46 protein-coding genes and 3 pseudogenes (2 of these 49 cut by a window edge) are annotated in these 57,671 nt (G+C 69.6%); 27 read left to right on the top strand and 22 right to left on the bottom strand.

Annotated features, from left to right (window positions below; genetic code table 11):
• The 3 genes from fdh to ASC56_RS09300 all read right to left on the bottom strand — a co-directional run.
• On the bottom strand, window positions 1–481 hold the 5' end (the start) of the coding sequence (gene fdh / locus ASC56_RS09315; protein ID WP_234376900.1) for a formate dehydrogenase. The gene continues 2,810 nt to the left of window position 1, outside the view; 481 of the gene's 3,291 nt are visible here — the first part of the coding sequence; its start codon is at window positions 479–481; its stop codon lies off the left edge, out of view.
• Window positions 482–776: 295 nt separating this feature from the next.
• A complete protein-coding gene (locus tag ASC56_RS09305; RefSeq protein WP_063784944.1) occupies window positions 777–2,060 on the bottom strand; it encodes an AbrB family transcriptional regulator in 1,284 nt (427 codons plus the stop codon).
• A gap of 289 nt (window positions 2,061–2,349) precedes the next feature.
• A complete protein-coding gene (locus tag ASC56_RS09300; RefSeq protein WP_159039619.1) occupies window positions 2,350–3,825 on the bottom strand; it encodes a protein kinase in 1,476 nt (491 codons plus the stop codon).
• Window positions 3,826–4,545: 720 nt separating this feature from the next.
• On the opposite strand from ASC56_RS09300, the gene ASC56_RS09295 reads away from it, so the two are divergent.
• Entirely contained in the window at window positions 4,546–6,936 is a 2,391-nt protein-coding gene (locus ASC56_RS09295) for an excinuclease ABC subunit UvrA (protein ID WP_055490779.1), read from the top strand.
• A 308-nt stretch (window positions 6,937–7,244) separates the two neighbouring features.
• Complete coding sequence (locus ASC56_RS09290) at window positions 7,245–8,069, top strand: PhzF family phenazine biosynthesis protein (protein WP_055490778.1); 825 nt, start codon at window positions 7,245–7,247, stop codon at window positions 8,067–8,069.
• Window positions 8,070–8,282: 213 nt separating this feature from the next.
• Here the strand turns inward: ASC56_RS09290 and ASC56_RS09285 are convergent, their stop codons facing one another.
• The 5 genes from ASC56_RS09285 to ASC56_RS09265 all read right to left on the bottom strand — a co-directional run bounded on the left by ASC56_RS09285 (window position 8,283) and on the right by ASC56_RS09265 (window position 14,065).
• Complete coding sequence (locus tag ASC56_RS09285) at window positions 8,283–9,290, bottom strand: ABC transporter permease (protein WP_234376918.1); 1,008 nt, start codon at window positions 9,288–9,290, stop codon at window positions 8,283–8,285.
• A 23-nt stretch (window positions 9,291–9,313) separates the two neighbouring features.
• Complete coding sequence (locus ASC56_RS09280; RefSeq protein ID WP_055490776.1) at window positions 9,314–10,276, bottom strand: ABC transporter permease; 963 nt, start codon at window positions 10,274–10,276, stop codon at window positions 9,314–9,316.
• Window positions 10,269–11,786: a sugar ABC transporter ATP-binding protein gene (locus tag ASC56_RS09275; RefSeq protein ID WP_055490775.1), complete on the bottom strand. Its 1,518-nt coding sequence runs from the start codon at window positions 11,784–11,786 to the stop codon at window positions 10,269–10,271. The genes ASC56_RS09280 and ASC56_RS09275 overlap by 8 nt, the downstream gene beginning before the upstream one ends.
• A 1-nt stretch (window position 11,787) precedes the next feature.
• Entirely contained in the window at window positions 11,788–12,885 is a 1,098-nt protein-coding gene (locus tag ASC56_RS09270; RefSeq protein ID WP_055490774.1) for an ABC transporter substrate-binding protein, read from the bottom strand.
• Between the two features lie 166 nt (window positions 12,886–13,051).
• Window positions 13,052–14,065, bottom strand: a complete 1,014-nt coding sequence (locus ASC56_RS09265; protein WP_055490773.1) for a LacI family DNA-binding transcriptional regulator — start codon at window positions 14,063–14,065, stop codon at window positions 13,052–13,054.
• 157 nt (window positions 14,066–14,222) lie between these two features.
• Here ASC56_RS09265 and ASC56_RS09260 point away from each other — a divergent pair, with 157 nt between their 5' ends.
• Window positions 14,223–16,838 (top strand): glycoside hydrolase family 2, encoded by a 2,616-nt coding sequence (locus ASC56_RS09260; RefSeq protein WP_055490772.1) that lies wholly within the window; start codon window positions 14,223–14,225, stop codon window positions 16,836–16,838.
• Window positions 16,839–17,064: 226 nt separating this feature from the next.
• On the opposite strand, the gene ASC56_RS09255 is transcribed toward ASC56_RS09260, so the two are convergent.
• Window positions 17,065–18,261: a cytochrome P450 gene (locus ASC56_RS09255; protein ID WP_055490771.1), complete on the bottom strand. Its 1,197-nt coding sequence runs from the start codon at window positions 18,259–18,261 to the stop codon at window positions 17,065–17,067.
• Window positions 18,262–18,370: 109 nt separating this feature from the next.
• The gene (locus ASC56_RS09250) at window positions 18,371–18,784 is read right to left on the bottom strand and encodes a helix-turn-helix domain-containing protein (protein WP_055490770.1); all 414 of its coding nucleotides are present in this window, start codon (window positions 18,782–18,784) and stop codon (window positions 18,371–18,373) included.
• 97 nt (window positions 18,785–18,881) lie between these two features.
• Between ASC56_RS09250 and ASC56_RS09245 the strand changes: the two genes are divergently transcribed.
• A complete protein-coding gene (locus tag ASC56_RS09245) occupies window positions 18,882–19,757 on the top strand; it encodes an alpha/beta fold hydrolase (protein ID WP_055490769.1) in 876 nt (291 codons plus the stop codon).
• Window positions 19,758–19,766: 9 nt separating this feature from the next.
• Here ASC56_RS09245 and ASC56_RS09240 read toward each other — a convergent pair.
• Window positions 19,767–20,575, bottom strand: a protein-coding gene (locus ASC56_RS09240; RefSeq protein ID WP_107309219.1) for an IS5 family transposase whose coding sequence is annotated in 2 segments (ribosomal slippage) — window positions 19,767–20,225 and window positions 20,228–20,575 — 807 coding nt in all. Because the reading frame shifts where the segments join, the coding sequence is not laid out codon by codon here.
• 458 nt (window positions 20,576–21,033) lie between these two features.
• Between ASC56_RS09240 and ASC56_RS09230 the strand changes: the two genes are divergently transcribed.
• The 11 genes and pseudogenes from ASC56_RS09230 (at window position 21,034) to ASC56_RS09180 (ending at window position 32,932) form a co-directional block, all read left to right on the top strand.
• A complete protein-coding gene (locus ASC56_RS09230) occupies window positions 21,034–22,299 on the top strand; it encodes a molybdopterin-dependent oxidoreductase (RefSeq protein WP_079102390.1) in 1,266 nt (421 codons plus the stop codon).
• Window positions 22,300–22,301: 2 nt separating this feature from the next.
• Window positions 22,302–22,805, top strand: a complete 504-nt coding sequence (locus ASC56_RS09225; RefSeq protein ID WP_055490766.1) for a hypothetical protein — start codon at window positions 22,302–22,304, stop codon at window positions 22,803–22,805.
• Entirely contained in the window at window positions 22,802–23,515 is a 714-nt protein-coding gene (locus ASC56_RS09220; protein ID WP_055490765.1) for a bifunctional 2-polyprenyl-6-hydroxyphenol methylase/3-demethylubiquinol 3-O-methyltransferase UbiG, read from the top strand. The genes ASC56_RS09225 and ASC56_RS09220 overlap by 4 nt, the downstream gene beginning before the upstream one ends.
• Before the next feature lie 244 nt (window positions 23,516–23,759).
• Window positions 23,760–25,592 (top strand): glycoside hydrolase family 15 protein, encoded by a 1,833-nt coding sequence (locus ASC56_RS09215; protein WP_055490764.1) that lies wholly within the window; start codon window positions 23,760–23,762, stop codon window positions 25,590–25,592.
• Window positions 25,593–25,827: 235 nt separating this feature from the next.
• Window positions 25,828–27,068: pseudogene (locus ASC56_RS09210) on the top strand (IS701 family transposase).
• 80 nt (window positions 27,069–27,148) lie between these two features.
• A complete protein-coding gene (locus ASC56_RS09205) occupies window positions 27,149–27,682 on the top strand; it encodes a hypothetical protein (protein WP_234376899.1) in 534 nt (177 codons plus the stop codon).
• Between the two features lie 400 nt (window positions 27,683–28,082).
• On the top strand, window positions 28,083–28,940 hold the full coding sequence (locus ASC56_RS09200; RefSeq protein ID WP_055490763.1) for an ABC transporter substrate-binding protein: 858 nt from the start codon (window positions 28,083–28,085) through the stop codon (window positions 28,938–28,940).
• Window positions 28,937–29,686, top strand: coding sequence for an amino acid ABC transporter permease (locus ASC56_RS09195; RefSeq protein WP_055490762.1), 750 nt, complete (start codon window positions 28,937–28,939; stop codon window positions 29,684–29,686). The genes ASC56_RS09200 and ASC56_RS09195 overlap by 4 nt, the downstream gene beginning before the upstream one ends.
• Complete coding sequence (locus ASC56_RS09190) at window positions 29,683–30,453, top strand: amino acid ABC transporter ATP-binding protein (protein WP_107309217.1); 771 nt, start codon at window positions 29,683–29,685, stop codon at window positions 30,451–30,453. The genes ASC56_RS09195 and ASC56_RS09190 overlap by 4 nt, the downstream gene beginning before the upstream one ends.
• 56 nt (window positions 30,454–30,509) lie before the next feature.
• Window positions 30,510–31,571, top strand: a complete 1,062-nt coding sequence (locus ASC56_RS09185) for a LacI family DNA-binding transcriptional regulator (protein ID WP_234376898.1) — start codon at window positions 30,510–30,512, stop codon at window positions 31,569–31,571.
• A gap of 206 nt (window positions 31,572–31,777) precedes the next feature.
• Window positions 31,778–32,932 carry an FAD-binding oxidoreductase gene (locus tag ASC56_RS09180; protein ID WP_055490761.1) on the top strand — a complete coding sequence of 385 codons (1,155 nt, stop codon included), beginning with the start codon at window positions 31,778–31,780 and terminating at the stop codon, window positions 32,930–32,932.
• 200 nt (window positions 32,933–33,132) lie between these two features.
• Here the strand turns inward: ASC56_RS09180 and ASC56_RS09175 are convergent, their stop codons facing one another.
• The gene (locus tag ASC56_RS09175) at window positions 33,133–34,149 is read right to left on the bottom strand and encodes an LLM class flavin-dependent oxidoreductase (protein WP_055491062.1); all 1,017 of its coding nucleotides are present in this window, start codon (window positions 34,147–34,149) and stop codon (window positions 33,133–33,135) included.
• 282 nt (window positions 34,150–34,431) lie between these two features.
• On the opposite strand from ASC56_RS09175, the gene ASC56_RS09170 reads away from it, so the two are divergent.
• Window positions 34,432–35,820 carry a S8 family serine peptidase gene (locus ASC56_RS09170; protein ID WP_055490760.1) on the top strand — a complete coding sequence of 463 codons (1,389 nt, stop codon included), beginning with the start codon at window positions 34,432–34,434 and terminating at the stop codon, window positions 35,818–35,820.
• A gap of 133 nt (window positions 35,821–35,953) precedes the next feature.
• Here ASC56_RS09170 and ASC56_RS09165 read toward each other — a convergent pair whose 3' ends face one another.
• A complete protein-coding gene (locus tag ASC56_RS09165; protein WP_055490759.1) occupies window positions 35,954–37,672 on the bottom strand; it encodes a YncE family protein in 1,719 nt (572 codons plus the stop codon).
• Window positions 37,673–38,192: 520 nt separating this feature from the next.
• On the opposite strand from ASC56_RS09165, the gene ASC56_RS09160 reads away from it, so the two are divergent.
• Together ASC56_RS09160 and ASC56_RS09155 are read left to right on the top strand one after the other, a co-directional pair.
• Window positions 38,193–39,260 carry a S1 family peptidase gene (locus ASC56_RS09160; RefSeq protein WP_055490758.1) on the top strand — a complete coding sequence of 356 codons (1,068 nt, stop codon included), beginning with the start codon at window positions 38,193–38,195 and terminating at the stop codon, window positions 39,258–39,260.
• A gap of 284 nt (window positions 39,261–39,544) precedes the next feature.
• Window positions 39,545–40,540 (top strand): alpha/beta fold hydrolase, encoded by a 996-nt coding sequence (locus ASC56_RS09155; RefSeq protein WP_055490757.1) that lies wholly within the window; start codon window positions 39,545–39,547, stop codon window positions 40,538–40,540.
• Window positions 40,541–40,669: 129 nt separating this feature from the next.
• On the opposite strand, the gene ASC56_RS09150 is transcribed toward ASC56_RS09155, so the two are convergent.
• Entirely contained in the window at window positions 40,670–41,143 is a 474-nt protein-coding gene (locus ASC56_RS09150) for a nuclear transport factor 2 family protein (RefSeq protein WP_055490756.1), read from the bottom strand.
• A gap of 516 nt (window positions 41,144–41,659) precedes the next feature.
• Between ASC56_RS09150 and ASC56_RS09145 the strand changes: the two genes are divergently transcribed.
• Window positions 41,660–42,817 (top strand): low temperature requirement protein A, encoded by a 1,158-nt coding sequence (locus ASC56_RS09145; protein ID WP_107309216.1) that lies wholly within the window; start codon window positions 41,660–41,662, stop codon window positions 42,815–42,817.
• Between the two features lie 30 nt (window positions 42,818–42,847).
• Window positions 42,848–43,030, top strand: a pseudogene (locus ASC56_RS37770) (glycosyltransferase); the annotation flags it as partial.
• Window positions 43,031–43,078: 48 nt separating this feature from the next.
• On the opposite strand, the gene ASC56_RS09140 reads toward ASC56_RS37770, so the two are convergent.
• Window positions 43,079–43,549, bottom strand: coding sequence for an SRPBCC domain-containing protein (locus tag ASC56_RS09140; RefSeq protein WP_055490754.1), 471 nt, complete (start codon window positions 43,547–43,549; stop codon window positions 43,079–43,081).
• A 259-nt stretch (window positions 43,550–43,808) separates the two neighbouring features.
• Here ASC56_RS09140 and ASC56_RS09135 point away from each other — a divergent pair, with 259 nt between their 5' ends.
• A complete protein-coding gene (locus tag ASC56_RS09135) occupies window positions 43,809–44,930 on the top strand; it encodes a diaminopropionate ammonia-lyase (protein ID WP_055490753.1) in 1,122 nt (373 codons plus the stop codon).
• Window positions 44,931–45,019: 89 nt separating this feature from the next.
• Window positions 45,020–45,640 carry a LysE family translocator gene (locus ASC56_RS09130; RefSeq protein ID WP_055490752.1) on the top strand — a complete coding sequence of 207 codons (621 nt, stop codon included), beginning with the start codon at window positions 45,020–45,022 and terminating at the stop codon, window positions 45,638–45,640.
• Between the two features lie 36 nt (window positions 45,641–45,676).
• Here ASC56_RS09130 and ASC56_RS40545 read toward each other — a convergent pair whose 3' ends face one another.
• Complete coding sequence (locus tag ASC56_RS40545) at window positions 45,677–45,970, bottom strand: hypothetical protein (protein WP_055490751.1); 294 nt, start codon at window positions 45,968–45,970, stop codon at window positions 45,677–45,679.
• A gap of 135 nt (window positions 45,971–46,105) precedes the next feature.
• Entirely contained in the window at window positions 46,106–46,504 is a 399-nt protein-coding gene (locus ASC56_RS09120; RefSeq protein ID WP_055490750.1) for a VOC family protein, read from the bottom strand.
• A gap of 105 nt (window positions 46,505–46,609) precedes the next feature.
• Between ASC56_RS09120 and ASC56_RS09115 the strand changes: the two are divergent.
• Window positions 46,610–47,670 (top strand): annotated as a pseudogene (locus tag ASC56_RS09115) (helix-turn-helix transcriptional regulator).
• Window positions 47,671–47,898: 228 nt separating this feature from the next.
• Here the strand turns inward: ASC56_RS09115 and ASC56_RS09110 are convergent.
• The 3 genes from ASC56_RS09110 to ASC56_RS09100 all read right to left on the bottom strand — a co-directional run bounded on the left by ASC56_RS09110 (window position 47,899) and on the right by ASC56_RS09100 (window position 51,098).
• The gene (locus ASC56_RS09110; RefSeq protein WP_055490749.1) at window positions 47,899–48,105 is read right to left on the bottom strand and encodes a cold-shock protein; all 207 of its coding nucleotides are present in this window, start codon (window positions 48,103–48,105) and stop codon (window positions 47,899–47,901) included.
• Window positions 48,106–48,391: 286 nt separating this feature from the next.
• Window positions 48,392–49,423 (bottom strand): amidohydrolase family protein, encoded by a 1,032-nt coding sequence (locus ASC56_RS09105; protein ID WP_234376897.1) that lies wholly within the window; start codon window positions 49,421–49,423, stop codon window positions 48,392–48,394.
• Between the two features lie 52 nt (window positions 49,424–49,475).
• Window positions 49,476–51,098, bottom strand: coding sequence for an FAD-dependent monooxygenase (locus tag ASC56_RS09100; RefSeq protein WP_234376896.1), 1,623 nt, complete (start codon window positions 51,096–51,098; stop codon window positions 49,476–49,478).
• A 284-nt stretch (window positions 51,099–51,382) separates the two neighbouring features.
• Between ASC56_RS09100 and ASC56_RS09095 the strand changes: the two genes are divergently transcribed.
• Window positions 51,383–52,687: a cytochrome P450 gene (locus ASC56_RS09095; RefSeq protein ID WP_055490748.1), complete on the top strand. Its 1,305-nt coding sequence runs from the start codon at window positions 51,383–51,385 to the stop codon at window positions 52,685–52,687.
• A gap of 129 nt (window positions 52,688–52,816) precedes the next feature.
• Here the strand turns inward: ASC56_RS09095 and ASC56_RS09090 are convergent, their stop codons facing one another.
• Window positions 52,817–53,758 (bottom strand): LysR family transcriptional regulator, encoded by a 942-nt coding sequence (locus ASC56_RS09090; RefSeq protein ID WP_199835949.1) that lies wholly within the window; start codon window positions 53,756–53,758, stop codon window positions 52,817–52,819.
• A gap of 72 nt (window positions 53,759–53,830) precedes the next feature.
• Here ASC56_RS09090 and ASC56_RS09085 point away from each other — a divergent pair, with 72 nt between their 5' ends.
• Entirely contained in the window at window positions 53,831–54,718 is an 888-nt protein-coding gene (locus ASC56_RS09085) for an SDR family NAD(P)-dependent oxidoreductase (protein WP_055490746.1), read from the top strand.
• Between the two features lie 41 nt (window positions 54,719–54,759).
• On the top strand, window positions 54,760–55,689 hold the full coding sequence (locus ASC56_RS09080; protein ID WP_055490745.1) for an SDR family NAD(P)-dependent oxidoreductase: 930 nt from the start codon (window positions 54,760–54,762) through the stop codon (window positions 55,687–55,689).
• Window positions 55,690–55,744: 55 nt separating this feature from the next.
• Here ASC56_RS09080 and ASC56_RS09075 read toward each other — a convergent pair whose 3' ends face one another.
• A complete protein-coding gene (locus tag ASC56_RS09075) occupies window positions 55,745–57,148 on the bottom strand; it encodes an amino acid permease (RefSeq protein WP_234376895.1) in 1,404 nt (467 codons plus the stop codon).
• Between the two features lie 353 nt (window positions 57,149–57,501).
• On the opposite strand from ASC56_RS09075, the gene ASC56_RS09070 reads away from it, so the two are divergent.
• Window positions 57,502–57,671, top strand: partial view of a DUF2267 domain-containing protein gene (locus ASC56_RS09070; RefSeq protein WP_055490744.1) — the 5' end (the start) only. It continues 259 nt past the right edge of the window; the window shows 170 of its 429 coding nt (coding positions 1–170); its start codon is at window positions 57,502–57,504; its stop codon lies off the right edge, out of view.

Below are 57,671 nucleotides of genomic sequence, written 5' to 3'. Positions count from 1 at the left end.
CGCCGCCCAGACTGGCGATGCCCATGGTGCGGCGCAGGGTCTTCCCGTCCTCGTCCACGTCCTGCCAGCCCTTGCGCCGCGCGTCCAGCACCCGGTCGGCCACCATGTCCATGGCCGTCTCCAGGTCCAGGGCCTGCCACTCGGTGGCGTACGGCGGTCGGTAGCGCACCTTCTGCTCGCGTTGCGGGCCGGTGACGAGCTGCTTGCTGGCGGATCCCTTCGGGCACAGGCGGCCGCGCGAGATGGGGCTGTCGGGATTGCCCTCGATCTGGATGACCTGCTCGTCCTTGACGTACACGCGCTGTGCGCAGCCCACCGCGCAGTAGGGGCAGACCGAGTCCACCACCCGGTCCGCGCTGTCCGTCCGGGGACCGAGACCGGCCGAGCGCCGCGACTCCGCGGCCTTGCCTCTCCCCAGCCGGTCGGCTCCTGTGATCTGCCGGTACACCGGCCAGGCGCCGATCCAGCGTTCCAGGCCCATGCGTGCTCCTTCGTGCGGTGGCATACGCTCCTTCGCGCGATGACATACGCCATCTCCGACGCTACCGCCGGGATGCCCCTCCGCAAGTCGGGGTGGTGCACCCGCGTACTCGGGGTGAGCTCGGGCTCGCGTCCGGTCGGCGGGGGCGGGCGTCGACCACTGCTGCTCCGAACTCCGCCGACGTGCCTGAGTGTGCATCAGGCACGTCGGCGTTCCAGTGGCCCTGTGGAGGCGCGAACCGGTTGACGTATGGGGGCGGCCTTCGATCAGCGGTGAGGCGGCCGGGACCGTCGGCCTACCGGGCGAAAGGCCCTTCGGACACGGCGAGCTCGCGGGCTTCGAACCGGGGTTTCCGGTCGGGGTGGTGGGTGCGGACGACTATGGAGGATCGGGCGACGTTGCCCGGTTGCCGTTTCTGCGGTGTCCGTCGGCCGGTGCCCTGCCGTGCGGGGACGGCCCACCGGATCAACGGAGGAGCGAGGAAGACGACCAGGAACAACCGCAGACTCTGGGTGGTCGAGATCAGCGCCAGGTGGGAGTGAGCGTCGGCCGCCGTGGCCAGCACAGCGTTGATTCCGCCGGGCGTGGTCGCGAGGTAGGCGTCGAGGAAGGGGATGTGGATGGCGACGGCCAGTGCCGCGGCCAGGGCGGCACAGGCCAGGCACACCGCGGCGGTCACCGCGACGACGTGCGGCAGCACGCGACCCACGTGGCGCACCGTGTCGGGGGTGAAGCGAAGGCCCACCTCCAGGCCGATCATGGTGAAGACCACGTCCTGAAGGACGCCGGTGGGCTGAAACCCGACGGCCGCCCCGCTGAAGACACCTATGGCGGTGATCAGCATCGTGCCCATCAGCGCGGGTGCCGGGAGCCTCAATCGCCGCCCGACCTGGATGCCCAGGGCGCACATCGCCGCGAGCACCACCACACCGGTGATCTGCTGGGGCCCGGCCACCAGCAGCAGCCGTTCGGGCAGCAGCGGGCCGTCCGCGGAGGCCGCCAGGACACCGCTGTGCGTCAGCGCGCCCACAGCCAGCACCACTACGGGGGTCGAGGCCGCGACCAGACCGACGCGCAGGTACTGCATGAACGCCACGACGCGGCTGTCGGCGTCGAGCTCCTCCGCACAGGAGATGATGGCCGCCGATCCACCCGGCACCATGCCCAGCACGGCGTCGGGCCTGCTCATCGCCGTCATGCGGGGAAGCAAGCGAGCCGAGGCCACACACAGCACGATGGTCGCGAGCGTGATGAACGCCAGCGGCACGATGGTCCCCGCGACCTCGCGTACCGCGGCCGGGTCCAGGTAACCGCCCATCAGCGCTCCGACCGTTGCCTGCGCGGCCCGGTTGGCGCCACGAGGGAAGGGCCGGCGCACCAGTCCGGCAAGGGCGACCGTGATACCCGTCAGGAGAGCGACCAGAAGGTGTGCGGCCGGCAGGCCCGCCCACCTGGCGAGATCACCCAGGGCAGTGCACAACAGCACCAGCGCGCACCAGGCAGCTGCCCGGAGGATGCTCGCGATGCGGGTGGAGTCGACGAAGGTGAAGAAGGGCGCCGCTACGGAGCCGGTCTTCATCAAGGAACCTCTCTAACCACTCAAGGTGGGACAGTCGGACAGGGATTCGATCAACAACCACGGTTCGCCAGACGGGTTACGTGCGCGCTACAGCACATGACAAGAGATGCAACGTGCCTCGAAGGCCGTGCAAAGTGCCAGGTCATGCGCGCTGGGGGGTGACTGACGTCACGTCGGCCGGCCGTCGATGTCTTCCGGAGGCGCACGTCATCGCCCCACATGCTCGCCCGCTGTGAGGGTCCTCGGGGGGCTCCGCCTCGTGTGGAGCTTCAGGTCCTGGGCTTTCGGGTCAACGGCTGGTAAGGGCGCGGCCGGACGGCACGTCGATGGACGGCCCTTCCGGTGCCGCCCGCCGCGCACTGGCCCAGCGCCGTACGAGTGCGGCGGCCTCCCACGACAGGGTGGCGATGGCCACCAGCGACAGGAGCAGATAGAAGACGAAGAGCTTGTGCAGGTCGTCGAGGATGTACCAGATGGATGCGGTGGCACTGAACCAGAAGGCGACCAGTGCCCCGGCGCCGCGCTCCTGGCTGCGTGCCGCGCCGACGAGGCAGCAGACGGCGACCAGCGCCAGCAGGGCAGCGATGCCGACGTACGAGCTGTCCCACCCGTCGTAGGCGCGCCGCAGTTCGGAGTTGACCGCCACGGCTTCGGCCACCGGGCCCCAGCCCACCGCGCAGGACAGGCGCGTCGACCACGGCAGCGTCACCAAGCCCAACAGCCCGGCCGCGACGGCGATCCATCCGAAGTGAGCGGTGGCCACCAGTTCGCCACGTGCGCACAGCATCGACAGCAGGCATCCGAGCAGGGCCAAGGCGCCGTCGACGGAGGGGCGCAGCGAGATCCGGAACCTGTCCTTGAGCTCGGTTCGGTCGCCGGATCGCGTTGCCGGGAGGAAGGGCGTGGCGGCCTGGGCCGTCGGCATGGAGCTCTGTGTCAGGGCGTCGGCGAGGGCCGCGCGCATCTGCCCCGCATCGGCGAACCGCTCCGCCGGGTCCTTGCGCAGTGCGCGCAGTATCACGGCCTCCACCGCCGGCGGTACCTGCGGTCGGAGCCGGGAGACCGGTTCGGGTTCGGCGAACAAGTGCTGATGCATGATGGCGAACGGAGATTCGCCACGGAACGGTGGCTGCCCGGTCAGCAGTTCGTGCAGCAGACACCCCATCGCGTAGAGATCGGCCCGGTGGTCGATCTCCACCCCGCTGATCTGCTCGGGCGAGAGGTAAGCGGGGGTGCCTATCGCGGCACCGCTGCCGGTGATGCGGGTGGCGGCCTCGGTGAACGCCTTGGCGATGCCGAAGTCGAGGACCTTCACGGTGTCGGATCCGGCGAGCATGATGTTCGAGGGCTTGATGTCCCTGTGCACGATTCCGCGCTCGTGGCTGTGCCGTAGCGCGTCCAGTACGGAGCATGCCGCGTTGATCGCGTCGGCCACGGGCAGGGGGCCGCCGCGCAGGGCCTCGGCGAGGGTGGTGCCCTGCACGTACTCCATGACCAGGTAGGGGCGGGGGCCATCCGGGTCCGGCTCCTCGCCGACGTCGTGGATGGTGGCCACGGCCGGATGGTTCAGCGCGGCGGCCGCGTGTGCCTCGCGCCGGAAGCGGGCTCGTGACTGCGGGTCGTGGGCCAACGCCGAGGAGAGCAGCTTCACCGCGACGGTGCGGCGCAGCCGCCGGTCCACCCCACGATGGACCGTTCCCATGCCGCCCTGCCCGAGTCTCTCGACCAGCTCGTACCGGTCACCGAGGACCATGTCCCGCCCCACTCACGCCTCCCCGCGCATCAGAACCCCGACGAAGCTTACGGCGCGACCCCGACGGACCGGTCGCCGCCACTGCTGCCCGGGCCGCAGAGCGGCTGCGTGGTCGTCGGCCCTGTGGGGCAACCGGACGGGCGCGGAACCATGTCGTAGCCGTCTCGATCGAGAGACGGCGTGGCGAAACTGGTGACCGGACCGGTCAGGAATCGAGAAGCGCGGGTCACCGGGCCGCGGCTAGCGTGACCGCCATGGACCTCACCCTTCACACGAGCTCCCTCCCGCACGACGACCCGGACGCATTCCCCGGCCTTCTTCGAGCGTCTGGAGGCCGACGGCGCCGATGCCGCCAGCAGCCGGCCGAGCAGCCGTACGGGGCTCGCTACTGCGCCTTTTGCGATCCCGCGGGCAGTCTGATCCGCATCGACGAGCCGCGCTGAGCCGTCCGCCGATCGCAGCCACGACGCGCACGGACGACACCGACCGCTGAGGGCCGCCCCCCGCTCCCGCGCTCAGCGTCCTGATCGCCACCCTCTGGCCTCTGCGCCGGGCCGGTCGATGGCGCGTCGCCACGCCCCGGCCGACACCGCCGATCAGCCGGACAGCGTACCGTTGCCGCGACCGCGCCGACGAAGGAGAACCGGACGTACCGCTCGAAGCTGGTCAAATCGAGCCAGGGGACGCCGACGGAGACCGCGCGGGCGGCCCCGCCCAAGAGATGGAGACACGATGAGCATGGCCACGAGGACGGACACGCAGTCGCCTGCGCTGCACGTTGCCGACAGCCACGATTTGATCCGCGTGCACGGCGCGCGCGAGAACAACCTCAAGGACGTCAGCGTCGAGATCCCCAAGCGCCGGCTGACGGTGTTCACCGGCGTCTCCGGCTCGGGCAAGAGCTCTCTGGTGTTCGGCACGATCGCCGCGGAGTCGCAGCGGCTGATCAACGAGACCTACAGCGCCTTCGTGCAGGGCTTCATGCCGACGCTGGCGCGGCCCGAGGTCGACGTACTCGAGGGGCTGACGACCGCGATCATCGTCGACCAGCAGCGGATGGGTGCCGACGCCCGCTCCACGGTCGGCACCGCCACCGACGCCAACGCGATGCTGCGCATCCTCTTCAGCCGGCTCGGGCAGCCGCACATCGGCTCGCCCAAGGCGTTCTCCTTCAATGTCGCCTCGATCAGCGGAGCGGGGGCGGTCACCCTGGAGCGCGGCGGGCGGACCGTGAAGGAGCGTCGCGAGTTCAACATCACCGGCGGCATGTGTCCGCGCTGCGAGGGCCGGGGCTCGGTCACCGACATCGACCTGACCCAGCTGTACGACGACAGCAAGTCGCTCAACGAGGGCGCGCTCACGATCCCCGGCTACAGCATGGACGGCTGGTACGGCCGCATCTTCAGCGGCTGCGGCTTCTTCGACCCGGACAAGCCGATCAGCAAGTACACCAAGAAGGAGCTCCACGACCTGCTCCACAAGGAGCCGACCAAGATCAAGGTCGATGGCATCAACCTGACGTACGAGGGCTTGATCCCGAAGATGCAGAAGTCGTTCCTGTCCAAGGACATCGACGCGCTGCAGCCGCACGTCCGCGCCTTCGTGGAGCGGGCGGTCACCTTCACCACCTGCCCCGACTGCCACGGCACCCGGCTCAGCGAGGCCGCCCGGTCGTCGAAGATCAAGGGGATCAGCATCGCCGACGCCTGCGCGATGCAGATCAGCGACCTCGCCGCGTGGGTCGGAGGCCTCGACGAGCCGTCGGTGGCGCCCCTGCTCGCCACGCTGCAGCACACCCTCGACTCGTTCGTGGAGATCGGGCTGGGCTATCTCTCGCTCGACCGGCCGTCGGGCACGCTGTCGGGCGGCGAGGCGCAGCGCGTCAAGATGATCCGCCACCTCGGCTCCTCGCTCACCGATACCACGTACGTCTTCGACGAGCCCACCACGGGCCTGCACCCCCATGACATCCAGCGGATGAACAACCTGCTGCTGCGGCTGCGGGACAAGGGCAACACGGTGCTCGTCGTGGAGCACAAGCCAGAGGTGATCGCGATCGCCGACCACGTCGTCGACCTCGGCCCCGGCGCCGGGACGGCGGGCGGCACCGTCTGCTTCGAGGGCACCGTCGAGGGGCTGCGGACCAGCGGCACCACCACCGGCCGTCATCTCGACGACCGGGCCGCCGTCAAGGAGACGGTGCGGAAGCCCGCCGGCACGCTGGAGATCCGCGGCGCGACGGCGAACAACCTGCGCGGCATCAACGTCGACGTCCCGCTCGGGGTGCTTGTCGTCGTCACCGGTGTCGCCGGCTCCGGCAAGAGTTCGCTCGTGCACGGTTCGATCCCCGCCGGCGCGGGTGTGGTGTCGATCGACCAGGGTGCGATCCGCGGCTCGCGACGCAGCAACCCGGCGACGTACACAGGACTGCTCGACCCGATCCGCAAGGCGTTCGCGAAGGCCAACGGCGTGAAGCCGGCGCTGTTCAGCGCCAACTCCGAGGGCGCCTGCGCCAATTGCAACGGCGCCGGCGTCATCTACACCGACCTGGCGATGATGGCCGGCGTCGCCACCACCTGCGAGGAGTGCGAGGGGAAGCGGTTCCAGGCATCGGTGCTGGAGTACCACCTCGGCGGCCGCGACATCAGCGAGGTGCTCGCGATGTCGGTGACCGAGGCCGAGGAGTTCTTCGGAGCCGGAGAGGCGCGCACACCGGCCGCGCACCGCATACTCGGCCGGCTCGCAGACGTCGGGCTCGGCTACCTCAGCCTCGGCCAGCCGCTCACCACGCTGTCCGGCGGCGAGCGACAGCGGCTCAAGCTGGCCACCCACATGGCCGAGAAGGGCGGCGTCTACGTCCTCGACGAGCCGACCACCGGCCTCCACCTCGCCGACGTCGAGCAACTGCTGCGCCTGCTCGACCGGCTCGTCGACTCCGGCAAGTCGGTCATCGTCATCGAGCACCACCAGGCGGTCATGGCGCACGCCGACTGGATCATCGACCTCGGCCCCGGCGCCGGCCACGACGGCGGCCGGATCGTCTTCGAGGGCACACCCGCCGACCTCGTCGCCGCCCGCTCCACCCTCACCGGCGAGCACCTCGCGGCCTACGTCGGTACCTGATCGCGGCCCGTTCCCCCACTGCCCGGTTCGCTTCGGCAACCCGTCGCGCCGGCGTTCCCGCGGCCGGATCGCAGCCCGAGGCATTCGGCGTGGGCGGCGCGGCGGCGGCCCCGCAGGTACCTCTCCGGATCCTGCCCGGCCGCCGCATACGCGTTCAGAACGGGCGAGAGAACGACCTGCGGACGGGGTGGCTACGGCACCGCCCACCGCGACGTCGGCGTCTGCGGATGGTTCCGGGGCCGATCGGCAGGCCAGTCATGGCGAATTGGACCTGTCAGGCCGTCGTCCACGATGTCTACGGTCCGTGCATGCGGATCAGAATCGTCGACGCCTTCACAGACCGTCCCTTTGCCGGCAACCCTGCGGGCGTCCTGCTGCTGGACATGGACAGCTTCCCTGAGGACCGATGGCTGCAGCAGGTCGCCGCCGAGGTCGGCCTTCCAGAGACGGCGTTCGCCCACCCGGTTGCCGGACATCCCGATGCCGACTGGGCGCTGCGCTGGTTCACTCCGACCTCCGAGGTGAACATGTGCGGCCACGCCACGCTGGCCACCGCACATGTGCTGCACACCACGGGCGCGGCCACCGGAACCATCCGCTTCACCGCGCGAAGTGGCATCCTCCGCGCGGGCGGCGCCGAGGACGGCACCCTTACCCTGGACTTCCCCACCGCCCCGCTCCATGCCGTTGCGCCGCCCGCCGAGATCGCCGCCGCGATCGGCGCCGAGGTCCTCTCCGTCCACGAGACCGGCCCGGACATCGGTGAACTGTTGGTCGAGGTGGCCGACGAGAAGACAGTCCGCGCGCTCGCCCCCGACCTGGCCGCGGTGGCCGCGCTGCCCTCACGGGGCGGGGTGATCGTCACGGCGCGCCCTGACGACCCCACAGCCGGATACGACTTCGTCTCCCGCTGCTTCTTCCCCGGCATCGGCATCGACGAGGATCCCGTGACCGGCGCCGCCCACACTGCGCTGGCACCCTTCTGGTCAGCCCGGCTCGGCGGCAGCACGCTCACCGGCTTCCAGGCGTCGGCCCGCGGTGGCCTGGTACGCACCGAACTGCGCGGTGACCGCACTCTGCTGCAAGGCACCGCGGTCACCGTCATCGACGGCGAACTGCTCACCACACCCTGACCCCGGCCCCGTCCACCAGACCTCGCCCCTGCCTCTGCCCCTGCCCTTGGCGCGTGCCGAGGGCATCGCGGTGGTGGGCGGTGGGGTACGCACGGTCGGCTGCGGCCGCTCGCTGAGCTTCCCTCAGGACGGCGCGGACGCATCACTTCCGATCCACCACCTCTCGGGACCACGCTGGGGCGCGCGACGCCCCGGCGGGCGCCCCGGCGTGGTTCACAGCACGCGCTGCCGGCGACCGAGCCAGGTCTGCGCGACGACCACGACCGCCAGGAAGGCGCCGCTGACCACCTGTTGGTAGGCGGAGTCCAGCGAGCCGATCTGGTTGATGACGTTCTGGATCACCTTCAGCAGTGCCACACCGACGAGCGAGCCGCTGATGAAGCCGAAGCCGCCGGTGAGCAGTGTGCCGCCGATGACGACCGCCGAGATCGCCTCCAGTTCCATGCCGGAGCCGAGGATCGTCACGCCCGAGACGAGCCATGCCGCGTTCAGGGCGCCTGCGAGGCCCGCGCACAGTCCCGACAGGGTGTAGACAGCGACCTTCGTCCGGGCCACGGGCGCGCCCATGAGGGCGGCGGCGTCCTCGTTGCCGCCGACCGCGTACACGTACTGGCCGAAGCGGCTGCGCCTGAGCACCACGGCGCCCAGCACGAACAGCACGACGGTGATCCACACGGGTACGCCGATCCCGAGCAGCGAGCCCTGCCCGAGTTTCGCGAAGAACGAGCCCTTGTCCACGAGGTACGTCCGTGACCCCTCGCCGGTGAGCGCGAGCAGCACGCCTCGCGCGCCGAGCATGGCGGCCAGGGTGACGATGAACGGGGCCAGGCCCGAGCGGGCGATCAGCAGCCCGTTGACCAGTCCGACGAGCCCGCACACGGCCACCGGCAGCATCAGTGCCACCGCGGTGCCGTACTGCGAACCCCACGCGGCGAGGACCCCACCCAGGGCGAACAGCGAGCCGACCGACAGGTCGATCCCACCGGTGACGATCACGAAGGTCATGCCGAGGGCCACGACGGCCAGGAAGGCCGACGACAGGGCCATGTTCTCCAGGTTGTCACCGGTCAGGAAGGTGTCGAAGCTCAACGAGGCGATCACCATGGCGATCACGAGGGTGACGAGGGCGCCGTGCTGCTGGGCGAGCGCGCTCAGGCGCTCCGAGCGGCTCGCGCCCGGCGGGTCGTCGGTGACAGTGACAGAGGCGGTCTCGGCCCGCATGGCGGCCTCCCCGGTGTCCATGGTCATCGTTTCCCCCGTTCGCGCGCGACGTGGACAGCACCGACGATCACCACGGCCTGCGCGATCTGCGTCCACGACGGCGGCAGGTCGTGCTTGATGAGCGTGGTGGTGAGCAGCTGGATCAGTACGGCGCCCGCGACCGTGCCGCCGACGCGGACCCGGCCACCGCTGAGCGGGGTGCCCCCGACGACCACCGCCGTGATGGCGGACAGCTCCATCAGCGTGCCCAGGGAGGTGGGGTCGCTGGCGGTCAGCCGGGCGGTGGCCAGCACGCCCGCGATCGCCGCCAGCGCGCCGGAGCAGACGTACACGACGACGAGGACCCGGCGCACGGGCAGCCCCGCGAGTCGGGCCGCCGGACGGCTGTCGCCGATGGCCGGCAACTGCCGCCCGAACGTGGAGCGTTTGACGACGAACGCCACGAGCAGCGCGAGCGCGACCGCGATGAGGACGAGGTAGGGGATGCCCAGCACGTCACCGGAACCGAGGGCGGCCATGCCGGGGTCGTGGACGTCCTTGAGCTGGGGCAGCAGGACCAGCGCGAGGCCACGGGCGGCGACCATGAGGGCGAGCGTGGCGACGATGGGCTGCACGCCCACGAAGGCGATCAGCGCCCCGTTGGCGACGCCGACCACGATGCCCCCGACGATCGCGATCGGCGTGGCGACCCAGGGGCCGTACCCCAGGTAGAGCGACAGCAGCGAGGTGGCCAGGGCCATGACCGAGCCCACCGACAGGTCGACGCCCTCGGTGCCGATCGCGAGGGCCATGCCGAGCGCGACGATCAGTACGGGGGCCACCTGTACGGCCTGGGTGCGGAAGTTCTCGGCGGAGGCGAAGTGCGCAGTGAAGGCGAAGTTGAAGAGCAGCAGGACCACGACGCCGCCGTAGACGCCGTAGTTCCGCAGCAGGCGCAGTGCCCGGTCGCGGTCCACCGTGCCGCGGGCGAGGGCCAGGTCAGTCATCGTGCCCTCCCGCCGGTACGGCGGCGATCGCGCGCATCAGCTCGTCCTCGGTGACGGCGTCGCCCGTCAACTCGCGCACCACCGCACCGTCCTTGAGGACGACGACGCGGTCGCTGCCCTCGATCAGTTCCTCCGTGTCGGAGGAGATCAGGAGGACGGCGAGGCCATCGTCGGCCAGTTCGTCGACGAGTGCCTGCACCTCCGCCTTGGCGCCCACGTCGATGCCGCGCGTCGGCTCGTCGAGCAGCAGAACCTTCGGATGCAGTGCGAGCCACCGCGCCAGCAGCACCTTCTGCTGGTTGCCGCCGGACAGTTCGCCGACCTTCTGATGGGGGCTCGAGGCCTTGATGCGCAGCCGCTTCACGAAGGTTTCGACGATGCGGTCGATGCGGGCGTCGTCGACCAGGCCGAAGCGCGACAGCTCCGGCAGCGCGGCCAGCGCGATGTTCTCCCGCACCGACAGGCCCGGCACGATCCCCTCGGTCTTGCGGTCCTCGGGCAGCAGGCTGATGCCGGCCCGGATCGCCGCCGCGGTGGAGCCGCCGCGCACCGGCACACCGGCCACGACGACCCGGCCGCCGTCGACGGGCAGCGCGCCCGCGATGGCCTTCGCGGTCTCGCTGCGCCCGGAGCCGAGCAGTCCGCCCAGGCCGACCACCTCGCCGGGACGCAGGGACAGCGAGACGTCGTTCAGCCGATGCCGCACCGTCAACCCCATCGCTTCGAGGACCGGTTGGGCCGCCGCGTCATGGGAGCCGGTGAACTTCGTCAGGCCTTCCTGGCGCACCTCGCCGATCTCCCGCCCGAGCATCAGCGCCACCAGACGGAGCCGGTCGAGATCGGCGAGCCGTCCGCTGTGCACCACCCGGCCGTCGCGCAGCACGGTGACCGCGTCGCAGATCTCGTAGAGCTCGTCCATGCGGTGACTGACGTAGATCACCGCGATGCCGCGTTCGCGCAACGTGCGGATCACCCCGAAGAGCGTGCTCACCTCCCGCGGCTCCAGCGACGAGGTGGGCTCGTCCATGATCACCACCCGGGCGTCGATCGCGACGGCCCGGGCGAGGGCCACCATCTGCTGGGCGCCGACGCCGAGTTCGCGCAGGGGTCGGCGTACGTCGACCCGGATGCCGAGGCCGCGCAGGGTCTCGTCCGCCGCGCGGTGCATACGGCCGAAGTCGATGAGGCCGAGTCGTCCGCGTGGCTCGCGGCCGAGGAAGAGGTTGCGGGCGACGCTCAGCAGCGGGACGAGGTTGACCTCCTGGTAGACGGTGGAGATGCCCGCCTGCTGTGCCCCCAGGGGAGTGGCGAAGCGGACGGGGGTGCCGTCGTAGGTGACCTCTCCCGCGTCGGGCTGGTGGACGCCGGTGAGCACCTTGATCAGCGTCGACTTGCCCGCGCCGTTCTCGCCGACCAGGGCGTGCACCTCTCCGGCGCGGGCGGTGAAGTCCACGTCGGACAGCGCCCGTACGCCGGGGAAGGTCTTGCACAGTCCGGTGACCGTGAGCATCTCAGTAGGCCTTGCCCAGGTCGGACTTCGCGTTGCTCGCGGTGTAGGAGCTGTCCTGGATGACGATGTCCTGCGCCACCTTCTGGCCCTGGGTGAACGCGTCCAGGGTCTGGAAGGCCAGCGGCCCGAAGCGCGGGTTCGACTCGATCACGCCGTCGATCCAGCCGTCCACGATGCCCTGCACGGCGTTGCGAGTGCCGTCGATCGTCACGATCTTCACGTCGCCGGGCTTCTTGCCTGCGCCCTTGAGAGCGTTGACGGCGCCGAGACCCATCTCGTCGTTCTCGGCGTAGATGCCCTTGATCCCCGGCTTGGACTGGATCAGGTTCTCGGTGACCGACTGGCCCTTCTCACGGGCGAAGTCACCGGTCTGACGGAAGACGATCTTGAGGCCGGGCGCCTTCTCCTTGATCCGGTCCTCGAAGCCCTTGGTCCGTTCGGTGGTGACGTTGTTGCCCGCCGCGCCGAGCAGGATGGCGATCTCGCCCTGGCCGCCGGTCGCCGCGATCATCCGGTCGGCGGCCCGCTTGCCCTGCTCGACGAAGTCCGAGCCGATGAAGCTCACATAGTCCTTGCAGGCGGCTGCGTTGATCTTGCGGTCGATCGTCACGATGGGGATGTGCTTGGCGGACGCGGTGCGCAGGACCGGTTCCCAGCCGTCGGAGTTGAGCGGGGCGATGACCAGGAGGTCCGCGCCCTTGGCGATGAGGTCCTGGACATCGCTGATCTGCTTGGAGAACTGCGACTGAGCGTTGGAGGTGAGGAGTCTGACGCCCCGCTTCTGGGCTTCGGCCTTGATGGAGGCGGTCTCCGCGATGCGGAAGGGGTTGGCCTCCTTCTCGGACTGGGAGAAACCGACGGCGGCGGACCTCAGGTCCAGCTTCTTGCCGCCGTAGGCGTCGATGGCGCAGGTCGGTCCGGAACCGCCGCTCGGTGAGGCGACGACCTGGCCGGAGTCCTGCTGCTGCGAGGCGGCCTTGCCGTTGCCGGAGCTGCCTTCGGACTTGGTGCATCCGGTCATGAGCGCCAGGCTCGTGACGAGGCCGGTGGCGAGCAGTGCCCGTACAGAGGTGCGACGCAGTGATGCGGTGTGCTTCATGGGAGTTCCCCAAACGGCGCGGCCCCGGCGCTGAGAGCGCTTACGGGGAAGGACGGCTCTTGCGGTCAACTCGGCGTGCACGTTGTTCAGGGGAGGTATTTACATCGTTGGAAGGGGGCTGTAAACCCTCCCGTCCGAGATTTCGGCTCGCTGGTCCGTACCGACCTCAGCGGCGCCCGAGCGTGCTCTCCCGCTCCACCAGCCGGAACTCCGCGGTGAGTTCGCGCCCGCCCGGCTCGCCGCGCCCCGACAGGCTGCGCAGCAGCGAGGCCACCGCCATGCGGGCGATGGCCTGCTTGTCCGGCGAGATCGTGGTCAGCGACACGGCACCGAAGCGGCCCTCGGCGATGTCGTCGAACCCCACCACGGCGACGTCCCACGGCACCCGCAGACCGCGCTCGTGCAGCACCCGCATCGCCCCGATCGCGATCAGGTCGTTGAGCGCGAACACGGCATCGGGCCGCACGCCCGAGTCGAGCAGCTGGGCCATGGCCCGGGCGCCGTCGTCCCGGTCCCAGCCGCCGACCGGTACCACCAGGCCGTCCGGCGCCGGCACCCCCGCCGCGGCCAACTCCTCGCGCCAGCCGACGAGCCGCAGGTGGGCCGGGCGGTTCGCGGAGTCCGTACGGGCGCCGAGGTAGGCGATGCGGGTGCGGCCGCGGCCGAGCAGATGGCGTACCGCGGCCCGCGCGGCGGCCACGTTGTCGATGGCGATGTGGTCGTGCGGAGCGTCGTACTCCCGCTCGCCGAGCAGCACCAGCGGCACGTCGTCGGACCGCCCCTGCAGGTCCTCGGCCTCCAGCTCCAGCGGGCTGAGGATGAGCCCGTCGATCACCCGGGCCCTGAAACCCTGGCTGACCAGTACCTCCTGCTCCCGTCTGCCACGGGTGTGGTCGAGCAGCACCGTGAACTCGTGCTCGGCCGCCGCGTCGATCACCGCACTCGCCAGCTCCGCGAAGTAGGGGTTGCCGAGTTCGGGGACGGCGAGCGCGATGATGCCCGTCCGGCCCTTGCGCAGGTGCCGCGCGGTCAGGTTCGGCCGGTAGCCCAGTTCGTCGATGGCCTCCTGCACACGGGCCCGCATCGCCGGTGTGACATGCGGATAGTTGTTCACGACGTTGGACACGGTCTTGATCGAGACGCCGGCCCGCTCGGCCACGTCCTTAAGGCTGACCCGCAAGGGATCTCCTCGGCATCGATGGGAGCTCCGGAATCCGGAGCCTTGTCATGACCCTGGACAGCGGCCGGGAGCCGTGCTCTCATGCCAACTGCCGTGCTTCCAACGTTGTACAGACTGAAGCAGTGAGCCGCCACCCTTCCTCAGCCAAGGAGGATCCGTGCGCATCAGACCCCTCAGACACCGCCTGTCCCTGCTGCTCGCGGCCGCGCTGGGCCTCGCCGGCCTGGCCGCGACACCGACCGCCACGGCAGCCGCGACGGCGGCGAACGACCCCGTCGAGGTCCACGGCCTCAAGGGCGAGTACTACACCCAATCGGCCCCCGGAGCCTTTGACTTCGCCCAGCTCAAGGCCACCGGATTCGACCCACAGCTCGACTTCGACTCCCTGGAGTCCCGCCTGAAGTCGGCCACCGGGCAGGACGACGACGTCAGTGTCCGCTGGACCGGGCGCATCGTCCCGGAGAAGACGGGCCCGACCACCTTCTCGATCATCGGGGACAACGGATTCCGCCTCTGGGTCGACGGCAGACTCGTCATCGACCACTGGGTCGACGACTGGGACCGCGAACAGACCGGTGCACCGGTGGAGTTGACCTCCGGCAAGGCCTATGACATCAAGGTCGAGTACTTCGAGCACTACGGAGGCTCCAACCTCCACGTGCGCTGGACCCCGCCCGGCGGGACCAAGACCGCCGTACCGCAGTCGGCGTTCCTGCTGCCCGAGGGGTACGCCTACGACGGCGCCATCGCCACCACCGTCCAACGGGACGGCCGCACTCTCCAACTCGACTTCGCGCAGGCGCTCGACGCGCCGCCCGCCGGGCTCACCGACCACCTCCACGCCGTGATCGGCGGAGCCACCTGGCCACTGGGCGCCGCCCGCCCGAACCCGGCCGACCCCAAGTCCCTGCTCGTCTCGCTGAAGGAGCCCGTCGTCGGCAACAAGACCGGCACCGCGCCCGGTCTGGCGGACGTCCGCTACGACGGCCAAGGCGGCCTGACCGGCAAGAGCGGCAACGTTGTCAGCGCGTTCTGGAGCAGCGGCGCCAACCACTCCACCTACCAGCTGCGCACCAAGTGGGCGGACGACGTCACCCCGGCCAACGCCCACCGCGAATACCCAAGGCCCCAGCTCACCCGTGACGCCTGGCAGAACCTCAACGGCAGCTGGCAGTTCGCCGCGGCCAAGGCGGACGAACAGCCGCCCGTGGGCCGCGACCTCGCCGAGCGGATCCTCGTCCCGTACCCCGTCGAGTCCCAGCTCTCGGGCATCGAACGGCACGAGGACCGGATGTGGTACCGCCGCACCTTCACCGTCCCCTCCGGCTGGAGGATCGGTGACCACAAGCGGCTGCAACTGAACTTCGGCGCGGTCGACTGGCGGGCCAAGGTCTACGTCAATGGCACGGAGGTCGCCGAACACCAGGGCGGCTACGACAAGTTCAGCGCCGACATCACCGACGCCCTCAAGCCCGGCCGCACCCAGGAGCTCATCGTCGGCGTCCACGACCCGACGGACGCCGCGAACGGCGAGAACCCGCCCCTCGGCAAGCAGCGCCTCGACCCCAGCGGCATCTGGTACACCCCGACCTCCGGCATCTGGCAGACCGTGTGGCTGGAGCCGGTGGCCGCCGACCACGTCGAGCAGCTGAAGCTGACCCCGCATGTCGACAGCGGCACGCTCACCGTAGAGCCGCAGGGCGTCCGCGACGGCGTACGGATCACGGCCACCGCCTACGACGGCCGGCACAAGGTCGCCGTCGCGACCGGCCGCACCGGCCGGCCCCTCACCCTCCAGATCCCGCACGCCCGTCTGTGGTCCCCCGACGACCCGTTCCTCTACGGCCTGAGGGTGAGCGTCGGCGACGACCGCGTCGGCAGCTACTTCGGCATGCGCTCCATCTCGGTGCAGAAGGTCGACGGCGTCCCGCGCACGGTCCTCAACGGCAAGCCGGTGTTCATGATGGCCACCCTCGACCAGGGCTTCTGGCCGGACGGCCTGTACACCGCGCCGAGCGACGCGGCACTCGCCCACGACCTGAAGATGCACAAGAAGATGGGCTTCAACGCGGTCCGCAAGCACATCAAGGTCGAACCCGACCGCTGGTTCTACTGGGCCGACCGGCTCGGCCTGCTGGTGTGGCAGGACATGCCGGCGATGACGGCGGGCGTGAACCCGTCGCCCGCCGCCCGCGCCGAGTACGAGCGTGAGATGAAGCAGATGATCGACGAGCACATCAGCAGCCCGGCGGTCGTCATGTGGGTCGTGTTCAACGAGGGCTGGGGCCAGTACGACGTCGGCCGCGTTGCCTCCCAGGCCAAGTCCTGGGACCCCACCCGGCTGGTCAACAACATGTCCGGCCTCAACCTCGGGGCCGACGGCGGAGCCGGCGACATCATGGACGAGCACGGCTACCCCAGCCCGGCCCTGCCGCCGCACCCGGACGGCCAACGGGCCCTGGTCAGCGGCGAGTACGGAGGACTGGGCCTCGCGGTGCCCGGTCACGCCTGGTCGGTGCAGCAGTCGTACGTCGACGTCGACCCCACGACCTACACCGACGACTACCTGCGGAAGCTGACCGAGGTGCACGCGCTGGCCTGCCACGGCGGCAACGGCGCGGTGTACACGCAGATCTCGGACGTCGAGGGCGAGCTCAACGGCCTGATGACGTACGACCGCAAGGTGACCAAGCCCGATGTGCGGCGGTTGAAGGCGGCCCAGGACGCGCTGATCGCCGACGCGTCACGGGCGGTACCGGCGGGGTGCCCCTGAGGGCTCCGAACGGTTCGGAGCTCTGACACCCGGGCAGAACCGGCCAACGCCTCCCCGCCGCGCCGGACGACTGCCCGCGCCCCCACCGTGACGGTCACCGGCCCGGTCCGCCCGCCGCTTCGGCAGCGGGCGGACCGGGCCCGCACCCGCGCTCCCAGTCGTTTGCAACGATGCACAGCTCATCGCTTCACCACGACGCCCGCGATGCCGGGCCACCCCCGAGCTTCTAGCGCGGCGGTGGCACCGCCACGGTCAGGTTCCTGATCTCGTAACTCCCGATCTCGTCCTTGAAGGAGACGCGCGGCTCACTCGTCATCCGTACGCCGTCGAGCGCGAAGAGCCGGCTCAGGAACACGTCCGCCTCCAGGATCGCGACCCCGGCTCCCGGACAGCGGTGGGCTCCGTCCCCGAAGGACAGACCGGCGGCGCCAGGGCCCAGCGCCAGGGTCCGGCCTGGGAGGAGGAGGTATGGGTCGTCGCCGACGGTCGCCGGGTCCGTGTTGGCGTTGTCGACGAGGACGGCGACAAGCTCGCCCGGCATGACGGTGGCGGGCCCGTCCTCGGTCGGCAACGTCAGCTCGGCGGTGGCACGCCGGCACAGCCGCGCCACGACGGGCTCCAGCCGCAGGATCTCCTGGAGGATGTCGAGCCGCTCGGGTTCCTCGGCCGCGCGGTAGCGGTCGCGCAGGCTGTTGTCGCTGAACAGGTGCCAGGCGGCGACACAGATGAACTCGCGTGTGGTGATCATTCCGGCGGCGGCGAAGGTCAGGCACTCGCCGAGGATCTCGGCGTCCGAACAGCCGTCGGCGAGCAGATGGGAGATCAGGTCGTCGCGCTGCTTGCGGCGGTGCGCGCGTATCGCGGGCCGGACGTCGGCGACGTAGATGCGGAGCCAGTTGATGTTCTGGCGCACAAGCCAGTAGATGCCGTGCGGGCTGGTCAGTCCCGGGGTGCCGAACTCTTCGGGGAAGAAGGCTTCCAGCCGTTGCCGGATGCCGGGCCTGCTGTGCCGCAGGCCGATGATGTCGCTCGCCACGGCGATCGCCACGCTGAAGCTCAGGTCGGCGAGCTGTGCCTGACCGGCGGCACGCAGCACCGACAACTGTTCCTCGACGATGCGCACGACGACCTCGCGGTAGTGCTCGCTCACGCGCCGGGGCGTGAAGAACCGGGCGGTCCGCCGCCGCTGCTCGCGGTGTCCGGGTCCGTCCTGGTAGAGCACGGGGCGACGAATCCGCCGGGGCAGCTTCTCCACCGATTCGATACCGAGGCCGGCCTGCACCGTCTCGGAACTGCGCAGCACGGCACGGGCAGCCGCGTAACCGCGAACCTGCCAGCTGCCGTCCGCCGCCCGGCTCACCGGGCATCCGGGCGGCCCGCTGTCCCTGTGGACCTTTCGTGCGCTGTCCTGTGTGTCGCCCATCGGGCCACCCCCCGGTGTACTTCGGACACCCACGACGCACAGGTTCTGCCCAAAGGTGAGGCCACGCAAAGCAGTTGTCACCGGCGAAGTCCGGGGCCATCGACGCCCGTCATGGCTCGGCCGGGCCTTCGTGCTGTCGGCTCAGCGCGTTGGCGCGGTCGACCTCGGCCATGTGCTCCTCGGCCCAGTCCCGGACCGCTGCGAGCACGGCCTCCAGCGACAGGCCGAGTTCGGTGAGCCGGTAGTGCACGCGTGGGGGAACCGACGGCTCGACCCGGCGCGCGACCAAGCCGTCGCGCACCAGGTTCTGCAGGGTCACCGACAGCATCTTCTGGGAGACGCCGGGCATCCTGCGCTGCAGCTCGCCGAAGCGCACCTCGTCCGGGGACGCCTGCGCCAGCACCTTCACCGCCATCGACGTCCACTTCGTGCCGATCCGATCGAGCAGTCGGCGCGTCGGGCACCGGGGATCGAACAGGTCGCCGCGCACACCGGCGGAGGCGTCCTTGTCCTGGGCGGTCACCTGAAGCTCACCACCTGAGGGGAAAGTGCGGTCTGGGAAGCCCCAAAGTAGTCACCTACCGTTCTCTTGTCACCATTCGTTACTCAAGGGAGCCCGCATGGCCACCACCACCGTCCCTCTGTCCGGCGGCCCCGACCAGCTCACGGTCGAACTGCGCCGGGTCACTGCCCATGGCGTCGAACTCAACGTGGCGACGGCCGGAGAGGGGCCGGCCGTCCTGCTTCTGCACGGCTTCCCGCACACTTGGCGGCTGTGGACCGACGTCATCGGCGAACTGGCGGCGCGCTACCGGGTGATCGCGCCGGATCTGCGGGGCTTCGGTGACAGCTCCCGGCCTGCGGACGGGTACGACGCCGGGACGCTGGCCACCGACGCCGAGGGCCTGCTGGAGGCGCTCGGCGAGAGCTCCGCGGCGGTGGTGGGCATCGACGTCGGCACCCCGCCCGCGTTCATGCTGGCCATGCGCAGGCCCGACCTGGTACGGCGGCTGGTGGTCATGGAGTCGTTGCTGGGCCGCCTGCCCGGCGCCGAGGAGTTCCTCGCCGACGGTCCACCATGGTGGTTCGGCTTCCACGGCGAACCGGGCCTGGCGGAGTCCGTGCTCGCGGGTCAGGAGGAGACGTACATCGGGTGGTTCCTCGACCGCGGCACGCTCGGGCGCGGGGTGCGACAGGACGTCCGCGACGCGATCGCCCGTGCGTACGTCGGAGGCGAGGCGCTGCGTGGTGCGTTCGGCCCGTACCGGGCGCTGGCATCCACCGCCCGGCAGATCCGGGCGGCCGTGGACTCCGCTCGCCTCACGGTTCCCACACTGACGATCGGTGCCCACCCGGTGGGCCGCGCCCTCGAACACCAACTGCGCCCGTACGCCGACCATCTCGAGGCACACGTCGTACCGGACTGCGGCCACATCATCCCGCTGGACCGCCCCGATGCCCTGCTGGCCCTGCTACGACCGTTCCTCGCCGCCTAAGACGTCGTTTCAGTTGGTGAGTCGGCGGTAGCTGATGAGGGCTGCGGCGATGCCGACGAAGGCGAGGAAGTGTTCGGCCTTGCGCTCGTAGCGGCGGTGGAGGCGGCGGCAGCCGGCGAGCCAGGACACCGTCCTCTCGACGACCCAGCGGTGCCGGCCCAGCCGCTGCGAGGACTCGATGCCTTTGCGGGTGATGCGGTGGCGGATGCCGCGCTTGCGGAGCCATCGGCGCAGGTGGTCGTAGTCGTAGCCCTTGTCGGCGTGGAGCTTGGCCGGTCGCCGGCGGCGTGGGCCGCGCCGGGAGCGGATCGGTGGGATTCCCCGGACCAGCGGTTTCAGGCCGAGGCTGTCGTGCATGTTGGCGCCGGAGATGCCCAGTGACAGAGGCAGACCGTTCCGGTCCGTGATCAAGTGGATCTTCGATCCGTTCTTGCCGCGGTCGGTCGGATTCGGTCCGGTCAGTGGCCCCCTTTTGCGGCCCTGAGACTGACGGAGTCGATGGCGCACCGCGACCAGTCCAGCTCGCCTCGGGCGCCGAGCTCGTCCAGGACGGTTCGGTGCAGCCGGGCCCAGACCCGGTCCTGGCTCCACTGGGCGAAACGCCGGTAGACCGTCGGGCAGGCCGGCCCGAACACCGGGGGCAACTGCCGCCAGGTGCACCCCGAGGTGGCCACGAAGATGATCGCCGCTAGGCATTCGCGGTCACCCGCCCGCCGTCGGCCGCCGCCCTGCGGACGTATGACCTCCGTCGGCGGAACCACCCGCCGGAACAGCGTCCATAACTCATCCGGCACCAACCGCTCAATCAGATCCGTCATGCACGGCTCAACGAACGATCACGCCAAAGGAAACGACGTCTAAGGGGTCCTTGCACTGTGCCCGCCCGGGTCGGCCGACGGTTCGCCTCGGTGTTGAGGACGGCGACCGCCGACAGCGAGACCAGATCGGCCAGGGCGGGCGGCCGAGGCGGGCAACAGAGTGAATCGGCGATCTTCATGGGGGTTCAACCAGGTATTTCCGGAAGAATCCTTGCGATCGACCGCCCGTCATCCAGGGCGTGGCCCCGAGATGGAGGAGACGGCTGATGAGCAGTGGGGGACGGCCGCCAGACTCGGGTTCACCCGGGGGAGCGAAGCCCCCGGGGCCCGACGAGGGACACCCGCGGCGGCGCCTGAAGCGGATCGGCGCCGCTGCGGCAGCTCGTGCCGCCACAACGGCCGCTCGTGCCGCCACAACGGCCGCTCGTACCCGGGCCATCGCGCGGCGGATCGCGCGGATGCCTCCGCCTCCGGGGCCCTTCCGCCCCGGGTTCTGGCGCAGCCCGATCCGTGGACCGTGGCTGACGTCGGTGTTCGGCCTGGTGCTGCTGATCGGCATCCCGGTGCTCTTCGTCACCGGCGCTCTGTCCTACGCCGCCTACAACCCCGATCTGAGCCCGCTCAACGACCAGACCCCCGACAAGGGCATTCTGGGCTTCTACCTCTTCGACTGGCCCACGCATCCCTACTGGCTGTACCGGCTCATCCAGGGCGTGCACGTCACCCTCGGGGTGGTACTCGTCCCGGTACTGCTGGCCAAGCTGTGGTCGGTCATCCCCAAGCTGTTCGAGTGGCTGCCGGTCCGCACCGTCGCCCACGGCCTGGAGCGGTTGTCCCTGGTCATGCTGGTCGGCGGCGTCATCTTCGAATTCGCCACGGGGATCCTCAACATCCAGCTCTACTACGTCTTCCCGGGCTCCTTCTACCGCCTTCACTTCTACGGCGCCTGGGTGTTCATCGCCGCCTTCGTGGTCCACGTGTGCCTCAAGTTCGGCCGGATGACCAGCGCCCTGCGCTCGCGTGGTCTGGCCACCGTACTGCGCACGGACCTCGCCCACACCCGGCCCGAGCCGCCCGACCCGGACGGCCTGGTGGCGACCTCACCCGACGCGCCGAGCATGACGCGGCGCGGCGCCCTGGCGATGGTAGGAGCGGGATCGCTGGTCCTGCTCGTGGTGACCGCAGGACAGAGCATCGGGGGCCGACTGCGCGCCACCGCCCTGCTCGCCCCGCACAACCGCAACCCCGGCAGTGGGCCGAGCGCCTTCCAGATCAACAAGAGCGCCGCGGCCGTCGGCGTGACCCCGGCGCTCGTCGGGCCGGACTGGCGACTGGAGGTGCACGGCCACGGTCCGGCACTGGTCCTCACACGCGAGCAGCTCCTCGCGATGCGCCAGCACGCTGCCGCGCTGCCGATCGCCTGTGTGGAGGGGTGGTCCACCGCAGACCAGCACTGGAGCGGCCTGCGTCTGGCCGATCTCGCCGCCCTGGCCGGCCTTCCCGATGCAGGAAGCGTCCTGGTGGAGTCGGTCCAACCACCGGGCGCCTTCACCAAGGTGGTCCTGCGCGGCAACCAGATTCACAACCCCCGGTCCCTGCTCGCCCTGCGCGTCAACGGCGCGGACCTCTCGCTCGACCACGGCTATCCCGCCCGCGTCATCGTCCCGGCCAACCCCGGGGTGAACAACACCAAGTGGGTCGGCCGGCTCACCTTCAGGAGGTGACCATGGCACGCTTCGTCCGCTGGTACGGCTCCGGACCCCTGCATCTCCTCGCACTGATCTGCTCGTTCGCCCTCACCGGCTACGCCATGGTGCGCCTGTTCGCCCTCCGGCCGCTCGACGTCGCGGTCTGGTTCGTGGGCGCGGCGATCCTCCACGACGTGATCCTGCTGCCCCTGTACTCGCTCGCCGACCTGTCGGCCCACTCCGTGGTGCGCCACCGCATCGGCCGATTGCCGACGGTGCCGTGGATCAACTATCTCCGCGTCCCCACCTTCCTGTCCGGAGTGCTGCTGCTCGTGTGGTTCCCCCTGATCCTCGATCTGGCGGTCCCCTACGAAGGCGACACCCGATTGCCCGAGGGCGTCTACCTCGGCCGATGGCTGGCCGTCACCGCCATCCTGTTCGGCGCCTCGGCACTGGCCTTCGCCGTCAGGCTGCGCCGCGTCCATCGGGCAGCCCGCGCCGACGAGGAACGGCACCCACCCGATCACGGCGCCGAGCCATGACGGCGGACAGGAACATGTCGCCCTCCTCGCGCGAGGACCCCTACGCACTGGCCCTGCGCGCCGGCCGTGGACCGGTGTACCTGCGGATGGCGGACGGACGCCGGACCAGGCTGCCGGTGCGCCGCTGGTGCGCCCAGCCCACCGGGGCCGACGAGACCCTGCTGGAACGCTGCAACGGACCCGTGCTGGACATCGGCTGCGGGCCGGGCCGGCTGTGCCGGGCACTGCTGACCCGCGGTGTCTTCGCGGTCGGTATCGACATCGCCCCGCGCGCCGTCGCACGGACCATCGCGCTCGGCGGGGTCGCGTTGTGCCGGTCGGTGTTCGATCCGCTGCCAACGGAAGGGGGCTGGCAGACCCTCCTGCTCGCCGACGGGAACGTCGGCATCGGCGGCGACCCGACGACCTTGCTGCGCCGCTGCGCCCAGCTCATCGGCCCGGCGGGATACGTGCTCGTCGAGGGTGATCACCAGGATGTCGAGGAGCTCTGCGTCGCGTGGCTCGAGGACACCCACGGCCACCGTGGCCCGGCGTTCCCCTGGGCACGCCTGGGGGCACCGGCGCTCCGCAGGATCGCCGGGGACCTCGGCCTCAGCGTCACGGACCAGTGGAGGAGTGGCCACCGGTGCTTCCTCGCCCTCGGCCGTCACGGTTCGGCGCCGCGGCGACAGAACCGACCAGAGGGCGGCGACACAGCCGCGGGGACATGAGACCAGTGGCGCCGACAGACCGAGTGGGTGGGCAGCGCCGCGTCGTGCCCTCCCGTCGGGGCAACCGTCGGCGGGCCCGACGGGCGGTGCGAGGTTCGTGCTGTTCGAGTGAGGTGAATCGACTGGGCAGGGAGGCCCTGATGGACGATCGACCGGTGCCCGAAGCGGTCCGGGAAGCGGGCGGCTGCTCGGCCCGTCCGCGCCGGGCCGCGTCGACGGGCCGGGGGTGGACGGACCACGGCCGGTGAGCGGGCGGCCGATCGGTGACCACGCTCTGCTGTCCGACTGCCGCTCGGCTGCTCTGGTCACCTCCGAGGGCTCGGTGGACTGGTTGTGCCTTCCCCGGTTCGACAGCCCGGCGCTCTTCGCCCGGCTCCTGGACGACGATGCCGGCCACTGGTCCATCGGACCCGCCGGACCCGCCGATGTCAGCCGCCGCTACGTCGAGGAGACCCTCGTACTGGAGACGACCTTCCGCACCGCCGGAGGAACGGCGGTCCTGCGCGACGCGCTCGCCCTGGGACGGCGCGAGCGCGGACACGCACTCGGCACCGCTTCCCCCGGAATCCTCCTGCGCCAGATCACCTGCACCGAAGGACGGATGCCCATCGAGATCGCCTATGCGCCGCGCCCGGAATTCGGACTCGTGCACCCGCTCCTCTCACGCGTCCAGGGCGGGCTCACCGCGTACGGGGGTGCCCAGGTCCTGTTGCTGTCGAGCCCCGTCGACCTGGAGGTGAGCGGTTCCACCGCGCACGGTCGGATCACGCTCCGGGCCCCGGACCGCCTCGGCTTCGCACTGCACGTCGGACCGGCGTGGGGAAGCGAGCCGACGCGTTGGCGGGCGCGGCGTATCCGGCGGCGCCTGAACGACACCGTCGAAGGCTGGCGCTCGTGGTCCCGGCTCCACCGCGGATACGTCGGCCCCTGGCAGGACGAGGTGGGCCACAGCGGGCGTGTGCTGCGGGCCCTGACCTTCGCTCCAACGGGGGCGATTGTCGCCGCGGCCACCAGCTCCCTGCCCGAACGTGCGGGTGGCACTCGCAATTGGGACTACCGCTATACGTGGGTCCGCGACGCCAGCTTCACCCTTCAGGCCCTGGCCACCGCCGCCTGCGAGAAGGAGAAGGACAAGTTCTTCGGCTTCGTCGCCCGCGCCGCGGCAACTCAGCTCCACCGCGGCGTGGACCTGCAGATCGTGTACGGCATCGGTGGCGAACGTGACCTGAGCGAGCGGCTCCTGCCGCACCTGACCGGCTGGCGCGGCAGTGCTCCCGTGCGCAGCGGCAACGACGCATGGCGCCAGCGCCAGCTCGACGTCTACGGTGAACTCCTCGACGCCGCCCACCAGACCCTCCCGTCCGACGAGCGCCTGGACCCACCCACCCGCGCCTTCCTGCTCCAGGCGGCCGAGACAGCGGCCCGCCGGTGGACTGAATCGGACCAGGGCATCTGGGAGCGGCGAGGCCCGAGCAGACACTTCCTGCACTCGAAACTGATGTGCTGGGTCGCCCTGGACCGCGCCATCGCGATGGCTTCCGCCCTTGGGGCCGACGAACGCGTACCCCGCTGGCGGCACGAGCGCGACCGCATCCGCCAAGCCGTCGAACAGCGCGGATGGAACCCCCGCCTGGGCGCCTTCACCCAGGCGTTCGACAGTGACGACCTGGACGCCTCGGCACTGATGCTGCCCATCGTCGGCTTCCTGCCCCCGCACGACCCCCGCGTCCAGTCCACCGTGCTGGCGATCGCCACCCACCTCACTGACGCGGGCGGCCTGGTCCGCCGCTACCGCGGCGACGAGATCCAGGAAGCGGAGGGAGCCTTCGTGCTGTGCACCTTCTGGCTCGCCCACGCCCTCGCCCTGACAGGCCACACCACCCGCGCACGGCAGGTGTTCGAAACCGCCATCGCGCACGCCAACGACGTCGGCCTGCTGGCCGAAGAGACCGACTCCATCACGGGAGAGGCCCTCGGAAACTACCCACAGGCCTTCAGCCACATCGGGCTCATCAACGCCGCCCGTGCCATCCGCGACGCCGAGCGGCAAACCGCACCGCAAGGAACCGAACGTTAGGGCGCTTCTGACGGATCTCCACGGGAAGCGCCCAACGCCCAGCATTGAAGCAGCGGTTGGCGGAAGAGAGTCTAATACTCCAGCCGTAGATCGTGATCTTGCTGTTCAGGGCTGGTCCGGAGATGGCTGCAGCGACCGTTGATCATCGTGAGTTGTGTGGACAAACGAAGATCAGGCGGTGGCCGCGGGTCACAGCGTAGTGCCTGCCCGGTGGCGGGCGATGTTCGACCAGCTGATGGGCCGCGTGGCGGGCCGGTTCGCTCGGGTCGAACCCCGACGTCGCGCAACTGCGTTGGTGCTCGGACTGCTGTCAGACCTGCCGAGGAAGAACTGCTGGACGCTGGCCGAGCATGCGGGCGACGCGACCCCGGACGGCATGCAGCACCTGCTGCACCGTGCGAAGTGGGACGCCGACGCGGTCCGCGATGACGTGCGCGCCTACGTCGTCGACCACCTCGCCGACGACCAGGCGGTGCTCGTGGTCGACGAGACGGGCGATCTGAAGAAGGGCACGGCGACTGTCGGCGTCCAGCGCCAGTACACCGGCACCGCCGGCCGCATCGAGAACGCCCAGGTCGCCGTCTATCTCGTGTACTCCGCCCCCCAAGGACACGCCTCCATCGACCGAGCCCTGTACGTGCCACGCTCTTGGACCGAGGACCCGGACCGCTGCTGCAGCGCGGGCATCCCGGACGATCTGGCCTTCGCCACCAAGCCCCAGCTCGCCGCCCGCATGGTCGAGCGGGCGCTCGACGCGGGAACCCCCGCACGCTGGGTCGCAGGCGACGAGGTCTACGGCGACAACCCCCACCTGCGGATCACCCTTGAACGCCGCCGGACCGGCTACGTCCTGGCCGTCTCCAGCACCCACACGATCACCACGCACGCTGGGAAGTTCCAGGCAAAGGCCCTGGCCGCACGGATCCCAAGGCGGGCCTGGCAACGGCTGTCGGCCGGAACGGGCGCGAAGGGCGAGCGGTACTACGACTGGGCGCAGGTCGACATCCACGACCCCGCTGGTCGGCCCGACCACTGGTACCTGCTGGTCCGCCGCAACCGCCGCACCGGCGAACTCGCCTTCTACCGCTGCTTCTCACCCCGGCCGGTGCCGCTGTCGGAACTGGTCCAGGTGGCCGGACGACGCTGGACGATCGAGGAGACCTTCCAGGCCGGAAAGGGCCTGACCGGACTGGACGAGCACCAGGTCCGCCGCTGGACCTCCTGGCACCGCTGGGTCACCCTCGCCATGCTCGCCCACGCCTTCCTCGCCGTCACCGCAGCCACCGAACGCCGCGACCGGCCCGCCCTCGACGGCCTGATCCCCTTGACCGGCAACGAGATCCAGCACCTGTTCGCGGCCCTGACCAGCCCGGTCACGACCTCGTACACCGCCTGCGCTGGTCACACTGGCGACGCCGACACCAAGCCCGCGCCCGAGCCTGCCACTACCAACGGCAAGCAACTGCCCAGCCGTAGAGGCTGGTGTCCCCTGACCGGTGGCGATAACGAGATGTCGCGAGGTCAGTGCCGATGCATACTTCCTCACCGTGGAAACCATGACAGGCGAGCTGCGGCGCCTTCGATCCGGACCGGGCGCCGAGGATGACGACCAGCCCCGGCCGTTTCTCGTGCGCCTCAGGTTCACTGCCGAGGACCCGGCCCAGGTCATCGACAACGCGCGTGCCGTACTGACATGCGTGGTCTCCCAGATGGGTGACTGGCCGACAGATGAGCTTTGGCCGCAGCTGTTGCCGACCTGGTTCATCCAGCGGTGCGCGCCCGAGACCCCGGAACCGGAACATGGCGAGCCCTTTGACGTTGAGGCGTGGCTGCGTCAATGGCGGGCGATGACGCCAGAGGAGAGAGCGGCCGCCGATCGGGGGCCGTGGACGCTCTCGGGATGGCTGTACTACTTCGACCCGACCGAGGAAGGAATGGGAGACGATCGCAGCTGGTGGTGGTGGCACGCAGGAATCGATGAGTCGGGCGGCTGGGTGCAGGTGGCCACCACTGGCTGGCCCTTCGGAAGCGGTTCGCTGTCCTGGCTGATTGAGGCCAGTGGGGGTGCAGATCTCGTCTACGGGCCGTGAGCGGCGACTCGCCGTGATCGCGAACTACGGCTGGAGTACTAAGGAGCGCTCAGCAGACCCGGCCATCGCACCCCGCCTGGGACTCACCGAACCCATGGGCACAGGGTATTGACGGCCCATGAGACGCGTGAGAACGTTCTCCCACTCGTTCAGAGAACGTTCTCTCACCACCCGAGAGGGAACGCTCTCGCCAGGAAGAGGAATCCTCTCGCACCCTTCATGCGCCGCGCTCGGCGGCCGATGAGGGGCCCCGGCACCCGCTGCCATCGATCGCCGGCCACCGCCGTTCGGCCTCGTCGATCACGCCGTCCCACCCGCACCACCGTCCGGAATTCCGTGCGCCCGGACACGGATTCGGTGCTCAGCGCACGCAGGACGTTCCAGCATGCATGGAGGAGAAATGGGGAAGTTCCGCTCGGCAAGAGGGGTGGCCGCCGCGGCGGCCGTGCTGCTGCTCGCAGCGACCGGCTGCGGCTCCGGTGCGGCTGCGGACACGAACACACCGGCCGCGAACGCGTCCGGCGTGGCGAAGGCCGGCACGCTGAAGATCGGCACGTCGAACAACACCAAGCCGTACACCTACGAGGAGAACGGCAAGCTGACCGGCTTCGACGTCGATCTGATCTCGGCGGCGGCACGCAAGCTGAAGCTCAACCCGCAGTTCGTGTCGCTGGACTTCGCGGGGCTGCTGCCGGCGGTCAACAACCGGCAGTTCGACGTGGCCGCCGCGGCGGTCGGCATCACCCCCGGCCGCGTCAGGATGGTCGACTTCTCCAACGGCTACCTCGCGGGCTACTTCGGCCTGCTGACCGGCAAGAAGAGCGGGATCACCTCGAAGGTCCCCAGCGTCGGAGGCAAGAAGATCGCGGTGCTCCAGGGCTCCATCACGGACCTCAACTCCGCCACGCTGATCCCCGGCGCGCAGATCGTCCGCTTCCCCGACAACAACACCGCGGCCCTCGCCCTGAAGAACAACCGCGTCGACGGATTCTTCAACGACTACGGCCCCAACCGCGCCATCGCCAAGAAGTACCCTGACCTGCAGCTGAGTCAGCCCCTCACCGTCCCCGCCACCGACTTCCCCGCCGGATGGGCGGTCCGCAAGGGCAACACCGCGCTACGGACCAGGCTCGACACCGCACTGGAGCAGGTCGTCGCCGACGGTACCTGGCTGAAGCTCTACAAGGAGTACTTCCCCGAGGACCCGGTGCCGAGCAGCAGCCAGCTGCCCCCGTACAAGGCGAAGGCGCTCAAGTGAACGACCTCTTCAACAACTTCTTCGACTGGCAGCTGATCCGGCAGGTGCTGCCGGACCTGCTCACCTACGGACTGCGCAACACGCTTCTCCTGTCGGTGCTCTCCGCACTCCTCGGCAGCGTCATCGGCATGGTGCTGGCGGTCATGGCACTGTCGTCCCGTACGTGGCTGCGCATACCCGCCCGCGTCTACACGGACGTCTTCCGCGGCATGCCCGCCGCACTCACCATTCTGGTGATAGGCGAGGGTGTGTTCGCGGCCCAGATCAGCTGGCTGGCATCGCCGTATCCGGCGGCCATCCTGGCGCTGAGCCTGATGTCGGGGGCGTACATCGGCGAGATCTTCCGCTCGGGCATCCAGAGCGTGGACCGAGGACAGGGCGAGGCCTGCCGCGCACTTGGGCTCACCCACGGCCAGGCGCTGCGCCTGGTGGTGGTGCCGCAAGGAGTGCGGCGGGTGCTGCCGGCGATGGTGAACCAGTTCATCGGCATCATCAAGGACTCCAGCCTGGTGTACTTCCTGGGCCTGATCACCACCCAGCGCGAGCTCTTCCGGATCGGCGAGGACGAGTCGGTGACCTCCGGCAACCTGTCGCCACTGCTGGCCACCGGCCTGTGCTACCTGCTGTTGACGGTCCCCCTCACCCACCTGGTCAACTACATCGACCGGCGGCTGCGTGAGGGGTCCCGCCCCACCGCGGTGCCGGAAGAGCCGTCACTCGCCGACCCGAAGGAGGTGCTGGCGTGACCACGCCGGACCTGACGATTCCCCCGGCGTCGCAGCGGTACACGGGTGCCTCGCTCCAGGCGCGTGACCTCCGCATGCGGTTCGGGCCGGTCGAAGTGTTGCGCGGCGCGGACCTGACGGCGCCGGCCGGTGAGGTCGTGTGCGTCATCGGCCCCTCCGGCTCAGGGAAGTCGACCCTGCTGCGCTGCCTGAACGGACTGGAGACCCGTACCTCGGGTGACATCCTGCTCGATGGCAAGGACACCTCGACGATGGACGTCAATGAACTGCGGCAGCGCGTCGGCATGGTGTTCCAGCAGTTCAACCTCTTCCCCCACAAGACGGCCTTGCAGAACATCACGCTCGCGCTGCGCAATGTGAAGAAGCTGTCCAAGGAGCAGGCCGCCGAGATCGCGACGCAGCGTCTGAAGGACGTCGGGCTCGGCGACCGCGGCGGGCACCGGCCCGCCCAGCTCTCCGGCGGCCAGCAACAGCGCGTCGCCATCGCACGGGCCCTGGCGATGGAGCCGCAGGTGATGCTGTTCGACGAGGCCACCAGCGCGCTGGACCCCGAACTGGTCAAGGGAATCCTGCAGTTGATGGCCGAGCTCGCCGGGGCGGGCATGACCATGGTGGTGGTGACACACGAGATGGGCTTCGCCCGGCAGGTGGCCGATACAGTGGTGTTCATGGATGCGGGAGTCGTCGTGGAGTCCGGGCCACCGGAGCAGATCTTCGACGCGCCGCGGTCCGGGCGGCTGCAGAAGTTCCTCTCCCAGGTCCTGTGATGGTGGCGAGCGGTACGGGGGCGCAGGGCGGACGCAGGCGCCCGACGGTGGCCGACGTGGCCCGCGAAGCCGGCGTGTCGGTGGCCACCGCGGGCCGCGCACTCGGCGACTACGGCCGAGTCGGCGACGCCCTGCGCGACCAGGTGCGAGCCGCCGCCGTCAGGCTCGGCTATTCCCCCAACGGCGTCGCCCGCAGCATGCGCTCCGGCGGTACGCGCACCATCGGCTTCGTCGGGGTCGACATCTCCAACCCGTACTTCGCCACCGCGATGCGCGGCATCTGCGACGTGGCCCGAGAGGAGGGCTACGAGGCGATCCTGGCCAACAGCGACGACCGGATGGACGTCGAACGGGCCGCGGTGAAAGTCTTCCTCGAGAAGCAGATCGAGGGCATCGTCGTCGCGCCGAACGCGGTCATCGACGTCGCCCATCTGCGACGCGCCCAGGATCTGGGGGTTCCCGTCGTCCTGCTCGACCGGCACAGCGGTGCCCTGGACGCCGACAGTGTGGTGATCGACAACGAGCGGGCCGCCCACGAGGCGGTCGCCCATCTGCTGGACCTGGGCCACCGGCGCATCGGGATGCTGCTGTACGTGGATCCCGACGAAAGCCCCGAGCTCGTCGCGTCGGACGCCGGACGACCGACCGTGCGAGGTGCGGCACGCCCCTCGATCGACCGCATCCGCGGCTACCTGGCCGCTCTGGACGAGTACGGGGCGCAGTCGAGCGACCTGATCCGCTGCTCGGCGATAGGGGACGCGGCCCAGTTCGAGAAGGAGGCCGACGCGTTGCTGTCGCTCCCGCAGCCACCGACCGCCGTCTTCGCCGCCGACAACGTCGCCACCCAGGGCCTGTTCATGTCCGTTCGGCGCCGTGGCCTCGCCATTCCCGGCGACATCTCGCTGGTCGGCTTCGACGACCTGGACTGGACGACGCTCGTCGACCCACCGCTGACCGTGGTGGCCCAGTCGCCGATGGACATGGGCCGTACCGCCGCCCAGCGCCTCTTCGCCCGCATCAAGGGCGACGACAGCCCCAGTGAACGGATCGTCCTGCCCACCCGCCTGCTCCTTCGCTCCAGTGCCGCCGAACCACCGGCCGGCATCCGCGCCGACTGACAGCCGACCGACAGTCGACTGACCACCGAAGGCGCCGTCCCCCGCTGCGGCGGCCCTCGAAGCACGGCTCACCCTCCAGACGTGTACGCCGACTACGGACCGACCGTCCGCGCCCGGCGCGCCGTCTCCTGCCCACCCAATCGCTCACACGCGGTGCACCGTTCCCCCACCACACGACACACAGCATCCAGGAAGGCCCGTACGCCATGCCCGCTTCCTCGGTTTCCTTCTCCTCTCCCTCCAGCCATCGCGTCGCCGTCGTCGGCGGCGGCGTTCTCGGCGTGTCGACCGCGGCGCAGCTCGCCCGGCGCGGGGCCGACGTCGTCCTCGTCACCGACTCCGAGCTGACCGCCGGCGCCTCGGGGCGCTCGCTGTCGTGGCTCAACTCCTTCGGCGGGCCCGGTGTACGCTCGTCCGCCTATCACGAACTGCGGCTGCTGGGCATCGACCGCTACCGCACGTTCGCCCACCGGGTGCCGTCCTCCTCCGGGTACCTCCGCTTCGACGGCGGGCTGACCTGGGCGCCGCCCGGCGACACCGAGCAGCATCGCTCGGCGTTCGCGCACATGCGGCGGTGCGGCTACGACGCGGTGTGGCTGAACCGCGACGAGGTGGCCGACTGGACGCCGGGCGTGGACCCGGCCGCGATCCCCGACGAGGGGGCGATCTTCAACCCGGGTGAGGGCTGGGTGGACCTGACCGCGCTCGTCCGGCAGCTCGCCACCGACCTCACCGCGACCGGAGGCCGGATCGTGACCGGCGCGGGAACGGTCTCCGTCGTTGTGGAGGGCGGCCGCGCCACCGCCGTACGGACCGCGGCCGGTGAGCGGATCTACGTCGACACCGTGCTCCTGGCGACCGGCGCTGCCGTGCCACGGATGGTCCAGGAGTACGGCGTCACGATCGAGGACGCCACTCCGGTGGCCCTGCTCGTGCGGACCCCGCCCATGAGTACCACCCTGCGCGCGGTGCTCAACACCCCCCGGGTGGCGGTGCGTCCGGCCCCGGACGGCTCCCTGGTGATGGACTCCGACGCGGCGGCGGACACGGTCATCACGCACCCGGACGGTACTTACGAGGTCAAGGACAGCACGGTGGAGGGCCTGCTGCATGAGGCGTCGTCCGTGCTGGCGGGCAATCCCGAGCTGACCGCGGCCTCCTACGGGGTGGGCCCCAAGCCCATTCCCGGCGACGGCGAGCCGGTGCTCGGCGGACTGGAGGAGGTTCCCGGCCTGTTCGTGGCGTTCACGCACAGCGGGGCGACGCTTGCGCTGATCGCCGGGGAACTCCTGGCCGACGAGATCATCACCGGCGTCCGCCACCCACTGCTCTCCGCCTTCCGGCCTGGCCGTTTCGGCTGACGAGCCGATGGACGGTGAAGGACAGCTCGTCCACTTCCTGGCCGACACCGTCACCGCCGGCACCCGCACCCTCCCGCCGCGGGCGTCGACAAGGGCAGCGGTGGCGTTCCGTGTGTGATGGGGGACGCGCCGGCGGTACCAATCTCGACCGGTCCGTCGGTACGGTCCCGGATGCGCGGCGGCGACTGTACGCGGTGCGCTCAGCGTGACGGATCCGGAATCCGCAACCCAGCCGTGCCGTCCACCGCCCCCACGCCCTCCTTGACGAGTTCGAAGGAGCGGAGCCGGTCGTCGAGGGCATGGACCGGTGTCGTGAGCATCAGCTCATCCGCGCTTGTCATGGCGGCCAGTCGGTCCAGGCGGCGCGCCACGACGTCCGGGGTTCCGAACGCCTGTTGAGCGCGGAAGGCGTCCAACTCTCGCTGTTCCTGCGGGCTGAAGCAGTGGAGCGCCGCATCCTCGGGCGTCGGGAAGGGAATTTCGGACATGCCCTGGAGCAGCCCCGCCTTGACCACGTTCATCGGTCCGGCGAGCCGCTCCGCATCCGCCTCCGAATCCGCGCAGACCGTCTCCACGCACACCAGCACCCGTGGCCTTTGGCACCAGCGGGACGGCGTGAACGCGGCGCGGTAACACTCCAGCACCGAGAGCGTGTTGTCCGGGCGGATGTGGTGCGCGACGGCGACGGGCAGCCCCAGCCGCGCGGCCATCGAGGCGCCGGCGGTGCTCGAGGCCAACAGCCAGGGCTCCGGGAGCGGCTCCAGTGCCACTTCCTCGACCAGAAAGGTCAGGATCGCGGCCACGTCAGCCTCGTACTCGGCGTCGGTGGCCGGTTCGGCACCGCGGCGCAGCGCCCGCGCGGTGGCCGCGTCGAAAGTGCCGGGGCCTCGGCCCACTCCCAAGTCGATACGGCCCGGATGGAGCGCGGCGAGGGTGCCGAACTGCTCCGCGAGCCCGAGCGGTACATGGTTGGGAGCCAGCACACCACCCGATCCCAGCCGGATCGTCGACGTCGAAGCGGCGACATGGGTGGTCAACACCACCGGTGGGAACGCGCCGATGGCGGGGGAGTGGTGGTGCTCGGCGTACCAGAGCCGCCGGTACCCCAGCCGTTCGACCTTCTGTGCGAAGGCGGCCGTCTGACGCAGGGCGTCCACGGGCTGGGTACCGGCCTGGACGGCCGCGACTTCGAGGACGGACAACGGGACATCGATCACACCGTGAGCATAGGAGAGCCGGTATGCCGGTATGCCCATCGGCGAGGGGATCAAGCCATGGCCATCAGGCCCGTGCCGCGGGGAGATCCCCGGAACCCGGCATACGGAGTCGCACCGCCCCACAGTTCCGCGGGCGTCTGCGCCACGCGGGAGACCACCGTGAGGTGTTGTCGGGGTAAAGGAATCGACATCGACGGTTCAACGGTCTTGTCCTGTGCATGACTTACCCGATGTGATGCGCGGAGCCAGTTCGTGCGGCTTCGGCCCACTCAGGGAGAATTCATGCGCATAGCCCGTACCGGGCGTGGCCTCGCGGCTTCCACGGCCGCCACCGCCGCCCTCCTCGTCGCCGCGTCGGCGACCGCTCCGCAGGCCGGTGTCACCACCGCAGCGCACGCCGTCGTACCGCACACCAAGGCGGTTCCGGCCATCGCCGGGCACACCCTGGTCCACGGCGTGGGCAGCCCGCTCTCCATCGAGGAGTGCCAGGCCAAGTGGAGGATCGCCTGCTACAACCCGCTCCAGTACCGCAGCGCGTACGATCTCAACGCGCTCTACCGGAAAGGCATCACGGGCAAGGGGCGCACCATCGTCATCGTCGACTCGTTCGGCTCCCCGACCGTCCAGCACGACCTCGACGTCTACAGCAAGCAGTTCGGCCTGCCCAGCACCAAGGTCAACGTGGTCAGGTGGGGCAATGTTCCCGTCTTCGACCCGAAGAACCCCGACATGACAGGCTGGGCCGGCGAGACCACCCTGGACGTGGAGATGGCCCACGCCGTGGCGCCCGATGCCAAGATCGTCCTGGTGGAGACGGCGGTCGCCGAGACCGAGGGCACCACCGGTTTCCCGGAGATGATGGACGCCGAGAAGTACCTGATCGACCACGGGGTCGGCGATGTCATCAGCCAGAGCTTCGGCGCCACGGAGAACACCTTCCCCGGCTTCGACAAGGGCGACTTCTCCAGCATCAAGAAGCTGCGCTACGCCTTCGAGGACGCGAACCGGAAGCACGTGACCGTCCTCGCCTCCTCCGGAGACGGCGGTGCCACCGACAACACCGCGGACGGCAAGGGCTACTACAAGGAACGCGTCAACTCCTGGCCCTCCTCGGACCCGCTGGTGACCTCCCTCGGCGGCACCCAGCTCCACTTGAATGACAAGGGCGAGCGCATCAAGCCGGACAGCGTCTACAACGACAACGGCGCGGGCGGCGGCGGTCAGTCCCACGTCTTCCCCCGCCCGGCCTTCCAGAACGGCGTGAAGAACATCGTCGGCGACCGCCGCGGCACGCCGGACGTGTCGATGGCCGCCGCGGTCAACGGCGGCGCCTGGATCTACTCCAGCTTCGACCCGACGGCCACCGGCTGGGAGATCACCGGCGGCACCAGTGAGGCCTGCCCGCTCTTCTCGGGCATCGTCGCCCTCGCCGACCAGGCGGCCGGCCACCGGGTGGGCAACATCAACCAGGCGCTGTACAACCTCTACAAGCGCTCCGCCCACCACGACAAGAACACCGGCATCGTCGACGTCAACGACGGCACCGACAACAGCTACGCCGGCGTCACCGGCTACAAGGCCGTCGACGGCTACGACATGGCCACCGGCGTGGGCACCGTGGACGCCCTCCGCTTCGTGCCCGCCCTCGCCCGGTCGAGCCGCCGCGGCTGACGCCGCGCTGCTGCAACAGGGCTCCGCCCCCCGAGAGTTGCCCCTGAGACGGCCCGGGTTCCGTACCCGGGCCGTCCGCATGTCCGCCGGTCGACCACCGCGAGCACTACAGCAGTGGCCTACGCGGCCGGGGTCACCGTGCGCTGACCTTGATCAGGCTCGTGTCCTGCGCGGGCTCGGTGCGTGGATCGCCGGGGAAGACGGCGGTGAAGGTCGTGTTGCGGGTGACCTTGTAGGTGATGACGAGGTTGCCGTCACGGTCCACCGTGCCGGCTCGTACGAGCGTCCTCGTGCCTCCCGCCGGCTGCGCGTAGACCGAGACCGTGCGATCCCGCCACGTCCTGCCGAGCTTGGCCCTGAGCGTGGTGTTCGTGCCCCGGGTGACCGTCCTGCCGTCGCCGTCGAGGGTCAGCGTGGTCTTGTTCCGCGGGACGTCGACGGTGACGGATGCGGTCGAGGCGGCGTGGGTGGCGTCACCCGGGTACCGCAGCGTGTAGGTGACCTTGCCGCCCGCCGCCGGGACGTCGTCGATGTCGAACTCGCGCTGCGCCGAGAGCCACACCGTGCGGCTGCCGAGTGAGACGCCCTTCGGGGAGGCGAGGTCGGTCCGGGTGACCTGGACGGTCACGGAGCCGGGCAGCGGCAGCACGGAGTATGCGAAGGTGCCGTGCAGGGTGAGCTTCTCGCCGAGGGCGGACTTCACGGGCGCGGTGACCTTGAGCCCGGTGGCGGCCTTGGTGGGGTCGTCGAACACCCGGAGCGTGAGGTGGCCCGGGGAGAGGCCCTCCTCGGTGAGGACGAACAGCTTGCTGCCGTCGGGCGCCCAGGCCACCCCGCGCGGCTCGACGAGGTTGTAGTCCCCGATCGTGAAGGCCCGGACGGGTATGTTGTCCTCCCCGGGCCGGAAGACGTACACGTCGACGCCCTTGCTGTAGCGCATCCCCACCGCCAGGTCGCCGTTGGCGGCGTACTCGACCGCGTTCGGCTGGCCCTGGACCTGGAACTCCCGACTGGACCTGGAGTGGTAGCCCAGGTCCGAACTGTCCAGGGACAGCAGGACGTTGTCGGTACGGTCCGCGGTCATGACGTCCTTGCCGTCCGGCGAGAGGGCGATGTCCTCCTGTTGGGCGCCCGGCATGATCTCCTTGCGGTGGGCGCGCAGTTGGGCCGTGCCGGAGGAGACGTCGTAGACGGTGAGCTCCTCCGGGGACCGGTCCTGGTTGCCGGCGACGAGTACGCCCTGGTCACCGCTGGGGGCGGAACTCAGCTGGGGCGCGGCCTCCCAGGAGACGCCGCCCGACTGGTTGAGCGCGACCGCCGGCTTGGCGGCGGCGAAGTCGAGCGAGCCGAGGTTGCCTCCGCCCTGTGCGTACTTGCCGTAACTGAACCACAACTTCCCGCCCGCGAAGGCGAGATCCAGCGGGCCACTGTTCGCGCCGGTGGCGAAGCGGGCGGTCTCCTTGAGAGTGGCCGTGTCGACGGCGGCGATGGCGTCGGCGTCGGTCAGCGCGACGTAGAGCGTGGCCGAGTCCCGGCTCACCGCCATCCCGTTGGCGCCGGCCTCGCCCGTGATCCGGCCCACGACCTTGCCCGCGTAGTCGGTGACGACGACGGTGTTGGTCTTCGGGTCGCTGATGAAGACGTGCTGGTGGACCCCGTCCACCGCCATCTCGCCTTGCGGCCAGTCCGGCGAGATGGGCAGGTCGGCGCGGCTGTCCGTGGCCGCAGCGTGGGCGGCCTGGGCGTTGTCGGTCCCGACCGCGGTGGCGGCACCGAGCAGAACGGCGAGCGCCGCGCCCGCGGCTGCCGGACGAGAGGGCCGAAGACGATGTGAACTGGTGCGTATGCGCACGGTGTTGCGTCCCCCAATTGAAAAGGTGCGATCGGCCGTGTCCCACCACGGCCGGAAATGGTCAGGCACGAGATTACGTGACACCTTGATCGACTGTGGCCAGGGGTGGGTGGTTGGTTCCCCGGCGGCTCCACCGCCCCCGGTCGACGGATGCAGCGTCATGACGGGCTCAAGTTTGGTCTAAATCTGAGGCTGTTGTTCCGCCCAGCGAACGCAACCGTCGTCATCCGGCCAGTCGGCGACGCACGGTGCGTAGACGGACGCCGCGCGCAGGGAACACCGTCCGTCGCCGAACCGGTGCGGCAGGCGCATGACGAGCCCTTGTCCGCGGCAGGCCGGGCCGTCCGGCGCGCTGGGCGGGCGGCCGGAATGGTGCCTTGTAGGCATGGGTGGCGCGTGGCCATACTCAACGCCGCTTGGCATGGACACGCCTTCTCCCCGAATCGGGCGTCCCGTGCTCCCTCACCCCTCCAGTCCTGGCCTGCTGATCAGGCGGGACACCCCCCGCAGGAGGTCACACGTGACACAACGTCGAACACCCACATCCCGCTTCACCCTGGCGGGAACGTGCGCGGTGGCACTCGCCGCCACCGCCGTCCTGCTGCCCGGCGCCAACGCGGCCACCGCCGCGCCCGCCCCGGCGGCCCACCAGGCCAAGGCCGCCGCGGCTCTCGTCGCGCGCTTGGGCGACCGTGCCGCCGGCTCCTACTACGACACGCAGTCCCGGCGTCTGGTCGTCAACATCACCGACCCGTCGGTCGCGCAGCAGGTCCGCGGCACCGGCGCGGTGCCCAGAGTGGTGCGCTACTCCACGGCCCAACTCCACACCGCCATCGCGACCTTGACCAAGCAGGCCCGGATCGCAGGCACCGCCTGGGCAGTCGACCCGCGCCAGGACAAGGTGGTCGTCACCGCCGACCCCACGGTCACCGGGGCGAAACGCACCCGGCTCGGCGCCGTGGTCAACGCGCTCGGCGACAAGGCCGTCCTACGGCGTACGGCCGCACCGTTCAAACCGTTGGTCGCCGGAGGCGACGCCATCTGGGGCAGCGGAGTGCGCTGCTCCCTCGGGTTCAACGTGTCCGTCAACGGCGCCCCCTACTTCCTGACCGCCGGGCACTGCGGCAACGCCTCCTCGACCTGGTCCGACACGCAGGGCGGCGGAGAGATCGGCCAGACCGTCGACTCGCACTTCCCCGGCACCGACTACGCCCTCGTGCAGTACGACGACCCCAACTCCGACCACCCCAGCGCGGTCGACCTGTACGACGGCAGCGCCCAGCAGATCACCCGGGCCGCGGACGCCTACGTCGGCGAGCAGGTCCAGCGCAGTGGCAGCACCACCGGCGTGTACGGCGGGTCGGTCACCGGGCTCGACGCCACCGTGAACTACCAGGAGGGCTCGGTCTCCGGCCTGATCGACACGAATGTGTGTGCCGAGCCCGGCGACAGCGGCGGCGCCCTCTTCGACGGCGACGCGGCGATCGGGCTGACCTCGGGCGGCAGCGGTGACTGCACCTCCGGCGGCGAGACGTTCTTCCAGCCGGTGACGGCGGCGCTCAGCGCGGAGGGTGCCGACATCCCGTAAGCGGAGGGTGCCGACATCCCGTAACTCGTCCTCACATACGGCGTGTCCGTCCCGTTGCTGCCAACGGGGCGGACACGCCCTGTGCGTGAAGGCTGGGGCTCGGCGAGGGCATGGGTCCACGCTTGATGGTCCGGGTTGTACGGGAGCCGGCACGAAGGAAGTTGCCGAAACAGCAAGTAGTCTCGTTCTCCCCCCGGCATGGGCAACATGATCGGTACCGAGGCCAGGGCACGGCGGATCGACGGCGCTCGTGACCCACGCAGACCGATCGAAGTGGAGGACTCATGCCATTGCACGGCAGGGACATCACTCACCGCCTCGTCTCCTCACCGGCAGGCCGCATCCACCTGGTGGAGCAGGGAAACGGGCCGCTGGTGCTGCTCGTGCACGGTTTCCCCGAGTCCTGGTACTCCTGGCGCCACCAGCTGCCGGTACTGGCCGCGGCCGGATACCGCGCGGTCGCCATCGATGTCCGCGGCTACGGCCGCTCCTCCAGGCCCCATGACACGGCCGCGTACCGGATGCGCGACCTGGTGGAGGACAACGCGGAGGTGGTGCACGCCCTGGGGGAGGAGTCGGCGGTGATCGTCGGCCACGACTGGGGCGCGACCATCGCCGCCAACTCCGCCCTGCTCAGACCGGAGGTCTTCCGCGCGGTGGGCCTGCTCAGCGTTCCCTACACCCCGCGCGGCGGACCTCGGCCCAGCGAGGTCTTCTCACGGATGGGCGGGGACGAGGAGTTCTACGTCTCCTACTTCCAACAGCCGGGCCGGGCCGAGGCCGAGATCGAACCCGATGTGCGCGGCTGGCTCGCGGGCTTCTACGGGGCCCTGTCCGGCGACACCATGCCCGTGTCGGGGGCTCCGGACCCGCACTTCGTCGGCAGGGGCGGGATGCTGCGCGACCGGTTCCCCGTCGGTCGGCTGCCCGCCTGGCTCGGCGAGAGCGACCTGGACGTCTACGCCGGGGAGTTCGAACGAACCGGCCTGACCGGAGCCCTGAACCGCTACCGCAACATGGATCGCGACTGGGAGGACCTCGCCCCCTTCGACGGCGCCCCCGTCACCCAGCCGTCGGTGTTCATCGGCGGCCGCCTGGACGCCTCCACCACATGGCTGGCCGATGCGATCAAGGCCTATCCCGTCACTCTGCCCGGGCTTATCTCCTCCCACCTCCTCGACGACTGCGGCCACTGGATCCAGCAAGAACGACCCGCTGAGGTCAATCAGATTCTGACCGACTGGCTGGCCGCCTTGCCCGCCGGGCGCGGGTGGTTGTAGAGGGACCCATGTGCGGCCGCAGTTGGTAGGTGCGCAGTCCGCCCGGCGCCCGTGAGGCTGATCAGCGGCCCGGCGCCGATCCGGCGCGCGCGACACAGGCAGACCGGTTCGCTCAGTCACAACGCATTGTCAGAAGCCGAAGGTGCTGAGGCCGGGGTGGTCGTCGGGACGACGGCCCAGCGGCCAGAAGAAGTCACGCTCCGATGCGGCGATCGGGAGCGTGTTGATGGAGGCATGGCGGGTGTGCATCAGGCCGTGTTCGTCGAACTCCCAGTTCTCGTTGCCGTAGGAGCGGTACCAGTTGCCGGCGTCATCGCGGTGCTCGTAGGCGAAGCGCACGGCGATGCGGTTGCCGTCGTAGGCCCACAGCTCCTTGATCAGCCGGTAGTCGAGTTCGGTGTTCCACTTGCGGGTCAGCAGCGCGACGATCGCCTCCCGGCCGGTGGCGAACTCCGAGCGGTTGCGCCAGCGCGAGTCCGCCGTGTAGCCCAGCGACACCTTCTGCGGATCACGGGAGTTCCAGGCGTCCTCGGCCAGGCGGACCTTCTCGATGGCGGTCTCCCGGGTGAACGGCGGCACCGGAGGACGGGGCGCGTCAGTCATGTCAGCTCCTTGGCTCTGGGCTCACCGCGAACCCGGTGAACCCGGTGAACCCGGCGAACCCGATGAACCCGATGAACGGGGAGAACGAACGTTCTCGTCATGTCGCCCAGCGTAGAGAACGGCGGTTCTCCACGCAAGCGCGGGTTCGAGTCGCTGCACAGAGTGGTTCTCCGAGCCGGAGATGCCGCCCCGGTCGCGGTGGCCGGCCCGGCGACTCGGGGTATGCCTTCGCTCCCTCCAGCCATTGGCCGTCGTGCCACGCCGGTCTCTCCGACGCGCGGGTGCACCGACGATCTGGTGTGCTGTTCCCAAGGCGGAACCCGGCCGCCCGCATGCCTGGCCGTCCAGCTCATCGAAGGCAGGTCGTCGTGCACGTGACAGACGTCGTCAGGAAGGCGGTCGCGGGGAAGTCCGTGCGATACGGCTACGCCCGGGCCGACCTGCTGCGCAGTCACCATGGGTGGTAGCTCTCCGCACGGCTCTGGCCAGGAGCACGTCGTTACGCTGTTTCGCCGTATGACGGCGCGCAGCCGGGACGAGGAGTTCCGCGTCTCCACGCCCCTGGAACTCCTCTTCGACCTCTGTTTCGTCGTCGCGATCAGGCAGGCCGGTGATCGCCTGGTGCACGCCGAGGCGGAGGGGCACCTGCGCCACGGGCTGACCGGCTATGCGTTCGTCTTCTTCGCCATCTGGTGGGCCTGGGTGAACTTCACCTGGTTCGCCTCCGCCTACGACACCGACGACGTCGCCTACCGGGTCGCGACGCTTGTACAGATGTCCGGGGTGCTGGTCCTCGCGGCCGGGGTGCCCAGGGCCTTCGACCACAACGACTTCACCACCGCTGTCGTGGGCTACCTCATCATGCGGGTGGCCCTCACCCTGCAGTGGCTGAGGGCGGCCCACGGCGAGCCGGGACCCATTCGCCGGACCGCATTGCGCTACGCCACCGGACTCGCTCTCGTCCAAGTGGGCTGGCTGGTCATGGTCCTGCTACCCCGATCCGTCTGGGACTGGGGCTTCGTGGCCCTGGCCATCTGTGAGCTCTCCGTACCGGTGATCGCCGAGCGGCACCAGGCGACATCCTGGCATCCGCAACACATCTCGGAGCGCTACGGCCTGTTCACCATCATCATCCTGGGCGAGACCATCTCGGCCTCCACCGTCGCCGTCCAAGTGGCACTCGACGAGAAGGATGTGCTGTTCGACCTTCTGCCCATCGCGGGCGGCGGCCTGCTGCTCGTCTTCGCGGCATACTGGATCTACTTCGACGTACCCATCCGCGAACACCTGTCGCAGGACGAGACACCACCCTTCGCGTGGGGGTACGGCCACTACTTCATCTTCGCCTCCGGCGCCGCCGTGGGAGCGGGCCTGGAGGTCGCCGTGGACAAGGTCCTCGGCAAGACGCACGTCTCGGAGCTCGCGGCGGCCGCGGCCGTGACGGTGCCGATCGGCGTGTTCCTGGTCTCGACCTGGGCGGTGCACGCCAGGCACGACAAGCGCGAGACCGCTCAGTGGGCGGTGCTCCCGGTATCTGCCGTGCTGGTGCTGGCCTGCACCTTCGCCGGGCACTGGGCGGTTCTGCTGGCCGGGCTGGTCAGCGTGACGATGATCGCCTGCGCCGTCGTCCTGGCCGCACGAGCAGCCGCCGCATCCTCTCCGGGCCCGGCCTGAATTCGGGTCGAAGGGAGCGGAGAGGGACTCATGCAACAGGCCGCCGTCGTCCTCCCCTCCCGCAGCGAGGCCGAGTCCTTCGGCATGGTCCTGATCGAGGCCATGGCCTGCGCCACCCCGGTCGTCGGCTCGGACATCGGCGGCATACCCCACGTGATCGCCCCCGGCGCCAACGGCCTCCCAGCACCGGACCGGGACGCGGCAACCGGGGGCGATGCTGTCGCCGTGGTGCTGGTGGCTGTGCTCCACCGCCGAGACTGGTCACCCGGAGCGCTCGGTGGCCTCAACGAGCCGGGCAAGGTTGGTCAGTGCCATGCGCGTGCCTGTCTCGTTGTCGGCGGCGGGCACACCGTCGGGAATCCCTTCGTGCACCACGAGGACGTCAGTGCCGCCGTCTGCATCGGTGAGAGTGGTCGTCATGGTCATCGTGCCGCGAAGCGCGGGATCCGTGGTCTCGAACTCCAACACCTCGACCACCTGTTCGTTCGGCACGAGTTTCGCGAAGTGGCCGTGATAGGTGTCCGTGTGGGGAGCCGACTTGCCGGCGCCAACCGGCGAGTCGTAGGTGAGCGAGATGCGGAACCTGCCGCCTTCGCGGGCGTCGAATTCGTGTACGTGGCAGGTCAAGCCGACCGGCACTCGCCACTTCGTAAGCGCGTCCGCATCCACGAGCGCCCGGTAGACGGCGGGCCGCGAAGCATTCACATGCCGAGAGACCTCTGTGGAGTGCATGGAGGCAACATAGCGCCGGGGTACACGGCTCGACCCCGGATTGGCCGTCACTTCCGGCCCACTCCAGTGTGAGGCCGGTCTCTGAGCTCGCGCTGTTCCTCGGCCCAGCACGTCGTTCACGCGGCGACCAAGAACCGAACCTCGGTGCACCGCTCTCCTCGCCGTCGCGGAGCGAGGCTGGAACAGTCGGTACCTTCGAAGGGTATAGGTCGAAAACATTCGCTGGACCGATCGTAGGACGGCGCCGCACCCTGATCGTGTGCTTGAGAATGCTTCCTCCTCCCGTCCCCTGCCGTGGTCTGTGCGCCCCAGTGCCCGTACCTGGCGGTGTGACCCCGCACCCGCCGAGGTGCGGGGCTTCCATACTGCGCAGCCCGACTACTCACCCACCCGGCTGGCCGAATTCCCGCCGCTGGCGGCCGAGTTGGCGATCGGCCGAGTCTTCGTCAAGGACGAGTCGTGCCGTCTGGGGCTGCCCGCGTTCAAGGCGCTGGGTGCGTCCTGGGCGGTCCACCGCACCCTTGCCGAGCGGGCCGCGAGCGGCCAGGAGCCGGGCCCGGTCACCCTGGTGACCGCCACCGACGGCAACCATGGCCGGGCGGTGGCCCGTATGGCGCGCCTGCTCGGACAGCACGCCCACGTCTTCGTCCCACACGGCGTACATCCGCAGGCCGTGGCGGCCATCGTCGCCGAGCAGGCGAAGGTGACCGAGGTCTCGGGGCCGTACGACGACGCCGTGCGCCTGGCGGCCGAAGCGGCCGCCGCGCCGGACGCGGTCCTGGTCCAGGACACGGCCTGGTCGGGCTATGAGCAGATCCCGGCCTGGATCGTCGAGGGCTACTCCACCCTCTGCGCCGAGATCGACGAGCAGTTGGCGGCACAGGGAGTCGTCGAAGGACCTGACCTCGTCGCCATACCGGTGGGCGTCGGGTCACTGGCCCAGGCCGTCGTCACCCACTACCGCAGCCGCCCCTCCCGGCGAGCTCCGGCGCTGTTGTCGGTGGAGCCGGAGGCCGCCGCCTGCGTCCTGGAAAGCCTCACCCTCGGCGAACCCGTCAGTGTCACCACCGCCGACACCACCATGGCCGGGCTGAACTGCGGCACCCCGTCCAGTATCGCCTGGCCCTATCTGCACGGCGGGCTGGACGCCGCGGTCGCCATCCCCGACGCCGACAGCGCCCGCGCGGCCGGTGACCTCGCCGCCCTGGGTGTTTCCTCGGGTCCCTGCGGGGCCGCCGCGCTCGCCGGTCTTCGTATGGTGCTCACGGGCGTCGGTGGCGACGAACGCCGCGCGGCACTGGGGCTCGATGCGACCTCGACGGTTGTGCTGTTGAGCACCGAGGGCGCGGCTGCCAACCCGCACTCCACCGCCGGTCACTGAACACACGACACCTGAAAGACCCCTGCGTTGAGCTACCGCACCTTTGATACCCCGCAGCAGACCGGTTGGACCGGGAGGAGGGCAGCGGCGTGTTGACCCACTTCCTGGCCGCGCTCGGTGTCCTGGGCCTGCTGACCGTAGCGCCCGGCCCGGACATGGCGGTGGTGACCCGACGCGCCCTCGTGGCCGGCCCCGCGGACGCGCTGCGGACCGTGGGCGGGATTGCGACCGGGCTGCTGATCTGGGGCGCACTGACCGTGGCCGGTCTCGCGGCCGTGCTGGCCGCCTCACCCTCCGCCTACCTGGTCGTCAAGCTCCTTGGCGCCGGCTACCTGGTGTTCCTGGGCGCGCAGACGCTGTGGCAGAACCGCCGGGCCGCCCCTGCCTCGGCCGATACCGGCACCCGCATCACTGCCGGGAGCCCGTGGCGGACCGGCCTGGTCAGCAACCTCCTCAACCCGAAGATCGCCGTCTTCTACACCGGGCTGCTCCCGACGCTGGCCCCGCCTCGACTGCCCGCCGCCTGGGCCATGACGGTCCTTGTCATCCTCCACACCGTCCTCACCTTCTCCTGGCTGGGCAGCTATGTGCTCCTGCTCTCCAAGGCCGGGCACGTCCTCGAAGAGCCGCGGACCCACCGTGCGATCGGGCGGACCACGGGCGTCGTGCTGATCGGCTTCGGTCTCGTGGTCGCGACCGCAGCCGGCTGATCCGCACACGCCACCCACTCCACCGTTTCCGGCTGACTACGGGAGACAGCTCCTGATGAGCCCCACCCCCGACCAGATCACCTCAACGGCGACCGTCTGTGGCAGTCGCTGATGGACCTCGCCGAGATCGGCGCGTACGACGACGAGCGCACCGGCTTGCGCGGCGTCAACCGCCTGGCTCTGACCGATGCCGACGCGGCCGGGCGTCGCCGGGTCATCGCGTGGATGGAAGAGGCCGGCCTGGCCGTCCGCATCGACCGGATGGGCAACATCTATGGCCGCCGTGATGGCACTGACCCCTCCGTGGCCCCGGTCCTGACCGGCTCGCACATCGACAGTGTCGCCCCGACGACGTCCAGATGGCCCGCGCGGAGGAAGCCCTGGCCGTGTTCCTGCGCGACGGCCACCACCCTCCTGCGCCTGGTCCGACCAGGCCTGACCGCTCACGGACGTTGTGGGCGACTCCTAGCGATCCTGCCTCCGTATGGCGTCGGGGGTGACAGGCGTGAAGAAGTTGATCAGATTCCCGTCGGGGTCTCGGAAGAGCAGGGAGCGGTTGCCCCACGGCATGGTCGTCGGTTTCTGGACGAACTCGCAGTTGAGGGGCGCCAGACGCTGGTACTCCGCGTCGACGTCGGCGACGCGGAATTCGATGATCACCGTGCGGTTGGCGGCCGGCCGGGCGGAGTCGGTGCCGAACAACGCCACGGTGCGGTTGCTCGCGACCGCGAGCGTGCACGACGGCGTCACGAGTTCGGCGAAGTCAGGGGTCGACCACGTCGCCGAAACGGCGGTGACCTGTTCATAGAACTCGACGAGGCGAGCGACATCGTGGGTGATCACGCGGATCGAAACGAAGTTCATGAGCGACTTCCTGTGTGCGGTGATGCCGGATCAATGAAGGGACGTGTCGAACGCTAGGACCAATACCGGGCAGGATCCGCCCGGTATGTGCGGCAGACTTCTTGGGTGACCACATCGACCGCTCGGGTGCTCGCTCTGTTGGAGATCCTTCAAGGGGGCGGCATCCGCACCGTCCCCGACCTGGCCGCTCGCCTCGGCGTCGACGAGCGCACCGTCCGTCGCTACGTCGGCCACTTGCTGGATCTCGGCGTGCCCGTCGACTCGGTGCGCGGCCGCTACGGTGGCTACCGGCTCGCCCCTGGCTATCGGATGCCCCCGCTGATGCTCACGGACGAAGAGGCCTTGGCCGTCCTGCTCGGTCTCCTGGCCGGCCGGAGGGCCGGGCTGGTCACCGCGTCCGCCGCGGCGAGCGAGAGTGCCGCGGCGAAACTACGTCGGGTACTGCCCGAAGTCCTGGGCGACGGCTGGACGCGCTGCTGGATACGGCCGATTTCACCGCGCGGCCCCGTCCCGTCACCGCCCCGGAAGCAGATGTGCTGCTCGAACTCGCCGAGGCTGCACGCCATCAGCGGCCGGTGGCGATCAACTACACCGACCGAAAGGGCCGCAGCAGCGACCGCACCGTCTGGCCCTATGGTCTCGTGGCCCATTCCGGCCGGTGGTACCTGACCGGCGCCGACCCGGCCGGCGGGGAGGTGCGCACCTTTCGGCTGGACCGGATCAACACCATGACCGTGCAGGCCGGCTCGTTCGTCGCCCCGGCAGAGTTCGACCCGGCGGCCACGGTGCTGGACAGCCTCGCCCAGGCGCCCTGGCACCACGATGTGTCGCTGCGGATCCGCGACAGCGTCGAGCACATTCGCAGCCACTTCCCGGCCGAAATCGCTACTTTGTCCACGACATCGGCCTCGGCCACACTTGACGACGCCGACCGGACCGACACTCGCGAGACCCGCCCCGACGACCCGAGCGGCCCCGGGGCAGCCGACGAACGCACCGGATGGGTGCACGTCCGCATTCGAGCCGAACGGCTGGAGTGGATTCCCGCCGTCCTCGCCGCTCTTGACCGCCCGTTCGTCATCGAACACCCCGCCGCCCTGCGCGATCTGGTGCGCGCGCTGGCCCGCCGCCTCCACGAGCGCGCCGCTGCCGACGTAGGCCCCTAACGCGCGGACGGGTCACCCGAACGACGCCAGCCAGCCGCCAGTCGCCACTTCGCATGGACACTTCCGGGCCGTCTGATCGCCAAGTGCTGCCCGAAGCCGTCGACAGACGGTGGATGGGAGGCAAGCGCGGGGCTTGGACGGATTGAGGCCGACAGCGTCGCACAGCCGCGCCGAACCCGGTGAGGTACTTCTGCCGGCTTCGGTCTGGCGACACGGGTCAGGCGCTGGTCAGCTCTGCCTGACGACGTTCTCTGCCTGTGGACCCTTGGGGCCCTGGGTGACGTCGTACTCGACCCGGTCGCCTTCGTACAACTCCTTGAAACCGGTGCTCTGGATCGCGGAGAAGTGAACGAACACGTCCGGTCCGCCGCCGTCCTGCTGGATGAAGCCGAAGCCCTTTTCGGCGTTGAACCACTTCACGACGCCAGTTGCCATTGCTGTAGATCCTTCTTGGTGTTCGGCGGCACCGAGTCGCGGTACCGACCGCAGCCGCACGAGGTTTCGGCGGCCTGTGAATGCCCGTCAAACTTCGCTCGACATCAATCTAGGCCTACTCGCACCAGCCAGTCGGTTGCGACCCGGTCGGCGTGTCCCCACATGAATCAAACGAGCGCGGGGTGTGCCGACGCGTACCACGAGGCCAACCGTTGGCCAGGCAGAACCTGACCTTCCACCTCCCCGACACCGCGGGTGTGTCACGGGTGGCTGCCGTTCTTGGTGTTCAGGTGCGGGTGAGTGCAGGCAGGATTCGCAGCGCGTTGCCGCGGTTGATGCTGCTGCGGTCCTGTTCGCTGAGAGCGGGGTCGTTGTCCAGGGCGGGTGCTGTGGTGCCGGTGACGACGCGGGCGGGGGTGGGTGGCCAGTCGCTTCCGTAGAGGATGCGTGAGGGACCTGCCACGGCCAGGAGGGTGGGGGTGGCTGATGGGGACATGGGGCCGGCAGTGTCGTAGAAGAAGCGGTGCAGGTAGTCACGGACGCGGGAGGGTTCGACGCTGGGCGTGAGTTGGCGGCTGAAGGTTTCGATACGGCTTGCGATGTAGGGAAGGTATCCGCCGCCATGCGGGAGGATGAAGGTGAGGCGAGGGAAGCGATCGAGGGTGCCGTTGATGATCAGGCTGAGTGCGGCGCGGGTCGTGTCCATGAGGAAGTCGCACAGGTAGGGCGGTACTCCCTCGGAGGTGCTGGCGGTGGGCACCTCCATGGGGTGTGTGCTGATCACAGCGGAGCGTTCGTCGAGCTCCGCCATGATCGGGTCGAAGTCGGGATTGCCGAGGTACATGCCGGCCACGCTGGTGCGGGCGCTGACTCCAACGGCGCCGAGTTGGTCCATTCCATAGGTGACGGACCAGCTGGACAGCTCGGCGTCGTCGAGGAAGATCGGGGTGAAGAAGGCGAACCGGCCGGAATGGCTGGTGGTCAGGTTGCCGGCGGCCTCCAGAGCGACGCGGGCGCTCTCCTTGCGCATCCGGGGCTCCTTGAGGCGTCCCAGCATGGCGACGGTGACCACACTGGTGCGGATTCCTGCCTCGTCCATCAGCCCCAGGGCAGCGTCGGCGTCCCATCGGGTCCACGGTGGCAGGCTGTCGCGGCTGGCGATTCCCTGCTCTTCGGCCCACTGCACCCATTCCGGTGCGGTGTAGTGATGGTGCATGTCCACCCGCTCGTGGCAGCCGTCGGTGCTGCTGTCTGCCTTGTGGCGGTGGCCGGCCTCGGCCGGAGCGTGAGGCCGGGTGGTGTCAACGGACTGGGGCACGGAGAGTTCCTTGAAGGCTGATGCGGCTGGGCCGGCTGAGGACGAGGGTGGGTCAGCAACTGAGGACGGCTTGCAGAGCTTGCGTCAGCTCTTGTTCCGGGCCGGCCGGGATGCTGTCGGCCCGCCAGGCAACGAAGCCGTCAGGTCGGACCAGAACGGCGCCTGCTGGGGTAGTGCCGTGGACGGCTGCCCAGTCCGCACTGCCGGTATCCAGATCAAATTCGGGGCCGGGCCCGACACTGTAGGCGCTGATCGGGACGCCGAGCTTCCTGGCCGCCGCACGAGCCGCTGGAATCCAGGGCCCCTTGGACAGCCCGGACAGCAGGACAAAGGACCGCTCATACAGGTCAATGGTGGAGATGGCGGTGCCCATGTATCTGACCGGCATGTGCGGTGCACGAGTGCCCGGGTCGGCCTTCAGGCACAGCGATTCGGGAATGATGGGTGCGTCGGGGTCGGCGCCGACCACCGCGGCAGACACGTACCGATAGCCGAGGGAAGTGGTCATCAGATCGGTTCCCTGGCCGGCCTCCTGCGACGGGGTATAGCCCGGGTGCTGCTCCCGTGCTGCCTGCACGATGGCTCGGGCGCTGGTTGCCAGGGCAACCGGCCGCCGTTCGGTCTCGTAGGTGTCCAGCAAGCCTGCGCCTGCCCAGCCACGGAGCACTGCCGCGATTTTCCAGGCCAGGTTATGGGCGTCCTGGATTCCGGTGTTGGAACCGAAGGCCCCCGTGGGGGGCATCTCATGGGCGGAGTCGCCGACAAGGAACACCCGCCCCTCCCGGTATCGTTCGGCTACCCGGTCCGCGGCATGCCATGGGGCCCGGCCCGTGACCTCGACATCAAGGTCACGCACTCCTGCCGCTGCTCGGATGTGGTCGGTGATGCGGGCATCAGTGAAGTGCTCGAGCGTCTGCCCCCGCTCGGGGAACCACGGCACGTGGAAGACCCACTGCTCCTCGTTGTCGACGGGCAGCAGTACTCCTTCACCCTGCGAGCCGTTGAGGTAGCACACGAGGAAACGCTGCTCTCCCACCACCTCGCGTAGCAGCTTGCTGCGGAAGGTGACGCTGACATTGTGGAACAGGTCGCCCTGTCCGCTCTGTCCGATTCCCAGTCGCTCGCGTACCGGGCTGCGGGGCCCGTCCGCTGCCAGGAGAAATGCCGAGCGCACTGTATGGATCTGGTCGCTCTCCCGGTCCCGCAGGGTGCAGTTCACCCCGTCCTGGTCCTGGGTGAAGGACACCAGTTCCGTGCCGAAGCGCACATCCCCGCCGAGGTTGCGGGCGTGCGCGAGCAGCACTGGTTCCAGGTCGTTCTGACTGCACGCGCACCTCAGTGTCGAGCACACGTCCGCCTCCGGGGGGCGGCCGGTGATCCGGGCTGACAGCCACCGTCTTTGCCCGCCACAGAGCGTGTCCGCCTGCATGATCCCGTGGTTGCCCGCCAGGGCGGCCGCCGCTCTTCTGATCTGCCGCTCCAGTCCCGCGGTACGGAACAGCTCCATCGTCCGCATGTTGTTGCCCCGGCCACGGGGGTGCTCTGATGTGGCCGCGTGGCGTTCGGCAACCAGATGACTGATTCCCAGTCGTCCTAGAAAGACTGATGCAGACAGCCCTACGAGCGACCCGCCTACGACCAATACCGGAACAGTGACTCCGTCACGCTTCTCCACGGTCCGCCCTTCTCCATCAAACTCCTGCAGTAATGCGGGCAGCACCTATCCCAAGACGCGGCCAGCCCAAGAACTGTCCCCTGCCGCCCAGGTACGGCAATCCTGCCTTCCCCCGGACGGCTCACCACGCTTACGGCGACCCGCGTTCCAGTCGGCCGACGGTGGGTTGAGCCTCGTCCAACGTGGCCGGGTGAATCTCGTTTTATCGCCTCACTACGTGTCAATGTATGCAGCGTTCCAGCAGACTCGCCGCTGCCGCGGGAAGAGAACCAGAAGGGCCGACGATGACCCAGCTTCAAGAAACGGAGCCTCAGGACCCCACGGCCCGGGCAGCTGCGGCAGCGTCCCGCGGCTGCCCGGCATACAGGTCCGATCCGTACCCCGTCTATCAGCACCTGCGTGAGGCCGCCCCCGTCTGCCGCCTCACGCCGCCGCATGGCGTGGACACTTACCTGATCACCCGGTATGAAGACGCGAAAGCCGCTCTGGCTGATCCGCGGATCAGCAAAGACATGTACGCGGCCATCGATGCCTACCGCACCATCTTCGGCGACTCCTCCATCGCCCTGGATGACAACATGCTCTTCTCCGATCCCCCCAAGCACACTCGGCTGCGCCGGATCGTGAACCGCGCCTTCATTCCCCGCCGCATCGAGGCCCTGCGTCCGCGTGTCCAGGAGATCACCGATACGCTGCTGGACGACTGCACCACCCAGGCCCCGGTCGACCTCCTGCCGTCTTTCGCTTTCCCTCTTCCACTCAAGGTGATCTGCGAGCTCATCGGCGTACCCGAAGAGGAGAGAGACGACGTCCAGAAATGGTGCAGCGTTGTAGCGCGGACAGGATTCAGCAAGGAAGACAAAGCCCGTCTGGCCGAGGCTGAAAACACCCTGCGCGACTATTTCCAGGAACTCATCACGCGCAAAAGGGGAAGCGCTTCCGACGATCTGCTCAGCGTCCTCATCCGCACCCAGGACGAAGAGGGTGCCATGACCGACGGTGAACTCCTGTCGACCCTGTGGGTCCTCCTCTTCGCTGGACACAAAACGACCGCATACCTCATCGGCAACGCGGTTTTCAACCTGCTCACCCACCGAGATCAGCTTCAGCAGATCATCGCCTCTCCCGAGCTCCTCCCGAACGCGATCGAGGAGATCATCCGTTTTGACGGCTCGGTTGAGAACGCAACTTTCCGACACGCGCTCGAAGACATCACCATTGCGGGAACGCTCATCCCTAAAGGTTCCCTGGTGCAGATCTCCATCACGTCGGCCAACCGGGATGCTGCACGCTTCGAGTCACCCGACAAGTTCGACGTGACGAGACAGGGCCTGCAGAGCAGTCACCTTGGATTCGGCACGGGACCCCATTACTGCCTCGGTGCGCCACTGGCAAGAATGGAAATGCAAATCGCACTGACCACCCTCTTCGACCGTTTTCCGCGGATCGACCTGGTGGCTCCCGCGGAGGAAGCTGAATGGCTCACCGTTCCATTCCCCGCCTTCCGGGGATTGCAACGACTGCCTGTCGTCCTTGATCCCTCACGGATCCTCGACGACTGGGCATCAGAGATGCCCGACATCGGGTAACAGCACCGGTGACAGAGTTCTCCGGGCAGATGTCTGAGGGTGTGTCTGGCCGTCCTGGGGGCCGGCGACATCAGAGGCAGCCGCCGAACGCACCGGTGCAGGCGACCCCGCACATGCTCGGTTCTGTCGTCACGAGGGTGGCGAGGACGGAGCGGGTGTGTCGGCGTCGAGGGCCGCAGCGCGCAGGGCGGCTGCCACGCGGGTGACCGGCTCGGTCGGCGGGTGGGGGAGACGCGCCAGGAGCAGGCGCCGCTGTTCTTGGGGCCCGCCGCGGACAGGGAGGATGCGGACACCCGGTGGCGCGGCGGAAGCGAGGGCGGCAGGCACGGTGGACAGCCCACAGCCGGCGGCGACGAGATGGAGCTTGGCCAGCCAGTCGCGGGCGATGTGGGCGATCTCGGGCCGCTCGTCCAGGCCCGGCCACACGCCCAACAGCCGATCCTCTCCCGAGGGGGAGCCCGCGATCCAGCGCTGCCCGCGAAGGTCGGCCACGTCGACGAAGTCGCCACGGGCAAGTGGGTGGCCGGCGGGCACCGCGAGGCGCAACGCACGTTCGGTGAGTGTCTGCAACGCGAGCGGGGGCGACTCGGCGTCCGGAGGCCGGAACGGCGGCGCCGACGCGAGCAGGGCCAGATCCAGGCTGCCGGCCCGCAGGGCGCGCACCAGTGCCGGGGTACTGCCCTCCCGGCCGACGACGTTCAGGTCGGGGTCCGTGTGACGCAGCGTGACCAGCGCTCGGGGCAGCAGCACGGCGCCGGCGCTGGGGAACCATCCCAGACGGACCGTGCCGGCCTGTCCGGGAAGCCCGGACAGCTCCCTCGCGGTCGCTTCGATCTCCTCGAGCACGACGGTCGCGCGGCGCATGACGACGCGGCCGGCCGCGGTGAGCCGTACTCCGTCGCGTCGCCGCTCCAGCAGCTCCGCGCCCGCCGCCCGCTCGATCGCGGCGATCTGCCGGGAGACCGCCGACTGGGTGTAGCCCAGCGACGCCGCGGCCGCGGTGAAGGTTCCCTGTTCGGCCACCGCGCGGAAGACACGCAACGCGGTCAGCGACACATCATTGAAGTCCATGACGATCACGCATGCTAGCCGTGCGGAACTCTCGTTGGACTCATGGACGCGGGCGTTCTTAGCGTGGCATGCATGAACGCTTCACGCATCGCCCTCGTCACGGGCGCCAACCAAGGACTCGGCCGCGCTCTCGTCGAAGGACTGGCGGCCCGCATGAACCGGGACGACCTGGTCCTGCTCACCGGCCGCAGCCACCAGCGCGTGACGGACGCCGCCCGCGAGGTCACCCAGCTGCCCGGCACGCGCGCCCGCGTCGAGGGCCGGGTCCTGGACGTCACCGGCACCGACGCCATCGTCCACCTCGCCGAGGACCTCCAGGCCCGCTACGGAGGGATCGACGTCGTAGTCTCCAATGCGGTCGCCCGCCTGCTGCCCGAGGAGTCACAGGCCGAGCGGGCCGACGAATTCATCGACGTCTCCAACACCGCCACCCACGGGATCCTGCGCTCCTTCGGCCCGGTCCTGCGTCCGGGCGGCCGACTGATCGTCGTGGCCAGCAGCCTCGGCACCCTCGGCCACCTCGACCCTCGGCTGCACCACCTCTTCGACGGCGCGAGCCTCGACCAGGTCGAGTACGCCGTCGAGTCCTGGCGCAGCGCGGTCCACAACAACACCGCCGCAGAGGCGGGTTGGCCACGCTGGCTGAACGTGCCCTCGAAGGTGGCTCAGGTCGCCGCCATCCGCGCGGTCGCCGCCGAACGCCGCGAACACGACCTCGCCATGGACACTCTGATCGCGGCCGTGTGCCCCGGCATGGTCGACACCGCCACCTCGCGCCCCTGGTTCAGCGACTACAGCCAGGCCCAGTCACCGGCCGCGGCCGCCGGAGCCGTGCTCGACCTGATCTTTGCCGAGCACGCCGATCCCGCGCTCTACGGCGAGCTGGTCCGCTTCGGCAAAGCCCTGCCCTGGCACGACGGCACACCGCCGGTGGAACAGGACCGGATGCTCACGCCCTGAACGCCATCACCCACGCTTCAGCACACGGCAAGGAGTTCATCTTGAATGCCATCACCACCCCGTTCGGTCTCTCCAGCACGGCTGCCGAGGTCGCGGAAGGGATCGACCTCACCGGCCGCCGTGTGGTGGTCACCGGCGCCTCCTCCGGCCTCGGGGCAGAGACGGCCCGCGCGCTGTCCGCCACCGGTGCGGCAGTCACCCTCGCCGTCCGGGACGTGGCGGCGGGCGAACGCGTCGCCAAGGACATCACCGGGTCGACCGGCAACCAGGAGGTGCATGTCGCGCACCTCGACCTGGCCGATCCTGCGTCCGTCACTGCCTTCACCGCCGCCTGGCGTGGCCCGCTGCACGTGCTGGTGAACAACGCGGGCGTCATGGCCTGCCCCGAGCAGTACACCGAACAGGGCTGGGAGTGGCAGTTCGCCACCAACCACCTGGGCCACTTCGCCCTCGCCACCGGCCTGCACGACGCGCTGGCCGCCGACGGCAAAGCCCGTATCGTCGTCGTGAGTTCCACCGGCCACCAGCAGTCACCGATCGTGTGGGACGACGTCAACTTCGCCTTTCGCCCCTACGATCCGTGGCTCGCCTACGGTCAGTCCAAGACCGCCAATGTCCTCTTCGCGGTGGAGGCGAGCCGCCGCTGGGCCGGCGACAACATCACCGCCAACGCCCTGATGCCTGGCGCCATCTACACGAACCTGCAACGCCACACCGGTGGCCGGGGCAGCGGCAGGGTCCCTGCCCACCTGATCAAGACCGTCGAGCAGGGCGCCGCAACCTCCGTTCTCCTCGCGACCTCCCCCCTCCTCGATGGTGTCGGCGGCCGCTACTTCGTCGACTGCAACGAGACCGAGGTCGTCGACCGGCGCTCCGGCACGCTGCACGGCGTCGCCCGGTACGCCGTTGAACCCGACAACGCACGACGCCTGTGGACGCTGTCGCAGGACCTGCTGACAGGCGCCGGCTGAGGATGCGCAACCCGGCGCCCACGCCTACGCTGCGCATGCCGGTGCTCACCGCGCTCTACTCGACGTGTTCTGCCTCTGCGGCGACGTCCCGAACGCCGCGCGGGCGTCCCGCCTTCACCCACAGGCGGTACAGCAGCCCGGCGATGAGGAGCGCCGCTGCCAGGGAGGCGATGGGCTCCCCGCGGGCGAGGTTGATGAGCAGGACGAAGGTGACAGCCAACGCGCCGACGACATTCACGACCAAGTGGAACGGGCGTCCTTCCCAGGCCGAGAAACGGGCCATGGCGATCAGTCCGGCCAGGAACGACATGAAGACCGACACGGCGTAGAACAGCACGAGGCGCTGGTCCTGGCCGCCGGCGGCAGCGATGACCGCGCCGGAGACGGCGAGTAAGAGCGTGACGCCCCAGTACGGGGTGTGGTGGCGATTGGTCTTGCCCCACACCGCGGGCAGGATCCCCGTGCCACCGCTGCCGTCCGTGCCGTGGCGGCGTGCGAGTGCTTTGAGCAGGCCGGGGCCGGCCTGGAAGGACGACGACGCGGCGGACAGCAGCAACAGGGCCGTGACCAGCTGGAACACGGCGTACAGTTCGCCGGGAGCGGCTCGCCGTGCCAGTTCGGCGATCTGCGTGCTGTCGGCGGGCGGGATGCCGATCTTCAAGTGGACCGCTTCCGCGGTCAGCCCCAGGGTGATGGCACCGACGATGCCCAGGGTCAGCCACAAGGTGACCCGGCCGAAGTGGCGTCGGCCGTTGTCATCGAGCTGGCCGAGCTGCGCGATGGCCGAGGACGGTGCCTCGACGCCGGTGGCCAGCGCCATCGCGACGGGGAAGGCGAGAGCCACGGCGAGCGGGGCGGAGTGCGGGGGAGTGTGCGTGATCGTGCCGACGGGGTGGACCGGTGCTCCCAGCCCTTCGACGAGTACGGCCACGGTGATCGCGATGAAGGCGAGCGTCATCACCGCGAAGACGGCCCGCCCCAGGTGGCCGAACCAGGTCAGCCCGGCCACCCCTGCGGTCAGTGCGAGAGCGAGCGGAATGCGCCACGGCGCCGCTGCGGGCAGGTACGCGATGATCGCGGAGGCGCCGGCCGACGAGCTGATGGCGATGGTCAGCACGAAGTCGACGAAGAGCGCGCCGATCGGCACGAATGCCCACGCCTCGCCGAACGCCTCCCCGGCGGCGGCAGCGGCGCCCCCGCCTTGCGGGTAACGGCCCACCAGCTGGTGGTAGTTGACGATCACGAGCGCGATCAGGCCGACCACCAGGCCCATCGTCGGCAGCAGCAGTCCCAGGTCACCATGGAGCGCCCGCAGCGCGGCCTCGATCGCGTAGGCGACCGACGAAACGGGATCGGCCATTACGGCGAACGCGAAGGCAACCAGCAGCACCGGCTGGGCATGCAGCAGAGCAGCGATGCGAGCAGCAGTGGACCGCCGGTCGCGGATGGGCTTCGTCAACGGCTGATCCTCACTGGACGGACGGCATGACTGACCGCATCGCCGACCAGACTTCCCGGCACACCGCCGGGAAGCATACGCATCTTTGACGCGTCGCACCTTGCTTGTGACGGGGAGCTGGAGATCACCGCGACGACCCGACGCCGGGAGCCGACGACGGCACGGGGGTCCGGCCGAGATCCTGGGCACCGCTTGGGAACCGACCGGCGTCATCGCATCCCTGTGTACGCCTGGTCGAGTGTCACGGCGGAGCGGAGGAGTGGAACAGCGCCGGGAGTTGCGCTCCCTGGGCGCTCTACAGGCAATCCTAAGCAGCACGCTGCGCGCACGCTGTAGAGACAAGGAACTGAGCGATGGTTGAGACGGGCTTCGCCTCATTCGACACGACGGTCGACAAGACCAATCGGCTCCTCAAGGACATCGAAGAGTCATACGGATGGCCCAAGGAGCGCCGGAACCAGTCCTATGCCGCCCTGAGGTCGGTTCTGCACCTGCTCCGCGATCGCCTGACCGTGCAAGAAGC

Source organism: Streptomyces sp. TP-A0356 (genome assembly GCF_001417775.1).
Lineage (GTDB): Bacteria > Actinomycetota > Actinomycetes > Streptomycetales > Streptomycetaceae > Streptomyces.
This window is presented reverse-complemented; position numbering and strand designations above follow the sequence as displayed.

Coding starts and splice junctions, on each gene's coding strand:
- ASC56_RS09295 (WP_055490779.1), top strand. CDS start 4,546: ATGAGCATGGCCACGAGGACGGACACGCAGTCGCCTGCGCTGCACGTT.
- ASC56_RS09245 (WP_055490769.1), top strand. CDS start 18,882: ATGGCCACCACCACCGTCCCTCTGTCCGGCGGCCCCGACCAGCTCACG.
- ASC56_RS09200 (WP_055490763.1), top strand. CDS start 28,083: ATGGGGAAGTTCCGCTCGGCAAGAGGGGTGGCCGCCGCGGCGGCCGTG.
- ASC56_RS09170 (WP_055490760.1), top strand. CDS start 34,432: ATGCGCATAGCCCGTACCGGGCGTGGCCTCGCGGCTTCCACGGCCGCC.
- ASC56_RS09220 (WP_055490765.1), top strand. CDS start 22,802: ATGACGGCGGACAGGAACATGTCGCCCTCCTCGCGCGAGGACCCCTAC.
- ASC56_RS09110 (WP_055490749.1), bottom strand. CDS start 48,105: ATGGCAACTGGCGTCGTGAAGTGGTTCAACGCCGAAAAGGGCTTCGGC.
- ASC56_RS09095 (WP_055490748.1), top strand. CDS start 51,383: ATGACCCAGCTTCAAGAAACGGAGCCTCAGGACCCCACGGCCCGGGCA.
- ASC56_RS09180 (WP_055490761.1), top strand. CDS start 31,778: ATGCCCGCTTCCTCGGTTTCCTTCTCCTCTCCCTCCAGCCATCGCGTC.
- ASC56_RS09090 (WP_199835949.1), bottom strand. CDS start 53,758: ATGGACTTCAATGATGTGTCGCTGACCGCGTTGCGTGTCTTCCGCGCG.
- ASC56_RS09255 (WP_055490771.1), bottom strand. CDS start 18,261: ATGGGCGACACACAGGACAGCGCACGAAAGGTCCACAGGGACAGCGGG.
- ASC56_RS09120 (WP_055490750.1), bottom strand. CDS start 46,504: ATGAACTTCGTTTCGATCCGCGTGATCACCCACGATGTCGCTCGCCTC.
- ASC56_RS09270 (WP_055490774.1), bottom strand. CDS start 12,885: ATGAAGCACACCGCATCACTGCGTCGCACCTCTGTACGGGCACTGCTC.
- ASC56_RS09305 (WP_063784944.1), bottom strand. CDS start 2,060: ATGAAGACCGGCTCCGTAGCGGCGCCCTTCTTCACCTTCGTCGACTCC.
- ASC56_RS09290 (WP_055490778.1), top strand. CDS start 7,245: ATGCGGATCAGAATCGTCGACGCCTTCACAGACCGTCCCTTTGCCGGC.
- ASC56_RS09225 (WP_055490766.1), top strand. CDS start 22,302: ATGGCACGCTTCGTCCGCTGGTACGGCTCCGGACCCCTGCATCTCCTC.
- ASC56_RS09140 (WP_055490754.1), bottom strand. CDS start 43,549: ATGCACTCCACAGAGGTCTCTCGGCATGTGAATGCTTCGCGGCCCGCC.
- ASC56_RS09155 (WP_055490757.1), top strand. CDS start 39,545: ATGCCATTGCACGGCAGGGACATCACTCACCGCCTCGTCTCCTCACCG.
- ASC56_RS09205 (WP_234376899.1), top strand. CDS start 27,149: ATGACAGGCGAGCTGCGGCGCCTTCGATCCGGACCGGGCGCCGAGGAT.
- ASC56_RS09275 (WP_055490775.1), bottom strand. CDS start 11,786: ATGCTCACGGTCACCGGACTGTGCAAGACCTTCCCCGGCGTACGGGCG.
- ASC56_RS09285 (WP_234376918.1), bottom strand. CDS start 9,290: ATGCGGGCCGAGACCGCCTCTGTCACTGTCACCGACGACCCGCCGGGC.
- ASC56_RS09230 (WP_079102390.1), top strand. CDS start 21,034: ATGCCTCCGCCTCCGGGGCCCTTCCGCCCCGGGTTCTGGCGCAGCCCG.
- ASC56_RS09145 (WP_107309216.1), top strand. CDS start 41,660: ATGACGGCGCGCAGCCGGGACGAGGAGTTCCGCGTCTCCACGCCCCTG.
- ASC56_RS09280 (WP_055490776.1), bottom strand. CDS start 10,276: ATGACTGACCTGGCCCTCGCCCGCGGCACGGTGGACCGCGACCGGGCA.
- ASC56_RS09085 (WP_055490746.1), top strand. CDS start 53,831: ATGAACGCTTCACGCATCGCCCTCGTCACGGGCGCCAACCAAGGACTC.
- ASC56_RS09150 (WP_055490756.1), bottom strand. CDS start 41,143: ATGACTGACGCGCCCCGTCCTCCGGTGCCGCCGTTCACCCGGGAGACC.